Origin of the sequence: Eubacterium xylanophilum ATCC 35991, assembly GCF_000518685.1 — a bacterium.
Classification (GTDB): domain Bacteria; phylum Bacillota; class Clostridia; order Lachnospirales; family Lachnospiraceae; genus Eubacterium_F; species Eubacterium_F xylanophilum.
In genome coordinates this window covers 1-57,304 of record NZ_KI912473.1, presented here as the reverse complement: position 1 = coordinate 57,304, position 57,304 = coordinate 1, and the positions used below count along the sequence as shown (strand labels likewise).

General features: G+C 41.6%; 51 protein-coding genes, 2 tRNA genes and 1 pseudogene. 13 read left to right on the top strand and 41 right to left on the bottom strand.

Translation table 11 applies throughout. The features are described from left to right. Nucleotides 1–125: 125 nt before the first annotated feature. The 13 genes from L877_RS0110420 to L877_RS0110360 form a co-directional block, all read right to left on the bottom strand. Nucleotides 126–214 (bottom strand) — tRNA-Ser (locus L877_RS0110420). A gap of 62 nt (nucleotides 215–276) precedes the next feature. After that, a tRNA-Ser gene (locus tag L877_RS0110415) sits at nucleotides 277–362 on the bottom strand. A 97-nt stretch (nucleotides 363–459) separates the two neighbouring features. Next, on the bottom strand, nucleotides 460–1,485 hold the full coding sequence (gene tsaD / locus L877_RS0110410; protein ID WP_026836021.1) for a tRNA (adenosine(37)-N6)-threonylcarbamoyltransferase complex transferase subunit TsaD: 1,026 nt from the start codon (nucleotides 1,483–1,485) through the stop codon (nucleotides 460–462). Beyond that, nucleotides 1,478–2,329 (bottom strand): DUF6715 family protein, encoded by an 852-nt coding sequence (locus tag L877_RS13690; RefSeq protein ID WP_026836020.1) that lies wholly within the window; start codon nucleotides 2,327–2,329, stop codon nucleotides 1,478–1,480. Before L877_RS13690 ends, tsaD begins: the two co-directional genes overlap by 8 nt. Nucleotides 2,330–2,358: 29 nt before the next feature. Next, nucleotides 2,359–3,267, bottom strand: coding sequence for a ribonuclease Z (locus tag L877_RS0110400; protein WP_026836019.1), 909 nt, complete (start codon nucleotides 3,265–3,267; stop codon nucleotides 2,359–2,361). 12 nt (nucleotides 3,268–3,279) lie between these two features. Beyond that, the gene (gene tsaB, locus L877_RS0110395) at nucleotides 3,280–4,002 is read right to left on the bottom strand and encodes a tRNA (adenosine(37)-N6)-threonylcarbamoyltransferase complex dimerization subunit type 1 TsaB (RefSeq protein WP_026836018.1); all 723 of its coding nucleotides are present in this window, start codon (nucleotides 4,000–4,002) and stop codon (nucleotides 3,280–3,282) included. Beyond that, entirely contained in the window at nucleotides 4,002–4,424 is a 423-nt protein-coding gene (gene tsaE / locus L877_RS0110390) for a tRNA (adenosine(37)-N6)-threonylcarbamoyltransferase complex ATPase subunit type 1 TsaE (protein ID WP_026836017.1), read from the bottom strand. The genes tsaB and tsaE overlap by 1 nt, the downstream gene beginning before the upstream one ends. A gap of 1 nt (nucleotide 4,425) precedes the next feature. After that, nucleotides 4,426–4,926, bottom strand: coding sequence for a YcxB family protein (locus L877_RS0110385; RefSeq protein ID WP_026836016.1), 501 nt, complete (start codon nucleotides 4,924–4,926; stop codon nucleotides 4,426–4,428). 125 nt (nucleotides 4,927–5,051) lie between these two features. Then, nucleotides 5,052–6,152: a molybdopterin-synthase adenylyltransferase MoeB gene (gene moeB, locus L877_RS0110380; RefSeq protein WP_026836015.1), complete on the bottom strand. Its 1,101-nt coding sequence runs from the start codon at nucleotides 6,150–6,152 to the stop codon at nucleotides 5,052–5,054. Nucleotides 6,153–6,168: 16 nt separating this feature from the next. Beyond that, the gene (locus L877_RS0110375) at nucleotides 6,169–7,605 is read right to left on the bottom strand and encodes an RsmF rRNA methyltransferase first C-terminal domain-containing protein (RefSeq protein WP_026836014.1); all 1,437 of its coding nucleotides are present in this window, start codon (nucleotides 7,603–7,605) and stop codon (nucleotides 6,169–6,171) included. Continuing rightward, nucleotides 7,602–8,933 carry a replication-associated recombination protein A gene (locus tag L877_RS0110370; protein ID WP_026836013.1) on the bottom strand — a complete coding sequence of 444 codons (1,332 nt, stop codon included), beginning with the start codon at nucleotides 8,931–8,933 and terminating at the stop codon, nucleotides 7,602–7,604. The genes L877_RS0110375 and L877_RS0110370 overlap by 4 nt, the downstream gene beginning before the upstream one ends. 32 nt (nucleotides 8,934–8,965) lie before the next feature. Next, the gene (locus L877_RS0110365) at nucleotides 8,966–9,592 is read right to left on the bottom strand and encodes a YigZ family protein (protein ID WP_026836012.1); all 627 of its coding nucleotides are present in this window, start codon (nucleotides 9,590–9,592) and stop codon (nucleotides 8,966–8,968) included. Nucleotides 9,593–9,835: 243 nt separating this feature from the next. Beyond that, the gene (locus tag L877_RS0110360; protein ID WP_026836011.1) at nucleotides 9,836–11,014 is read right to left on the bottom strand and encodes a hypothetical protein; all 1,179 of its coding nucleotides are present in this window, start codon (nucleotides 11,012–11,014) and stop codon (nucleotides 9,836–9,838) included. Between the two features lie 149 nt (nucleotides 11,015–11,163). Between L877_RS0110360 and L877_RS0110355 the strand changes: the two genes are divergently transcribed. Next, the gene (locus L877_RS0110355) at nucleotides 11,164–12,708 is read left to right on the top strand and encodes a hypothetical protein (protein WP_242837150.1); all 1,545 of its coding nucleotides are present in this window, start codon (nucleotides 11,164–11,166) and stop codon (nucleotides 12,706–12,708) included. A gap of 262 nt (nucleotides 12,709–12,970) precedes the next feature. Here L877_RS0110355 and L877_RS0110350 read toward each other — a convergent pair whose 3' ends face one another. From L877_RS0110350 to L877_RS0110290, 13 genes are all read right to left on the bottom strand, one after another. Further along, nucleotides 12,971–14,149 carry a hypothetical protein gene (locus L877_RS0110350; RefSeq protein ID WP_026836009.1) on the bottom strand — a complete coding sequence of 393 codons (1,179 nt, stop codon included), beginning with the start codon at nucleotides 14,147–14,149 and terminating at the stop codon, nucleotides 12,971–12,973. Beyond that, on the bottom strand, nucleotides 14,136–14,537 hold the full coding sequence (locus L877_RS0110345) for a hypothetical protein (protein ID WP_026836008.1): 402 nt from the start codon (nucleotides 14,535–14,537) through the stop codon (nucleotides 14,136–14,138). Before L877_RS0110345 ends, L877_RS0110350 begins: the two co-directional genes overlap by 14 nt. A gap of 267 nt (nucleotides 14,538–14,804) precedes the next feature. Beyond that, the gene (locus L877_RS0110340) at nucleotides 14,805–15,986 is read right to left on the bottom strand and encodes a hypothetical protein (protein WP_026836007.1); all 1,182 of its coding nucleotides are present in this window, start codon (nucleotides 15,984–15,986) and stop codon (nucleotides 14,805–14,807) included. 11 nt (nucleotides 15,987–15,997) lie between these two features. Next, complete coding sequence (locus tag L877_RS0110335; RefSeq protein WP_026836006.1) at nucleotides 15,998–19,360, bottom strand: DNRLRE domain-containing protein; 3,363 nt, start codon at nucleotides 19,358–19,360, stop codon at nucleotides 15,998–16,000. A gap of 240 nt (nucleotides 19,361–19,600) precedes the next feature. Next, nucleotides 19,601–21,184 carry a xylulokinase gene (locus L877_RS0110330; RefSeq protein WP_026836005.1) on the bottom strand — a complete coding sequence of 528 codons (1,584 nt, stop codon included), beginning with the start codon at nucleotides 21,182–21,184 and terminating at the stop codon, nucleotides 19,601–19,603. A gap of 158 nt (nucleotides 21,185–21,342) precedes the next feature. Further along, nucleotides 21,343–21,843 (bottom strand): hypothetical protein, encoded by a 501-nt coding sequence (locus L877_RS0110325; protein WP_026836004.1) that lies wholly within the window; start codon nucleotides 21,841–21,843, stop codon nucleotides 21,343–21,345. Nucleotides 21,844–22,029: 186 nt separating this feature from the next. Beyond that, the gene (locus tag L877_RS0110320) at nucleotides 22,030–23,895 is read right to left on the bottom strand and encodes an ATP-dependent helicase (RefSeq protein ID WP_026836003.1); all 1,866 of its coding nucleotides are present in this window, start codon (nucleotides 23,893–23,895) and stop codon (nucleotides 22,030–22,032) included. Nucleotides 23,896–23,972: 77 nt separating this feature from the next. Continuing rightward, on the bottom strand, nucleotides 23,973–25,424 hold the full coding sequence (gene gltX, locus L877_RS0110315; protein ID WP_026836002.1) for a glutamate--tRNA ligase: 1,452 nt from the start codon (nucleotides 25,422–25,424) through the stop codon (nucleotides 23,973–23,975). An 18-nt stretch (nucleotides 25,425–25,442) separates the two neighbouring features. Continuing rightward, nucleotides 25,443–27,716: an endo-1,4-beta-xylanase gene (locus tag L877_RS13685; RefSeq protein WP_051437823.1), complete on the bottom strand. Its 2,274-nt coding sequence runs from the start codon at nucleotides 27,714–27,716 to the stop codon at nucleotides 25,443–25,445. 208 nt (nucleotides 27,717–27,924) lie between these two features. Next, the gene (locus L877_RS0110305) at nucleotides 27,925–28,542 is read right to left on the bottom strand and encodes a cytidylate kinase-like family protein (protein ID WP_026836001.1); all 618 of its coding nucleotides are present in this window, start codon (nucleotides 28,540–28,542) and stop codon (nucleotides 27,925–27,927) included. Between the two features lie 64 nt (nucleotides 28,543–28,606). Continuing rightward, on the bottom strand, nucleotides 28,607–29,746 hold the full coding sequence (locus L877_RS0110300) for a DUF362 domain-containing protein (RefSeq protein ID WP_026836000.1): 1,140 nt from the start codon (nucleotides 29,744–29,746) through the stop codon (nucleotides 28,607–28,609). Nucleotides 29,747–29,776: 30 nt separating this feature from the next. Next, complete coding sequence (locus L877_RS0110295; protein WP_026835999.1) at nucleotides 29,777–29,980, bottom strand: DUF1858 domain-containing protein; 204 nt, start codon at nucleotides 29,978–29,980, stop codon at nucleotides 29,777–29,779. Nucleotides 29,981–30,098: 118 nt separating this feature from the next. After that, on the bottom strand, nucleotides 30,099–31,274 hold the full coding sequence (locus tag L877_RS0110290) for a DUF6273 domain-containing protein (RefSeq protein ID WP_207637261.1): 1,176 nt from the start codon (nucleotides 31,272–31,274) through the stop codon (nucleotides 30,099–30,101). Between the two features lie 255 nt (nucleotides 31,275–31,529). Between L877_RS0110290 and L877_RS0110285 the strand changes: the two genes are divergently transcribed. Then, nucleotides 31,530–31,907, top strand: coding sequence for a RidA family protein (locus tag L877_RS0110285; RefSeq protein WP_026835997.1), 378 nt, complete (start codon nucleotides 31,530–31,532; stop codon nucleotides 31,905–31,907). A gap of 7 nt (nucleotides 31,908–31,914) precedes the next feature. On the opposite strand, the gene L877_RS14330 is transcribed toward L877_RS0110285, so the two are convergent. Beyond that, the gene (locus tag L877_RS14330) at nucleotides 31,915–32,223 is read right to left on the bottom strand and encodes a hypothetical protein (RefSeq protein WP_207637260.1); all 309 of its coding nucleotides are present in this window, start codon (nucleotides 32,221–32,223) and stop codon (nucleotides 31,915–31,917) included. Between the two features lie 377 nt (nucleotides 32,224–32,600). Between L877_RS14330 and L877_RS13680 the strand changes: the two genes are divergently transcribed. The 10 genes from L877_RS13680 (at nucleotide 32,601) to L877_RS13675 (ending at nucleotide 40,991) form a co-directional block, all read left to right on the top strand. After that, nucleotides 32,601–34,154 carry a C40 family peptidase gene (locus L877_RS13680; protein WP_051437822.1) on the top strand — a complete coding sequence of 518 codons (1,554 nt, stop codon included), beginning with the start codon at nucleotides 32,601–32,603 and terminating at the stop codon, nucleotides 34,152–34,154. A 22-nt stretch (nucleotides 34,155–34,176) separates the two neighbouring features. Beyond that, nucleotides 34,177–34,449 (top strand): hypothetical protein, encoded by a 273-nt coding sequence (locus L877_RS0110270; RefSeq protein ID WP_026835995.1) that lies wholly within the window; start codon nucleotides 34,177–34,179, stop codon nucleotides 34,447–34,449. A 58-nt stretch (nucleotides 34,450–34,507) separates the two neighbouring features. Continuing rightward, on the top strand, nucleotides 34,508–34,684 hold the full coding sequence (locus tag L877_RS13965; protein ID WP_084554866.1) for a DUF951 domain-containing protein: 177 nt from the start codon (nucleotides 34,508–34,510) through the stop codon (nucleotides 34,682–34,684). 105 nt (nucleotides 34,685–34,789) lie between these two features. Beyond that, a complete protein-coding gene (rpsF, locus tag L877_RS0110260; RefSeq protein WP_026835994.1) occupies nucleotides 34,790–35,077 on the top strand; it encodes a 30S ribosomal protein S6 in 288 nt (95 codons plus the stop codon). Nucleotides 35,078–35,096: 19 nt separating this feature from the next. After that, nucleotides 35,097–35,540 (top strand): single-stranded DNA-binding protein, encoded by a 444-nt coding sequence (locus L877_RS0110255; RefSeq protein WP_026835993.1) that lies wholly within the window; start codon nucleotides 35,097–35,099, stop codon nucleotides 35,538–35,540. Nucleotides 35,541–35,571: 31 nt separating this feature from the next. Next, nucleotides 35,572–35,835: a 30S ribosomal protein S18 gene (rpsR, locus tag L877_RS0110250; RefSeq protein WP_026835992.1), complete on the top strand. Its 264-nt coding sequence runs from the start codon at nucleotides 35,572–35,574 to the stop codon at nucleotides 35,833–35,835. Nucleotides 35,836–35,969: 134 nt separating this feature from the next. Further along, nucleotides 35,970–37,967, top strand: a complete 1,998-nt coding sequence (locus L877_RS0110245) for a DHH family phosphoesterase (RefSeq protein WP_026835991.1) — start codon at nucleotides 35,970–35,972, stop codon at nucleotides 37,965–37,967. 1 nt (nucleotide 37,968) lies between these two features. Then, on the top strand, nucleotides 37,969–38,415 hold the full coding sequence (rplI, locus tag L877_RS0110240; RefSeq protein WP_026835990.1) for a 50S ribosomal protein L9: 447 nt from the start codon (nucleotides 37,969–37,971) through the stop codon (nucleotides 38,413–38,415). Between the two features lie 19 nt (nucleotides 38,416–38,434). Then, nucleotides 38,435–39,781, top strand: coding sequence for a replicative DNA helicase (dnaB, locus tag L877_RS0110235; RefSeq protein WP_026835989.1), 1,347 nt, complete (start codon nucleotides 38,435–38,437; stop codon nucleotides 39,779–39,781). Nucleotides 39,782–40,043: 262 nt separating this feature from the next. Continuing rightward, nucleotides 40,044–40,991, top strand: coding sequence for an Ig-like domain-containing protein (locus L877_RS13675; protein ID WP_026835988.1), 948 nt, complete (start codon nucleotides 40,044–40,046; stop codon nucleotides 40,989–40,991). 202 nt (nucleotides 40,992–41,193) lie between these two features. Here L877_RS13675 and dnaJ read toward each other — a convergent pair whose 3' ends face one another. The 13 genes from dnaJ to L877_RS0110165 form a co-directional block, all read right to left on the bottom strand. Further along, on the bottom strand, nucleotides 41,194–42,342 hold the full coding sequence (gene dnaJ / locus L877_RS0110225; RefSeq protein WP_026835987.1) for a molecular chaperone DnaJ: 1,149 nt from the start codon (nucleotides 42,340–42,342) through the stop codon (nucleotides 41,194–41,196). Between the two features lie 28 nt (nucleotides 42,343–42,370). Continuing rightward, nucleotides 42,371–44,260, bottom strand: coding sequence for a molecular chaperone DnaK (gene dnaK, locus L877_RS0110220; protein ID WP_026835986.1), 1,890 nt, complete (start codon nucleotides 44,258–44,260; stop codon nucleotides 42,371–42,373). Nucleotides 44,261–44,326: 66 nt separating this feature from the next. After that, nucleotides 44,327–44,926, bottom strand: coding sequence for a nucleotide exchange factor GrpE (gene grpE / locus L877_RS0110215; RefSeq protein ID WP_242837149.1), 600 nt, complete (start codon nucleotides 44,924–44,926; stop codon nucleotides 44,327–44,329). Between the two features lie 41 nt (nucleotides 44,927–44,967). Beyond that, the gene (gene hrcA, locus L877_RS0110210; protein ID WP_034785669.1) at nucleotides 44,968–46,011 is read right to left on the bottom strand and encodes a heat-inducible transcriptional repressor HrcA; all 1,044 of its coding nucleotides are present in this window, start codon (nucleotides 46,009–46,011) and stop codon (nucleotides 44,968–44,970) included. 237 nt (nucleotides 46,012–46,248) lie between these two features. Further along, nucleotides 46,249–46,743, bottom strand: a complete 495-nt coding sequence (locus L877_RS0110205) for a CvpA family protein (RefSeq protein ID WP_026835983.1) — start codon at nucleotides 46,741–46,743, stop codon at nucleotides 46,249–46,251. A 24-nt stretch (nucleotides 46,744–46,767) separates the two neighbouring features. Continuing rightward, the gene (locus L877_RS0110200; RefSeq protein ID WP_026835982.1) at nucleotides 46,768–47,925 is read right to left on the bottom strand and encodes a DUF5711 family protein; all 1,158 of its coding nucleotides are present in this window, start codon (nucleotides 47,923–47,925) and stop codon (nucleotides 46,768–46,770) included. Between the two features lie 63 nt (nucleotides 47,926–47,988). Next, the gene (gene recR, locus L877_RS0110195; RefSeq protein WP_026835981.1) at nucleotides 47,989–48,585 is read right to left on the bottom strand and encodes a recombination mediator RecR; all 597 of its coding nucleotides are present in this window, start codon (nucleotides 48,583–48,585) and stop codon (nucleotides 47,989–47,991) included. Between the two features lie 2 nt (nucleotides 48,586–48,587). Next, nucleotides 48,588–48,941, bottom strand: a complete 354-nt coding sequence (locus L877_RS0110190) for a YbaB/EbfC family nucleoid-associated protein (protein WP_026835980.1) — start codon at nucleotides 48,939–48,941, stop codon at nucleotides 48,588–48,590. Between the two features lie 23 nt (nucleotides 48,942–48,964). Beyond that, nucleotides 48,965–50,545, bottom strand: coding sequence for a DNA polymerase III subunit gamma/tau (dnaX, locus tag L877_RS0110185; protein WP_026835979.1), 1,581 nt, complete (start codon nucleotides 50,543–50,545; stop codon nucleotides 48,965–48,967). A gap of 28 nt (nucleotides 50,546–50,573) precedes the next feature. Further along, the gene (locus L877_RS0110180) at nucleotides 50,574–51,647 is read right to left on the bottom strand and encodes a 6-phosphofructokinase (RefSeq protein WP_026835978.1); all 1,074 of its coding nucleotides are present in this window, start codon (nucleotides 51,645–51,647) and stop codon (nucleotides 50,574–50,576) included. 2 nt (nucleotides 51,648–51,649) lie between these two features. Next, on the bottom strand, nucleotides 51,650–52,933 hold the full coding sequence (locus tag L877_RS13670) for a diguanylate cyclase domain-containing protein (RefSeq protein WP_051437821.1): 1,284 nt from the start codon (nucleotides 52,931–52,933) through the stop codon (nucleotides 51,650–51,652). 91 nt (nucleotides 52,934–53,024) lie between these two features. Then, nucleotides 53,025–54,422, bottom strand: coding sequence for an NADPH-dependent glutamate synthase (gene gltA / locus L877_RS0110170; protein ID WP_242837148.1), 1,398 nt, complete (start codon nucleotides 54,420–54,422; stop codon nucleotides 53,025–53,027). Then, on the bottom strand, nucleotides 54,422–55,264 hold the full coding sequence (locus tag L877_RS0110165) for a sulfide/dihydroorotate dehydrogenase-like FAD/NAD-binding protein (RefSeq protein WP_026835976.1): 843 nt from the start codon (nucleotides 55,262–55,264) through the stop codon (nucleotides 54,422–54,424). Before L877_RS0110165 ends, gltA begins: the two co-directional genes overlap by 1 nt. A gap of 269 nt (nucleotides 55,265–55,533) precedes the next feature. Here L877_RS0110165 and L877_RS0110160 point away from each other — a divergent pair, with 269 nt between their 5' ends. After that, on the top strand, nucleotides 55,534–56,913 hold the full coding sequence (locus tag L877_RS0110160; RefSeq protein WP_242837147.1) for an MATE family efflux transporter: 1,380 nt from the start codon (nucleotides 55,534–55,536) through the stop codon (nucleotides 56,911–56,913). 131 nt (nucleotides 56,914–57,044) lie between these two features. Here L877_RS0110160 and L877_RS14325 read toward each other — a convergent pair. Continuing rightward, nucleotides 57,045–57,304, bottom strand: a pseudogene (locus L877_RS14325) (group II intron reverse transcriptase/maturase); the annotation flags it as partial.

The window sequence follows — 57,304 nt, the reverse complement described above, 5'->3', positions numbered from 1 at the left end:
CAAAAGCACCTCGCTTCTTCCGCCACTGGCGGCGCTTCGGTGCTTTTGCCCGCGCCGTACGCGGCGCTCGGGTTCTTCCCTTTCTCCGAAAAAAAACAGACCGCTTTCGCGATCTGTTTTTTTTACGGAGAAGGAGGGATTTGAACCCTCGCGCCGCTATTAACGACCTACTCCCTTTCCAGGGGAGCCCCTTCAGCCACTTGGGTACTTCTCCAAAGACTATATTAATCATTATTACAAAAAACATGGCTTGCAAGAAAATCTTACAAGCCAAAACGGAGAGGGTGGGATTCGAACCCACGCGCCCTTTCGGACAAACGGTTTTCAAGACCGCCTCGTTATGACCACTTCGATACCTCTCCATGCGTCAGTCACTAGTATAGTATACCAAAGTCACTGTCCTTATGTCAAGCACTTTTTTAAATTTTTTGGAGTTTTTTTTTCAAAATACCATGTATATCACTTTTCTCCCAACTTGAGTCCGGGAATAGCATTGAGATCAAGACCATCTCTCCTTCCAGAGATATACTCATAATATCCAGCTGCACCAATCATTGCGGCATTATCCGTACAGAATATCGGTTCGGGATAGTAGAGAGAAAAGCCTTCCTTCTCACAAGCGCGGACCATTTTTCTTCGAAGACCGTTGTTACATGCCACACCACCTGCCATGGCAATCTTAGAGATGCCATGATCGTGAGCCGCTAGGATTGTGTGATCTACCAGAACGTCCGTCACTGCATCCTGAAATGACGCTGCAATATCAGCCTGATTGTACTCTTCGTTCTTCATCTTGCACCCATTGATATAGTTGAGAACGGCCGACTTAACACCGCTGAAACTGAAGTCATATGGCGCATTCTCCACACTCGCACGAGGAAAATATATGGCCTCTGGATTGCCAGATGGTGCAAGCTTATCAATCTTAGGACCGCCCGGATAACCAAGGCCGATGGACCTAGCCACCTTGTCAAATGCCTCGCCTGCCGCGTCATCCCTAGTCCTTCCGAGGATTTCATATTGGCCATAGTCCTTTACAATTACCAGATGACTGTGACCGCCGGAAACCACCAAGCACAAAAAAGGTGGTTCCAAATCCGGATGACAGATATAGTTTGCCGAAATGTGGCCCTCGATATGATGCACTCCAATAAGCGGCTTCTTCGCCGCAAAACTGATTGCCTTAGCCGCACCGACTCCCACAAGAAGCGCACCTACGAGCCCTGGACCATAGGTTACGCACACACCATCTATATCAGCAAGCGCAACGCCTGATTCGGTGAGCGCTTCTTCTATAACTTGATTAATGTTCTCGATATGCTTTCGCGAAGCGATTTCAGGCACCACTCCGCCATATAGTTTGTGCAAGTCAATCTGTGAAGAAATCACATTGGATAAAACTTGCCTTCCATTTCTGACAACTGCTGCCGCAGTCTCGTCGCATGACGATTCTATTGCAAGTAAAGTTATATTATCGCTAGTCATTGGTATCCTCTTCTTCCTCTGTTTTCTGCTCTTTCTCCTCAACCTTACGTCGAAATACATGTATTTTCCATTTTCCACCCTCATTTATCAGGATAAATTCATGATAACTTTTGCCGTAATTTCGGCCCCAATTCATGAAATAATACATCTGGAGATAGGCGCACTCCTGTCCGTTAATTTCCTTATAAATTACCGAACTATTTTTATCGACATTGTAATTAACAAGTCGCTTTTTATCTTCTTTAAACCGCTTTCTCTCAGCGGAAATATTCTGCAAATGTGTATCTCTCGGATTGGCGCTTAGAAGCTCCGAACTATAAAGTTTTCTAAGTTGATCCAGAACCTGTCCCAGCTCCTCATCCGTGATATTATCATTATAAATACACTGGCTGATTCGCGAGTAAAGCTTCACAACTTCCGAAGGCGTGGCCGGATAGGCCAGCTCCAAATCTTTATTAATCAGCTTTTGAACCTCCGTTGCAGCCATGGTATCGCTCTCTATATTGACCGTCTGCTTCTTGTGTCTCGAAAACGCGATGATTACTCCAATCACGATCAAACAAATGACAAAGGCAAATATTCTGACATCGGCAAAACGCTTAAAAAAGCCAGAACTCCCCTTTTTCTTGGGCTTGTCAGGCCTCTTTTCAAGACCATCTCCCCCGGGCCTAAATCCACCCGGTCCGAAAGCTCTAGGATTGCTGGAATTATCTGCACCAGAAGCAACGCGTCGTCCCATGCGACCCGTTCTCTCCACTCGAACCCCTCGGTCCAATCTGCTACGGACCTGTTCGTCTCTATTCAATCTCCTATCTGGCACTTCATTCGTCTTATCTTCCTGCATCCTATCACCTCCTTGTCCCCTATGCCTCTCTAGTCTTCAAATTTCAGCTCGCGAAACATCCTATCTTTGCCAAATCGAGTCCCAGGAAAAATATTCCGAACCTCTTCCTTGTACTGCTCAGGCCTAAACAAAGATGGGCTATAATGAGTAAGCCACAATTCAGACACATGCGCCTTGGCGGCAAGCTCTGCTGCCTCATACATTGTCATATGCTTTTTCTCCTTGGCGCTGGCAATCTTCTCTTTTTCGCCGTACATTCCCTCACATATAAAGAGGTCAGAACCCTCTGAGTAACTGACGATATCCTCCGTAGGACGAGTATCGGTACAATACGATAGCTTGATTCCTTTTCTTGTTGGACCAAGAACCATGTCCGGTGTGTATTCCCTGTCATCTATCGTAACATTTTCCATCTTCTGAAGTCTACTCCAAGCCTTCATCGGCACTTGATTGGCCGCAGCCTTGGTCGGATCAAACTTGCCACTTCTGTGAATCTCCACAGTATATGCATAACAGAGTACATTGTGATTCACCTTATACGCCTTAATGTCATAGCCCTTAAAATCCATCTGGAAACTGTCCCCTTCAAACTCTATCAAATGCAGCTCAAACGGGAGCCTCTGGGCTATAATCAGTATTGAATTAACCACTTTGCGCAATCCCTTGGGCCCTATAATGGTCACCGGCTCAGTGCGATCTGCATTTCCCATAGATAGCAAAAGTCCAGGAAGTCCACTAATATGGTCGCCATGAAAATGCGTAATACATATCAAATCAATTGGATTAAAACTCCACCCCTGGCTTCGAACGCTGACCTGCGTCCCCTCACCGCAATCTATAAGCATACTGCTTCCGTTGTAGCGGAGCATAAGCGCCGTCAACGCCCTTTTGGGCAACGGCATCATTCCTCCACATCCAAGCAGACAAACATCTAACATCTTTTCCTCCTGTCAGTTCTTCTCTTTCCCTTTTTGTGCTTCTTCTCTTTCTCTCTCCGCCTGAGATTTTCTCAGATAAACAGGCGCAAACTCCGCAGCACTCACATACTCTCCCTGATTATACAACGCTTCTCCTAACTCTACCAGGGAAACAGCATTTTGATAACGCCTACTTGGACGAACAAATTCTGCACCTTGGAACATTTTACCTATCTGTTCCTCATAAACAGGCACTCCATCGCCCAGAAAAATTGGACATTTCTCCCCATCGGCAATATCCGCAGCTTTTCGGGCTGCCTCCGTGGCGGGAACAACATCCGGTTCCACTATAACCTCCGGGATTCCCCGATTAATTCTATATATTCCATAATACACCTGACTTCTTCTAGCATCCATAATAGGGCAAACTATCCTACCCTCTTCTGCTATATTGGCCGCCAAACTCATAAGCGACGAAACTGCCACAACGGGCACACCCAAAGTCCAAGCAATTCCCTTTGCAGTTGCCGCTCCAATCCTAAGCCCCGTAAATGATCCGGGTCCGGCACTCACTGCCACACAGTCAATCTCGCCTATATCAACCTGTGCCATCTCCAACATCTCGTCGATCATAGGCAACAGCGTTTGAGAGTGTGTCTTCTTGTTGTGAATAGTATATTCACCCACTATCACCCCGTCTACCATAAGCGCAACACTTGCCACAAGTCCTGAACTATCTATTCCTAATATCTTCATTATTCGTCAACCTCGATTTTTCTGTAGTCAAAGCCCTTTTCAAAATCCTTTGAAATTCGTACCTTTATGGCATTTTCCGGAAGCAACTCCTCAATCATGGAAGGCCACTCCACGATACATACTCCCTCACCAAAAAAATATTCCTCATATCCTATATCGTACATCTCCTCAGGATCCCCGATTCTGTACACGTCAAAATGGAAAAGCGGTAACTTTCCCTCTCTATACTCTTGTACAATTGTAAATGTCGGACTGGTAATTGGCTCTTCTATACCTAGCCCCTCAGCAAACCCCTTCGTAAACACAGTCTTGCCAACTCCCAAATCCCCCTCCAGAAGGATAATCGCTCCAGGCTTTATAGCTTCAGCCATCTCTTTACCAACACCAAAAGTGTCAGCTTCACTTAAACTCTCATAAATCATGTTAGTTGTCCTTCGTCTTCTCTCTTACAAATTCAACAATCTCATCAAACTTCCCATCACATTCTGTAGCAGGCAATATAAACGCAGAAACAGCATTCATATAAATATACAATGCCGCTTTATCCGCAACAACTTTGCGAACATTTTTCCACTCCACATCGACAGTCCCAACCACGTTAGTGACCGTCATCTTGTCTTCACCAAATTCATAGTGAAATGGCTTTTTGAACGCCTCCGTCTTAAGCTGCGCCTGCCCCTTGATAATCAATGTAATTGGTTGAACTACTAGAAACAATCCAATCAATCCAAACAAAAGAATCTTCTGGGCTATAATCAAGTTATTCCAAAAAAGAATCAACCCAACCAAAGCCGCCACACTAATTAATATACCTGTCAATCCCGACATTCCACGATAATTGTTTCTCAACAAAAACTTGCTGAGAGTCTTGCCATCAACCATCACATCAATTTCAAATCTATTTTCTGATTTGTTTGCGTCCATATTTCTCTCCATATCTCCAAATAGGGATAAAACCCCATGTTATTATCTTTCATTCCTATTTTATAGGACAATGAACAAAAAATCAAGTTTTTTGGGGAAGTCTGTGTGATTTTCAATATACGATATTACAATGCGCAACCCTCCATGGTATACTCCCCCGCATTTTCCTTTATTCCTTTTATATCCGCATGTTCTCCGCAAACGCGACAATTAGGGTTCTTGTTTGGGAGTTTTACAATTCGGGTATTCATTGTTAAGCCATCGAAGACAAGCATTTTGTTGGTAAGGAGTTCTCCCGCGCCGGTGAAGTACTTGATTGCTTCGAGGGCTTGGATGCTGCCGATAGTTCCGGCCATGGCACCGATGACACCGGCTTCAGAGCAGTTTGGGACGCTACCTTTGTCTGGGATTTCTTCAAATATACATCTGTAGCAGGAGCTCTCTCCCGGTACGTACGTCATTACTTGACCATCAAACCTAAGAATTCCTGCGTGTGTGAATGGCTTTTTTAATAGAACACAGGTGTCATTTATCAAGAATTTTGTCTCAAAATTATCTACGCCATCCACTACAAAATCATACTCAGAAATAATTCTCTCAGCATTTGACGGGGTCAAATATTCTGAATACGTCACAATCTTAATCTTACTATTTAATCTTTCTAGCACTTTTTTGGCTGCCGCGGCCTTATTCTCGCCAAGCATAGTTTCATTAAAAGCAATCTGCCTTTGGAGGTTAGTCATACTAACCTCATCGGCATCGACTATTCCAATTTGTCCGATACCGGCTCCGGCAAGATACAATGCTGCGGGGGAGCCTAGGCCACCTGCCCCCACAATTAGCACTTTGGCATTCTTGAGTTTTAGCTGGCCTTCACTTCCGATCTGTGGGAGGATGATTTGGCGATCGTACCTGATCAATTCGTCTTCATCATAGTTCTCCGCATTTTGCCTGAGCCACTCTCTAAAACCACCCTCGAGATTATATGCTTCGTAGCCCGCATCTCTCAGCGCATGCACAATTGGCTTGCTGTTCTTGCCATAGGTGCAATAGACTACGTATTTCTTTGTTTTGTCAAGAGGAATCACTTCGTCGGCCATAGCTACATCTTCCAAAGACACTGCGCCGTCTACGTGACCATGATTATAAGAAATCTCGCCTCTAATATCCACAAATACTATATCTTCCTTATTCCATCCACGCAAATCATTTATTGAAATATTCATAATTATACCTCATTTATCACTTCATTCTCCATCCCTGGTGGTACTTATTTTTCAGGGTCGAGCCCGTATTCTTCCCCCAACCAAGAGGATATCCGTCAACACAAACAAGTACCCATGCGCCCTTTTCACCGGCTGCATCACGTTCTCCCTCTTCGATATTTATAGTCTCACCCTTCAAGTACTTTTCCACTCGTGGGTCGGTCGATGCCAGGTCTAGCAGATGCGCGTATTCTGAACTCTTAAGCGCCACTGCCAGGGACTGGCTTGGCTCAAATCTCTTCTTTTTGATTTCTCCCAAAAACAACCCACTTCTGAGGAAGCGAAGTTTTATGGACTTTGTAAATTCATCTGGCATCAAGTAAACCATACCATTCTTGTTTTGAAGGTGATATCCTTCAAATTCACTTTTAATATTTTTCAAAAATGTTCCGACAAGCTCGCGATCCTCGCCTTTAAGCGGCCCTAATATATCATTTTTTTTTTTTGATTTTTTACTGCTCACGTTTTCGATTGTCATCGCCTCTGAGCCAGCCATTTCCGCCGTAGTACGCTTATGAAATAGGGCCAGAAAGTGTCCCTCGCCGTCCACATTATGAGGAAATATTCTCACGCATTTTTCTATTGACTTATCCGAGCTATTGATTAGTTCCGGATTACCCTTTCTAAAGCCCTCATATCCCTCGATATCGATAAGTTCAAGAGAATCATCCAAGCTCAATGCATATTCCACTGTGCCCTCATTTTCAATTGGGGAAAATGTGCAAGTCGAGTAGAGAAGCATACCTCCTTCGCGGAGCATCGGTATCGTGCTGTCGAGAATTTCTCTTTGAAGCTTGCTGTAAAATTCCGGACCATTTTTCTCCCATGCCTTTATCATCGATGGGCTTTTGCGAAACATGCCCTCGCCGGAGCAAGGAGCGTCCACGAGTATTTTGTCAAAAAAGCTCATGAAATCAGGGCGAAGCGCCTCTGGGTATTCGGTTGTTATAAGGCTGTTCTTGATGCCAAAAAGCTCGATATTTTTGAGGAGTGCCTTGGCGCGCTTAGCACTGATATCATTGGCGATGAGAAGTCCCGTGCCATCCAGTTCAGCGCCTAATTCTGTGGCTTTTCCGCCGGGAGCGGCACACAAATCAAGCACCCTGTCTCCTTTGGATATCGGAAGTCGGGACGCCGGAGTCATCGCGCTTGGATCCTGTAAATAATATAGCCCCGCAAAGTAATATGGATGCTTTGCCGGCTGGCTTTCCTCGTCATAGTAGAATCCATTGGATATATATGGAATCTTGCGGATTGGAAAGGGCGCGATGCGCTTAAATTCTTCGACGGAAATCTTGGAAGTATTGACGCGAAGCCCATACTGCCTAGTATCCTCCGTGGTGGACAGATAAGCCTCATACTCATCTCCAAGTATTCTCTTCATCTCCACAAGAAATGTTTCTGGTAAATTCATGATTCTTCCCTCATTTTTCTCAGTTTTTTCATCCTCTCTGCGAGGCGGGTTTCATAGCCTTGATCGCTTAGTTCGAAGAAACTCACGCCCTGCATCTCTTCCGGCAAATAGTTTTGAGTAGAAAAATGTTCCGGAAAGTCGTGGGCATACTCATAACCAATCCCTCTACCAAGCTTGGCAGCACCACCGTAGTGAGCATCTTGGAGATGCGATGGAACTCCGTGTTCCGGACTATTTTTCACATATTCAAGTGCGCTGTCAATTGCCATAATAGACGAATTGCTTTTTGGGGCACAGGCCACATAAAGAGCTGCTTGCGCCAACACTATCCTGGCTTCCGGCATTCCCAGGCGCTCAATCGCCTGAGCCGCCGAAGTTGCTACTACTAGGGCGTTTGGGTCGGCATTGGACACATCTTCTGAAGCGCAAATCATGATACGGCGTGCGATAAACTTGATGTCCTCGCCGGCATTTAACATTCTGGCAAGATAATAGACGACTGCGTCAGGATCTGAGCCGCGCATACTCTTGATAAATGCAGATATGACGTCGTAGTGGTTATCGCCGGATTTGTCATATCGGACACTTCGGCGCTGGATACACTCCTCGGCCACGCTAAGGTTGATGTGAATCTTGCCATCATCCCCTTTTGGTGTCGTGAGAACTGCTAGCTCCACGGCATTTAGAGCTTTCCTGGCATCGCCACCGCTCACATCAGCCAAGAAGTTCAAAGCCTCGTCATCAATACATGCATTATAAGTTCCAAGACCTCGCTCAACATCGGTAATTGCACGGGTTATGAGCATTTTAATATCATCTATAGCAAGTGGTTTTAATTCAAAAATAATCGACCGGGATATCAGCGCTCCGTTGACCTCAAAGTAAGGATTCTCGGTGGTTGCGCCAATCAAGATAATAGTCCCGTCCTCCACAAAAGGCAATAGATAATCCTGCTGTCCCTTGTTGAATCTATGAATCTCATCGATAAATAGGATTGTCTTGCGATTGTTCATGGCAAAGTTTTGCTCTGCCTCTTCCACTACTTCCTGCATATCTTTCTTTCCTGCAGAAGTGGCATTTATCTGACGAAAATATCCCTTTGTCGTCGCTGCAATCACCTTTGCCAGCGTAGTTTTACCGGTTCCCGGCGGTCCATAAAAGATTACAGAAGTCAACTTATCCGCCCTTATTGCCCTTGCAAGCATCTTATCCGGACTAACAATATGCTGCTGTCCCACTACTTCATCCAGACTCCTCGGACGCAATCTTGCCGCCAGCGGAGATTCTTTTTCCTTATTTTTTTCTCCCATATATTCAAAAATATTCAAACGTTTCACCTCGCAACTTTAGCGCATATTCCCTATACTTCCACCCAGCACTCTTCACTCTTCTCCAGCTCACATTTGCCACCTGTTTTCTCTATGATATCAGCTTCAAAGCGAGCGGCACTATCCTTGTGAATATTGTATCGAAAGTTTACTCTCTCACCGTACTGGGCATCAACTTCAACAGCACCTGCCATCTCAGCGATATACTGAATCTTCCCCACTAGGCTATAGTCAATTCCAACTTCAAACGAAAATCCTCTGACCTTTGTTTTCATCTCGCATGCAGCAATACCTGCCTTAGTGGATTCAGAATAAGCACGAACCAGTCCCCCTGTGCCAAGAAGCGTCCCGCCAAAGTACCTGGTTACAACAACTAGTACATTGTACAAGTTCTCTCCCAAAATCACATCAAGCATCGGTCTGCCCGCCGTACCAGACGGTTCTCCATCATCACTACAGCGCTCAACCTCTCTGTCATCTCCAACCGTATAGGCAAAACAGTTATGCCTAGCATCGTAGTACTTTTTCTTCATTTTAGATATAATCTCCAGTGCTTCTTCTTCACTTTCCACCGGAAAAACATTGGCAATAAAGCGAGACTTCTTCTCTACAATTTCACCGGTCCCACCTTTTACCACAAGTTTCATATCATTATCCATTAAAATATTCCCCTCTATAGGATATCACACTTCGACTAAGTGTCTTCTATTATGCACTATCCCAAATATTCACTAGGCGTATTATAACATATAATGTTGCACATATCAATGTTTACAGAAAGTTGGTGGTAGCCCAGGTTTTTGTTCGAAATCTAAGGTACCCCCAAAAAGTTAAACTTTTTGAGGGTACCGCATTTGCCTTTATAACATTGCTTGTGATATAGACACTAATTTGTGCAAAACTTATTCTTCAACAACGACAGAATAACTTAGCTGATTTTTCAAAAACCAATCTGCAACCTCTCGGTTTGGTGCAATAAATCTATCAATATGATTATAGGGGCCATAATAACATATCCATTCAGCCGACTTTGCACTTCTTACACTAAACTTTTTACCAAGTCTAATTTGTAGACTTCTAAAAATAGAACCAACTCTTTCAAACATTCCATCAAACACTTCAACGTTGGATGTATCAAAATTATCTCCTAAATCCAACATCAAATCTCCGTGAGTCATTGGATTGTACTGATAAAATGCTCTAGTCAAATTTTTTATCTTTTCTGTATATAAATTCTCAAAACCTCGAATGTCCGAGATTCCACAACATAAATACGATGAATCTTCATTTGCTATAACACCTCCATCCTGGGCTATAGTCATTTCATATTTGTTATTACTATCCCTATCTGTATACCATGCAATAACAGTTTTGTTCTGCTTTTCTGATAAGTCAAATTGATTAATAGCATCCTTAGGTACATCAATAACAGATGAATATGTCAATGTTTCAATGTCAAATCGCAACACATTCGTACCATAAAAATAATATGCATCGTATCCTTCTACTCTTTCTATGGCTCCACCATTTTCGTCCATTCTAGGTAATTCTGTGCATTTTGCTGGTTCAGCCATCAACTTATCCTCTGTTGGAATATGCGTTGGACGCTCAGATTCCACAGGCATTGTCGTTGATTGTGGTGTAGGCGCCAAAGTTGCCACTGGGGCAGGAGTTGCTTTGTTCACAGGTGTTGTAGCTATTGCAGCTGGTTTGATTGATTTGCTTTTCGCTGCCTTCACAGTAATCTTACATACCAACTTCTTGCCTGCAACCTTGCACAAAACCTTAGCTTTTCCTGTCTTCTTACCTGTCACTTTTATTGAGGCTTTTGACTTAGATATCTTGATCTTAATATGCTTCTTGCCTGATTTAACTGACCATTTGGCTTTCTTAAGTTGTTTTTTATTTGCTCCTTTGAGCATTATTTTTTTTGTTTTTCCAATATTTACTTTAATATTTTTATGATTTAGCACTACTGCCCTGGCATTTGATATATCGCTGTTATATAACATCCCACATATCAACGATAATATAAATAATCTAACCATAAACCTATTATTAACATATTTATTAAATAGCATTAATTCATCCTCCTTTAAATCCAATAATCTCTCGGAATCTCTAAGCCATTATTTATAAGGCTTTCGGATTCCATTTTTTATAAAATCCCCCACTTTTTTTGCAAAAAACACTTGACAAATACCGCAAAAAATGCGGCGCTTCGCGCCTATTGATTAGTAAGAAACCGTCGCTTGCGGCGGCAAATATTTTTCAATGTGGAGGCGATTTTATGTTACCTGTTAATTGCGGCAGTCATGAAGACTACCAGAACTTTGTTGTTTCTAATCTTCGTAAATATTATCCTGATCCTGATGCCCTTGCTAAATCTACCTGGGACATCATTGAACGCTTTTGGCATCTTGACCTTTCTGAAACGGATATTATTTTAGCTGATAAATATTCCAAGTTTGGACCTGCTCCAAGAACTCCATCCTGTATGCAACGCTCCTATCTTTTATCTATTGATTTTAAAGTTACTTCTTTGACCGAATGGTCTGCCCAACTTAAAATCAATCCCTTGTATGCTATCCTAAGTGGTTTTGAAGTAGGCGATACTCCGGGTGTTGGTACTTTTTATGATTTTTTTAACCGTTTATGGGATTCTGATGACAGCAACCTTTCTTCTCATATCCACCCTGTAAAAAACAAGGTGAAGAAACCTAGAACAAAAGGGGCTAAAGCCGAATCCATTGAAAAAATCACCGTTGCCGAACTTCTCCCTCAGCTTGAGGACACTGTTTTTGTTTCTGAACAACAGCCTTATTATTCCATGCTTCAAATATATAAAAAACAGTTCCTTGATGTGTCTGTTTCCAAAGGATTAATCAATAAGAATTCCTTATCTATCGCAGGTGACGGCACTCCTTTTGTTACTTCTCACAGAATGAGAACACACCGTATTTGTAACTGTGCTGAAAAAGGAATTTCTAACTGCAACTGCGACAGGTTTTTTTCCCAGCCTGATTGTGACATTGGATGGGATTCTTCCAGAAACTGCTGGTATCACGGATACGATTTATATATGCTAGTTGCATCCGATTCTGAGAGTGACCTTCCTGTTTTCCCTTTATTAAATCCTGCTTCTAAACATGATTCCCATGGATTTCTGGAAACATTTTTTAGAATGAAGTCGTTTCTTCCGGATTTCAATGTTACAAAGTTACTCCTAGATTCCGCCCATGACGCAATGCCTATCTATGAATACTGTAAGCATAAAAACATCATACCTTTTATTGACTTGAATGAAAAACGCGGCATCAATGTCAGATACAAAAACGACTTTACTATCGGTAAAGACGGTATTCCTGTCTGTAAAGAAGGCCTTCGTATGAATCATGACGGCTGTGAGCCATCTAAGCACCGGTTAAAGTTTAGATGTCCACTTGCAAGCAGAAAAAACGGCTGTTCCTGTGAGCATCCCTGCTCTGATTCAAAATATGGCAGGACAGTACACCTTGCCATGAAGGACAATCCAAGATTGATCAACATACCGCCTCGTGACAGTGAGGATTGGAAAACAGAATTTAATGCAAGGACCTCTGCAGAACGTTCCAATAAACGTGAGAAATTAGACTTTAAATTAGAAGACGGCAGACACCGCTCAACTAAAATGTGGTACTGCCGCCTATATCACATCATGATGCTACAACATCTTGATGCGTGGGATATGCCCTATGAATCTGCCCTGAGAAAGTTGATTCTACAAACGGCATAATCCTAATTGGATTATACACCCTTTCCCGGCATAGCGACAATCGTTATGTCTATTTCTCATGTCTTTTTTTATCTTTTTCGAATAATATTCACTTTTCAATGTTCATTGTCAACCAAGTTAATCATAATCACTCAAGATTCCGAGAGATTATTCCATCTACATTTTTTTGAGCTATCACTCAATTGTTACTTTAACTATCTCTCCGGCTTTTAATGTTTTGTCTCTTCCATCAGGCATGATAACTGTTGCAATTGAACTATTGTCACGCTTTCTCTAAGACAACCGTTGTTTCAGCCCATGGCTTTTTACTCAATACCCATGTTTCAACATCTTGGTTTGAAACTATGATACTTTTTATCTTATTATTTAGGGCTTGAAAAAAAACATGTTCTGCAGACTTACAGTTTCCAACATCAAACTGTTTTCCAAGACGTATAGTAACTCTAGTAAAGATGCTTCCCGTTCGTCCAAACATTTCATCAAAAATTTCTACTTTCGATGTGTTAAAATAATCTCCAAGATCCAAGTATTCACTACCTTCATTATTGCCAGGCATATATTCATAGAATGCCCTTGTCAAATCTTTAACATTATCAGTATACAGGTTTTCCAAACCTTTTATCTCTATCATCTCGCTACAAAAGTATGATGAGTCTTCATTAGCTATGACACCACCATCCTGAGCTATTGTCATCTCATAATAATCGTCTTTATCAACATCCGTATACCATGCAATAACACTTTTGTTCTGTTTGGCAGATACATCAATCTGACCAATTGCATCACTTGGCACATCTATTTTTGACGAAAAAGTCAATAATTCTATATCAGATCGAAGAATATTAGTACCATAAAAATAATATCCTACATAGTCTCCAATTCTCTCAATAGGAAAGCCTTGCTCATCCATTATTGGTAATTCTGTACACTTAGCTGGTTCAGCCATCAACTTATCCTCTGTTGGAACATGCGTTGGACGCTCAGATTCCACCGGCATTATCGTTGCTTGTGGTGTTGGAGCCAAAGTTGCCACTGGCACAGGAGTTGCTTTGTTCACAGGTGTTGTAGCTGTTACAGCTGGTTTGTTTGGTTTATTCTTTACTGCCTTCACAGTTATCTTGCATACCAATTTCTTGCCTGCAACCTTGCACAAAACCTTAGCTTTTCCTGTCTTCTTACCTGTCACTTTTATAGATGCTTTGGATTTAGATACCTTGATTTTTATGCACTTCTTGCCTGATTTAACTGACCATTTGGCTTTCTTAAGTTGTTTTTTATTTGCTCCTTTAATCTCAATAGTCTTGGTTTGACCCAATACAATCTTTACAGCTTTACATCTTAATGATACACTCTTGGCATATATGCTCGCTTCTTCTGTAATACTACAAACAAGCAGTGATAAAACTACAAAAAATATAATATTAAGCTTATTTTTTTTCATCAGAACTCTCCTCTTGATCACTTTGATCATTCTTCTTATATGCAAGACCTGCTTTATATTCATCATATTCAGTTATCACAGGTGATTCTTTTGATAATTCTCTCGGAAATGATACATCTTTATCTGTATTAGCACCCTCATAAACATATCCATCCGTTCCATATAATACAGCCTTGTGCTTTCCATTTCCAAGGTTATAAATAGTTGAATTTTCAGTTAATACATTTTTTGTATTACTTTCCTTTTCCGCAGCTATTACTTCTGAATAATTCCTTCCATCGCTCACAGACGCTCCTCTAAATGACAATGCAGATGCAATAATAGACATCGACAAAGCACCCGAAATAACGCGCACTTCAATAGTATTAAGTTTCTTCTTCCCTTTCAATTTTATCCTCCTAAAAAAATATTTTGACTTGATAATAGTGTATTTCGTGGTTCAAGTCTTATTGTTCGGTATATAATTAAGCTTAAATGCAGTACCAAAAGTCATTATAGCATAGCAGGAATACTGTGTCAAGGTTGATACAATAACCAGATGGTAGCCCAGGTTTTTGTTCGAAATCTAAGGCACCCCCAAAAAGTTAAACTTTTTGAGGGTACCGCATTTACCTTTATAACATTGCTTGTGATATGGCACTAATTTGTGCAAAACTTATTCTTCAACAACGACAGAATAACTTAGCTGGTTTTTCAAAAACCAATCTGCAACCTCTCGGTTTGGTGCAATAAACTTCTCAATATAATTATATCCGCCATGATAACATATGCCATCTGATGACTTAGCACTTTGGACACTAAATCGCTTACCAAGACGTATTTCAAGTCTTCTAAAAATTGTGCTCACTCTTTCAAACATGCCGTCAAATATTTCCACTCCGGATGTGTCAAAATAATCTCCCAAATCGAGCACTTCATTTTCAGGACTCCTAGTCGGAATATACTGATAAAATGCTCTGGTAAGATTTTTCATCTTTTCCGTATACAAATTCTCAAATCCTCTCACATCCGACAAGCCACAACACAAATATGATGAATCCTCGTTCGCTATTACTCCTCCTGTCTGAGCTATAGTCATTTCATATTTGTTATTACCATCCCTATCTGTATACCATGCAATAACACTTTTATTCTGTTTTTCAGATACATCAAATTGATTAATAGCATCCTCCGGCACATCAATAACAGATGAGTATGTCAATGTTTCAATGTCAAATCGTAACACGTTTGTACCGTAAAAATAATATGCATCGTATCCTTCTGCTCTTTCTATAGCTCCACCATTTTCGTCCATTCTAGGTAATTCTGTGCATTTCGCTGGCTCTGCCATCAACTTATCCTCTGTTGGGATGTGTGTTGGACGCTCAGATTCCACTGGCATTATCGTTGCTTGGGGTGTAGGCGCCAAAGTTGCCGCTGGCACAGGAGTTGCTTTGTTCACAGGTGTTGTGACTGTTACAGCTGGTTTGTTTTGTTTGTTCTTTACTGCCTTCACAGTAATCTTACATACCAACTTCTTGCCTGCAACCTTGCACAAAACCTTAGCTTTTCCTGTCTTCTTACCTGTCACTTTTATTGATGCTTTTGACTTAGATACCTTGATTTTTATGCACTTCTTGCCTGATTTAACTGACCATTTGGCTTTCTTAAGTTGTTTTTTATTTGCTCCTTTGAGACGGATTTTTAAGCTTCTTCCAACATTCACAATTTTTTTAGTTGATGTTAGAGATACAGTCCGAGCTTGCAATACTGTATCTCTCTGTATAATTCCACAAAACAAAGTCAGCATAATTATAACCGCTATTCTTCTTTTATTAATACTATTAATTGCCATCATTCTGATTCCTCCTACTTAATTTCTATTCTGGTACTTTCTTTAGCTTTTAAAGTTATTCTTTCTCCATTCGGTTTAATAACATGTATAGAATCTTTATTGCTACTATTAGTCAATTTATATGTTCCAGATGTAGTCGCATAGTGATTGACAGACGAATCTGAACTATAATATCTCAAATATTCTTCTTCACTATAAACCCTGTTACCATCATCATTTATTACCTCAACTTCTGCATCTGCAATTAACATATTCTTATATTCCTCATTTAAATCCAAATATGAATTATATGACATGTTAACCGAATTATCGTAAATCAAATCATACAGCTTACGTCTTTTTTTATAGAAACTAACCACGTCTAATAAATTAGCATCATCATAAGAATCATATCTAAATTTCCATAATCCAGATTCTTTTTTTACCGTCGCATAAGATTCTTGACCAGGTTTATTAGGATCATAAAGTTTTATTTCATATAAAGTATCATTCTTTTTATTTATTGATATAGGTACAACAACATGTCCAGTTACGTACATTATATATCTGTTTACATCTTCTTTCATAAGTATGTCTGCTAACCCCTTGGGATTTTTAAAAGTTTTCATAAAGTCATCGTGCCATCTATCATCCCATCTGTTCTTATCACTTGCCACAGATGGATACTCTTCCGACAACAATGCCTGTGAAATCATCAAATATTCTATCAAATCTCTCAATCGACTATCCACTCTAGTGGAAGAATCTGTTATACCATAGCAATAATCTGTATTTCTATCCACCCCTGATGTAAGTCTTTTTATATCATATATTCCATTTCTAAAGAAAACTGCTGCAATACTCATTCCAAAGCAAGATCCTTCCCATGTCTCGCTTTTATATATTTGCGTTCCCAATTTGTCCCCGAACAAAGCAACATACTTTTCTTTCTCTATCTTATAGCCTTCAGGGTAATTAAAACTGCTCCCAATATTTACAAAGGAATATCCATCTTGTGTAGGACTAAACTCTTTAGTCACACACTTCCTCGTGTTTCTATCATATGATGCAGGCTTAACATCAACTGCAGCCATACATATTGTATTTCCAGAGTAATCTTTTGACTCCTCAGTATTCTTCTTCCACTCTGAGTCTTTATCAGCATCTCGCTCTAATGCATAATGCAAGATAGAGTACTTTGCTCTCGCATTTACATCAGCGAAATGAACTTCATAGCTTTTCAACTTTCGGTCATCAATTGCAACTAGCTTAGATGAACCCTTCAAAGGATTACTTGAGTATTCTGACTGAACATTGTTATCATATATGTTTGTCGTTATTATTTCCGCGGCTTTTTTATAGTTATCCTTTGATGTCTCAACCTTCATATCAACAATTGGATTGTGTGAATCTACACTTTTAAATGTTTCACCTCCCTTTAACACATCTGTCATATATGACATTTCGCTTTTATACAAGTATCTAGTCTTTATTTTGGGAACTATCACAGCTTGGATCCCTGTTATACTGCTGTCATCCTCATAATCTCCAGACTCCTCACCATCGCTTGCCCATCCAAGCCAACCTCTTTTTGTCGAGTATGTTCGATAGTATACTGAATAACCATTACTTTTATTATTGCTTCCTACACTATCATATATTTCAGCTTGAATAGCTTTTATTTTTCGGCTTGAATGACCTCGATATTCATTATCATTAGCCCATTCTGACCAACCTATTCCTTCATTATAAACTCTATATTTAATTCCGGCAAAGGAATATCCATTTGTCTTTGATTTCATTCTTACACCAGTTAGAGCGACTTTTGAATGAATGTCTCCACAAGTCTTTCCATCCTGCTCCTCATCTGCCCATGAATAATCAGAACAAGTACCTGAATATAGCAATTCTGGTGTGGCAGAGTAATTTATATCATAATACTCTACTTCAAGCTTCGGTATATTGGATTTATTATATGCAAGAGTGCTGAACATCCACATCTTTTTTGAAGTTTCTGGATCACTTGCTGCAAATTTGAATCCATATATACTCTCGTCATTTCTCGTTCTCTCGTATATCTGTTCATTATCAAGATTTACTTCTATTTTCTCACTTGCTTTAGAAGTCTCTATGTGAGCTAAAGGAACATCCTCACTCTTAGGCTGATTGCTATACCTTACACTTGTTGGCGAAAAACTTGATGTCAGGTTATAGATATCAACTCCCATATTTTTCGATGAATCTACCGTTTTAATTGTCAACTTGACTTTATCAATATATTTTCCTGTAACAGGACCATTCAAACCACCAAAACGCAAGAATGCGGTGCACTGGTCTTCAGCTTTTTCGCGACCTCCAACGCACATAATATTAAGATTAGATCCCTTATATGTTTTTTCTGGATATGCTTTTGACACATAAGCTGAATCACACTTATATGCATTTGACTCATCCCATGAAATGGTTGGATCAATCTTTACTGGATATGTAGTCTTCTTTGACTTCAAGAAACTATCATCTACAACTACTGCAAGTGTATAATTATACTTACCTCCACTACTTTCATCAAGCTTAAATGTATAATTACATTTCTCACTATAGTTTCCTTTGGCATCCATCATATATGCTGCAGGGATTTCTCCAACAACTTTTTCTTCGGCAAAGTCGTATATATATAAACTTTCTCCATCTGATGCTTTATAGTTCTTTTTGAGGCTGACATTATCTTTCTTCATATCATCCAAAGTTATTATACCACAATTCTCAAAGCTTGCCGAAAATTTATATGAATTCTGATCTGGTTTTTCTACAAGTACAATATCTTCTTTTACGCCTTTATTAGTTGGTGTATAAGTCAGGTTTACATCTTCATCTACTTTCAAATATGAAATACCAGTTTTCTTATTCTTACCTGATATTTTACTCGTCTCAACCTGAATCTCTTGATCACTTTGATCATTCTTCTTGTATGCAAGACCTGCTTTATATTCATCATATTCAGTTATTACAGGTGATTCTTTTGATAATTCTCTCGGAAATGATACATCTTTATCTGTATTAGCAACCTCATAAACATATCCATCCTGTGCATCTTCCACCGGCATTTTTTTAATACTTGTATCATAGTCTATCCAATTTCCGGATTCGTCCTTGTATCTTACATCCGTTCCATATAATACAGCCTTGTGCTTTCCATTTCCAAGATTATAAATAGTTGAATTTTCAGTTAATACATTTTTTGTATTACTTTCCTTTACTGCAACTTTTACTTCTGAATAATTCCTTCCATTGCTCACAGACGCTCCTCCAAATGACAATGCAGATGCAATAATAGACATCGACAAAGCACCCGAAATAGCGCGCACTTTAATAGTATTAAGTTTCTTCTTCCCTTTCACTTTTTATCCTCCTAAAAAAAATATTTTGACTTGATAATAGTGTATTTCATAATACAAGTCTTATTACTGTAACGGTATTTATTATAACATGGAATTTTTTCTTTGTCAATAGCAATAATATTCATGGTTTCTGTCTGAACTTATTATAATAATTGTCTTACAAGCAGTATGCGATTCCAATATTAGACCCCGACTTACACCAAGTAAACCGGGGTCCAATATATGATTAATTATTTACTATTACATCGTCTTAACTGCTTCAGCCTCAATCGCAAGACCTTTCTTATAAAGCTCTATAAACTTATCAAATCCTATTACATCGCTTTCAACCGGTGACATTTCTTTACCTTCTGCCCCTTTGAAAACTTTATTTTCAAGGAATTCATCTAAGCTCATTCCACTTTCCATCATAAATGCTGCCAAAAGCGCCATGCCCCAAGCTCCGCCTTCACCGGCAGTTGCCATTACAGACACCGGTGAATTGATAGCTGCAGCAAGGATTCTCTGTCCAACACCTTCGGTTTTGAAGAGACCACCATGGCCGTAAATCTTATCTATCTGAACATTTTCATTTTTTAATAAAATATCAAGTCCAACCTTCAACGCACCGAGGGCAGTAAACAAGTTTACTCGCATAAAATTAGCTAGATTAAACTTTGAATCAGGTCTTCTGACAACCATAGGACGTCCTTCTGAAAAACCGGTAATATGTTCGCCGGAGAAGTAATTATATGCAAGGATTCCGCCGCCGTCGGCGTCTCCCTCAAGCGCTCTATTATATAGAGTTCCGTAAATCTTATCCATGTCAGCATCCATTCCCATAGCGTCGGCAAACTCCTTGAAAAGTCCTACCCATGCATTGAGATCCGATGTACAATTGTTGCAATGAACCATGGCAACCGGCATACCAGCAGGTGTTGTCACCATATCTATTTCCTCATAGCACTTTGACAGAATATCTTCCATTACTATCATGGCAAATACGCTAGTTCCGGCAGACACATTACCAGTCCTAACCTTTACACTATTTGTAGCAACCATACCCGTTCCGGCATCACCCTCCGGTGGGCATAGAGGAATCCCGGCTTCGAGATCACCATCTGGATCAATCAGCTTTGCTCCCTCTTCCGTAAGAAATCCAGCGCTCTCTCCCGCCAACAAAACTCCAGGGAAAATATCCCGCAACTTTTGATTAAATCCCTTTGAAGCTGCTAATTCATCAAACTTAGCAATCATATCCTCATCAAAGTCAAACGTCTTGCTGTCTATCGGGAACATTCCTGCTGCCTCGCCAATTCCAAGGACCTTCTGACCTGTTAATTTCCAGTGAACATAACCCGCCAAAGTAGTTTGATAACTTATCTTGTCCAAATGTTCCTCACCATTTAATATTGCCTGGTACAAATGAGCTATACTCCAGCGCTGCGGAATATTGAAACCAAAAAGTTTAGTGAGTTCTGCAGAAGCCTCAGCCGTCATAGTATTTCTCCATGTTCGGAATGGAACCAAGAGATTATCCTCTGCGTCAAATGCCAGGTAACCGTGCATCATAGCACTAAAGCCCATAGCACCAACTTTGGTCAACTTCACGCCATATCGATCCATAACATCTTTCTTGAGTTCAGCGTAACAGGACCTCAATCCGCCCCAAATATCATCCAATGTATATGTCCATACGCCGTCTACAAGCCTATTCTCCCATTCGTGCCCCCCCTGAGCTATCGGCTCGTTGTCCGCACCAATCAAAATCGCCTTTATCCTCGTAGATCCAAATTCAATCCCCAGAAACGCTCTTCCATCTTCGATTATTTTCTTTGTTTCCATGTGTCAACCTTTCTTCAGGTGAAATATTCTGCCAAGTATCTTGCTCACCTGCATGCAAAATACCTTTACATAACAATAGGCGCCTAACGGCACCTATTGATATTAATTTAGTTGATTTTTCATACTTTCCCTAGCGTGTCCAGTCGGAATAAAACCCCTTACTGTGCAACTAACTTCTTGTTCTTCTTCATAGAAGAAAGCATAGTCTTAGCTGCTTTCATATAATTGCCTTTCATAGAGCTTGGGAAACACATCTGGAACTGGATCAGACCATTTTTAATAACGACCACTCCTGTCTCCACAATACTGCCTCCTGACTTGTAGTAGTACAAGCCCTCGCTCTTAGTTGCTTTAAGCACTTTGGCTTTCTTACTTTTCTTAGCGGTATTAACTATTGCCTTTGCAGACTTCTTGTTAACCTTATAAGATGCATATACTGTCGCCCGAACTCTACCATCTGCAGTCTTCAAGATAACGCCATCATCATTACTATATGATGACTGACTGGTGAGAGATGTAGGAACTTTAACTTTGTAATTGTACCTATTGTTCTTGTAGGTTCTGAACTTAAGTTTTGCTGCATCTGAGTTAACAGATGTAGCGGCAAATGCTACGGCAAACGCAATAATAATACACACAACTCTTCTCAATACATTCATAGTGCCAGCCTCCTTTTCCAAAACACCGGCCCTGCAAGTACTACACGACCAATGTTACAAAATTTGATTGTCCACCAATCACACATTACTTTCTCACGGTATATATTATACACTAGAATGCGAAATATGTCAAGTCAGGAGACTTTAAGTTCATATAAACTTAACACATTATTAACATTTATGACTTTATTCGTTAATACTCTGTATATTCGATGGTTGCTTGATTTCTTCGAGAAAAATGCTCGGAGAGGCATCCCTTCCATTCCGCTTTGTCACATAGGATATGTGAAGGTTCTTCCTTGCACGCGTCATTGCAACATACATCAATCTTCGTTCTTCCTCCTCACTCTCTTCCGTCGTAGACTTAGATGAGGGAACCACCCCTTCGTTGATATCAGGCAAAAATACCACGTCAAACTCCAGCCCCTTCGAGGCATGCATAGTCATAAGCGCCACGCCACTCTGCTCTTCTTCCTTTTTTTCGTTAGCTCTTCGCTCCATCTCCTCACCATACTCCTCGATGTGCACAAGCCAATCCTCCAAGGTTGGAATATCAGAAGCATCCTCGCGTATCTCTTCTACCAAATCCATAAAATCCTTGGAATCAATTCCTCGCTCTTGGCAAAACTCCTTCAGATAGTCCTTATATCCTATTATATTATATATGTAGTCGATCGCCGCATAAGGAGCCAATTGCTTCATATTAAAAATGTCATTTTGCATCTCATTGATTCTATCGCACATATAGGGCTTATCTCTATAGTAATTATATAACTCGCCAAATACCACTTCTGATTTCTTGATTGCATCGCGACTTATATACCTCTTAGGCTTATTGACTACTTTCAAAAACAAGTCTCGACTGCGATCTCCCAGGGCAATCTTGACATAAGCAATCAAATCTTTTGCCACCCAATGTTCGAAAATATTCTGCACTCTGTCTTTCATGACAAAGTCAATATTATACTCCATGAGTTTTCTGGCAATTATATTCATCTGCCTAGACGTCCTAAAAAGCACTGCGAACTCATCTATAGGCGTCCCCTTCTCCATATAATCTCTTATCTTCTCTATTATTTCATCCGCTTGCACAAATACATTGGGATAATTGGCCACAACAACAGCTTTTCCCTTTCCCTTCTTAGCCACAATATTCTTTTCAAATCGAGTTTTATTGTGAGTAATTAGATTTACTGCTGTGCCAAGAATCTGCTCCGTACACCTGTAATTATCTCCAATAGAAACCCTAGTAAGCCCCGGATATTCCTCTGGAAAAGACAACATTATATCAGGTCTGGCTCCCCTAAAACCATATATTGATTGATCGTCATCTCCGACAATAAATAGATTGTTTTTTGGTGCCGCAAGCATCCTTAGATTCTCATATTGTAGCTTGTTAATATCTTGAAATTCGTCCACCAATATGTAGTCAAACATCTCACGCCATTTATCTAAAATATCAGCGCGCGCTACAAAAAGTGCATGAGTATAGCTAATCATGTCATCAAAATCAATATATCTATTTTTTCTAAGTTTTTCTTGATATGTCTTGAAAATCTTCCGAAATACAGACTCCGGACACGAGGTCGAATAATACATATTTATGTCAATCCCCTCGCCTTTGATCTTTCCTATCTCTCTTTCTATATTCTCTATGAACTCACCTTTGTCCTCTACATCGTCATATCTGGCACTTATAATCGCCTCTTCCAAAAATCTATACTTGAGCTTGGCGCTGATAATATTCTTAGCTGTGAGGCCATATGCGCCCCTCAGAATATGAAAAAAAAGAGAATGAAATGTTCCGAAGCGCACGGGCAACATTTTTCCCTCTGTAATAGACTCAAACCGCTCACGCATCTCAACAGATGCAGCCTTTGAGAAAGTGACCACAAGAATTTTTTCAGGTGGAACACCCTTTTTAAATATTAGATTTTTTACTCTGTTAGTTATCACTGTAGTCTTGCCGGTCCCTGGCCCCGCAAGTATCATCGCCGGACCATTTTCATGCTCGATAGCAGCTTTCTGTTCTTTGCTCAGTCTAACCCCCATGTTATATGCCTTTCTAATGTCTTACAAGCAATTATAAGCTCCAACCACGGTATTCCCACAGTTGGAGCGTATGTATCTTAACTTAATTTTTCTATTCCTATGCGTATCCTGCGGAGAGATTCTTCTTTGCCGAGAATCTCCATTATCTCGTAGGCACCACCCGGTGTCATCTGCTTGCCTGATACAGCTGTTCTAAGTGGCCATAGAGCCTGTCCATTCTTGCAGCCCTTGCCTGCGACATAATCCATGGCAACTTTCTCGATAGACGGAATCGAGTAATCCTCAAGTGCCTCAAACAGCGGAAGCATCTCCTTCAATACCTCAAGAGAATTCTCTGAATTGGTCTTCATCTTCTTGTGAGTATACATAGCTATATCATACTCAGGAAGCTCCTGGAAGAAGTCAATCTTCTCTGTAATATCAGGGAATACTTCAATCCTTGTCTTAACCAAATCGGCAATCTTCTTGATATCCAAATCCTTGGTAATAGTTTCCTTTATTACAGGGAGAGCATACTCATAATAGGTCTCGTCGTCCATCTTCTTGATATACTCACTGTTCATCCACTTGAGCTTAACAATATCAAATACAGCCGGAGATTTGCTAATTCTAGTGTAGTCAAATTCCTTGATAAGCTCGTCCATTGTGAATATTTCCTGATCAGAGTTAGGACTCCAACCGCAGAGCGCCATATAATTGACGATGGCCTCCGGCAAAAATCCCTGCTCTAACAAATCCTCAAATGATGAAGAACCTGAGCGCTTAGCAAGCTTCTTGTGGTTCTCATCTGTGATAATAGGACAATGAATGTAGATTGGAATATCCCAGCCAAATGCCTCATAGAGGCGGTTGTACTTAGCCGCACTTGACAGATACTCATTTCCTCTTACCACGTGGGTAATCTCCATGAGGTGATCGTCAATAACATTGGCAAAGTTATATGTTGGATATCCGTCTGCCTTAATGAGGACCATATCATCCAGATCCTCATTAGGCACGGTAATGTCTCCATATAAGATGTCATTGAACACTGTATGCCCCTCTGTCGGATTATTTTGACGTATAACATAAGGAACTCCAGCATCAAGCTTGGCCTGAACTTCTTCCTTGGTCAGCTGAAGGCAGTGCTTGTCATACTTGGCCACTTCGCCTCTCTTCTCCGCCTCCTTGTGAAGATCTTCTAGTCTTTCCTTGTCGCAGAAACAGTAGTATGCTTCGCCCTTCTCTACCAATTGCTTGGCATACTCAAGGTACATCCCCGTAGCAACTCTCTCACTCTGTACATATGGTCCATAACCTTTGTCCTTATCCGGCCCCTCATCATGAATGAGACCAGCCTTGGCGAGAGTATTGTAAACAATCTCCGTTGCTCCTTCTACGTATCTATTCTGGTCAGTATCCTCGATTCTGAGAAGAAAATCTCCTCCCTCGTGCTTCGCAATAAGATACTCGTATAGTGCCGTCCTTAAATTACCGACATGCATGCGTCCTGTGGGACTTGGTGCAAATCTTGTTCTAACTTTTGACATCGTTTCACTCCATTCTGATTAGTTGTTCTCCCAATCTCCTGAAGGATTCTTAACCGCATCAATCAATGCTTGATATGATACCTTAGGTGTCTTGAGAGCTGAGAAGAACAATGGCTTATCACTCGCTCTCCATGAAATTGAATCATACAGACCCCAAACTGTCAAACCTGTAATACCATTTGTCTTCTTCTGAACTGATATAATCATCTCCATGAGGTTCTTAACATATGCAGCCTGATCCTCATCAGTCTTGTTTTGATTCTGAGCTGTTGTAGTTACATCAAGCTCAGTAATCTGAACCTCAAGTCCAGTAGCGATAAATGAAGTAAGAGCAGTTTTGAACTTTCCTACTGATGGATACTGAACATCAAGGTGAGCCTGCATACCGATACCGCCGCAGATCTTAGCCTCTTCACCTTCATTGATGTAGTTGACGAATGCTATAAGATCATCAACCTCATCATATGTATTGTAGTCATTGTAGAAAAGTGTTACCTTGTCAGTTACATTATATGCCTTGAGCTCTTCGTAAGCAAATTCGAAAGCTTTCTTAGCATAGCTACATGTAACACCCTGTTCACCGTAAACATTTACCCATGAAATACTTGCTGGGTCATTCGTGTGGTGAAGATACTCATTTACAACATCCCATGCATAGACAATTGAACCAGCCTTACCTGATAAAGCGATTTCCTTGTCCATAACATGCTTCATAACAGTTTTGATATAGAATTCCATTCTGGCATCCATCACAGCTTCTGATACAACGTTACTTCCATTGTATCCTGTGCAGAAGAACCAGGTTGGTGTCTGCTGATGCCACATGAAGTTGTGGCCACGCATTCTCAGACCATTACTATAACATATTTCTAAAACTTTATCAACTGTATCAAGATTTAATCTTGGAACAGTTGTCTCTGTATAATTGTCAGGAATATAGTAACCAAGATTTTTTGCCTCTGCTACAGAGATTGTTGAATGATTCCAATCTCCACCGAGGATAGAACTTGGCTTCATCTCATCTTCAAGTGTGATACTGTTGTATCCATACTTAATTACATCAAGTGTACTCTTTGTCTGAAGCTGCTTTCCGGCTTTCCATCCGTTGTAATTTACACATGTACCTACATTGCCAAACAAATCTGAGTAAACCTCTTTGAGACTATCAAATGAGTACTGAGTTGTGGCAGATGCAGCCTTAGTCTTAACAATCTTTACATCATCAATCACAAAGTCTGCTGTTGCACTTCCCGGAACCTCGAAGTAGATACTAAGCTGTGAGAAGTCAGGAACTTCAAATGTTCCCTCAAGATATGTCCACTCACCTGAAGCAGCATTCTCAACATCGGCGATTACAGGCCATGAAGCGCCATCAACGTCAGCTGAAAGCTTAACCTCTGCCGGTGCTCCTGCTGAATGCTTGATCCAACCTGAAACAAGATAAACCTCTCCTGCTTCAAATGTGCTTGATACATCAAGTGAAGCTCCATTCCAAGTATCTGTTCTTCCTGTTACTGCCAATCCGTTACCAAAATGACCTCCGTTTGTAGTTGCAACCTGAGCTGTACCACGTCCGGAAAATCCATTAGTTGAATTGTCAAATCCAGCTACACCATTTACAAATCCGTTAGCTGAATAAGGAACATTTACCTCTCCTGCATTAGCTGTAGGAACTGCTGTAGGCGCTACCGGTGCGCTTGTCTTCGCTGGCGCATCTGTCTTTGCCGGTGCATCCGTCTTTGCCGGTGCATCCGTCTTAACCGGTGCAGTTGTCTTAACTGGTGCAGATGCCTGCGCTGGTGCGTCTGTCTTGGCAGGTGCCGCAGAATTATCTGCTGCTGTCTGAGTTGGTGCTGCAGAATCAGCTGCAGCACTTGCTGTAGCAGGTGCTGCACTACCATCGGCTGTTGCCTCTGGAGTTGCACTTGCATCCGCAACACTCTTTGTATTAGCCTTAACTATTACTTTGCACTTTAACTTTTTAGTTTTCTTGCCTTTCTTATATGTACAAGTTACAACTGCTTTTCCTTTTTTCTTAGCAGTCAATGTAGCACTGTACTTGCTTTTCTTCTTAACTGATACTATCTTTTTCTTGCTTGATTTCCACTTAATCTTAGAAATCTTTGCTTTCTTTGCATTCTTAATCTTAACAACTTTCTTCTTGCCTACCTTAAGTGTTACTTTTTTCTTACTGAGTTTTGGCTTCTTTGCTGCCTCAACCCCTGGGACAGTCACAATAGTAGAAACAGCCATAGCTGCTACAAGTGCTGCAGATAAGATTCTTTTCTTCATCTCTTCTCTCCTTACTTTGTTCAGTGCTCATGCCCGAACAACCATCATTTTTTTTCTATCTTTGCTACATTCCCCACCTCATTAAAAAGCCTCTGTGTATTATATTAACACACAGAAGCTCGAAAGTCTAATACATTTATTATTATATACTTTATAAGTATATTATTATATATAGCCTATGCTTTATAATATAGTTTTCTATATATGATTAAACAATGCCCTCAATATAGGTCTTAAGCACCGTAACTGCGCGGTCTATCCCAACCAGATCACTTCTTATCACCAAGTCATAATTAGTAAGATCTTCCCATCTCTCACCTACATGATAGCGATAATAGTTGGATCTACTCTTATCCTTCTTGGCAACAATCTCTCCGGCCTTGCCATCTGGAATGTCGTACTCCTTAATAGACCTCTTAATTCTAAAATCAAGATTGGCACTTACAAAGACATTTACAATATCATCATAATCCCTGAGAATATAATCCGCGCATCGACCAACAATCACGCAACCACCCTCTTCGGCCACTTTTCGAATAACATTGGATTGTGCGAGAAATATTCTGTCATCGAGTGAAAGTCCATTAAAACTCATATCCTGATTTCCAAAAACATTCATGCCCATGGCAATCGAATAGAGAAGACTGTTAGACGCCTTGTCTTCCATCGACTCAAAAGCCATCTCCGAAAAACCACTTTCCTTGGCAGCTCTAGAGATAATCTGATTGTCGTAAAACGGCACGCCCAACTCCTTGGCCAATTTCTCTCCGATTTCACGTCCACCACTACCATATTGTCTGTTAAGTGTAATAACTTTCTTGTTCATCTTCTGTCACCATCCTTCTCCGCGCCCGACAAAACATCGAACACAACTCACGTTAATATAATAATTATATCATATTTTTGAGCCAATTGTAAATATCATCTTCTCTCGGCGGACATCCCGGCATATACTCTTCAAACCCCCTACAGCACTGACCTACACCAATCTTTCCGGTCTTTCCTCTATTGCCCTGTCCAATGGCAATCTTGCATCCAAGCTTTTGATTCAATTTCTCCAAAAGCCCTTCCTGCTCCAATCTATAGAGGGCCGGCGCCAAATTCCCATAGCAGGCACTGCAAGAATCAAAGTCATCGACAGCATAGGAGACCTCCAACAGCTTCTTTCCCGATACAATCTCGCTTTCATAAGGATCTTGCTCACTCCCCCTAAACGTCTTTATCACCTCTCCGTCACTGTTTATAACGGAAATAACCAGTTCATCTAGGTCAGTGCTTCCACTTCCCATATCTCTGGCATAACCGATATATGGAACGTCCTCAAGTGAGTATCCTAAGAGCTTGCAAACATAACTATCCAGAAGCACGGGATCAGCCGCAGCCATGACACAATCCGTCTTCACCGGATTGCCCCCCTCTTCAAAATCCAAGTCTCCACATATATGATCTACCACAATAAAATCCTGACTTATCCCATAGGAAAGATGCCCTATAGGCTTGTGTAATCCCATAGCATGAAAATGCCTCTTCTCAGAATTTGGAATCAATCCCTTCATATTCTTAAGGGCACATGTAATTCTCGTCTGACAATGCCCCTTGATTACCGGAACATTTATCATAAAATCCACTCTGTCCACGGCATCACAAATGTTCAACTCCAATCCCTTGCAATCCTTGGAATGAAATCCATCTTTCTGCGTGTCAACAAACTCAATTCCATATTTCTCACAAAGCGCTCTATATCCACAATACTCATAGGCATCCGCGGTCTTATCTCCAACCCAAGATCCCTCGAGAATTATGATATTCTCAAACCCATACTTCCTAAGATATAGAACAATTCCCTCCACAACCTCCGGGTGGGTAGTAGCTCCATAATCCGCCGGCGTAGGGCAAACAAGATTCGGCTTTATCCCCACACACATACCTTTGTCGGAAATACGCTCCTTGAGCTCCGCCTTCTCGAGCACATTGATAGTCATCTCCGTATAATCCACGCCATATGTCTTAATTATCTCTGTATTTTTCATGAAAATATTCCCCCAACATAGCTCTATATGCTACATTACCTCCATAAAACCTTTCAAATCCTCGATCAAATCATCCGCATCCAACCCATGAACACCTGCCGCCTGTTCAAGCGACTCACCTTGCGCAGATGGGCATCCCAAACAATGCATACCAATCCCCGTAAGCACATCCGCCATCTCCGGCTTCTCTCTCAAAAGTTCACCTATTGTCGTCTCTTTTGTCAATCTAAACATACCATAATCTCCTTTGCATCGTATTGTATTTCGCCTAAACATAGTACCTTTAATTCTATCATAATTGATAACATCTGGCAAGAAATATCATTGTCGCTCATTCCTTAATTTAAGTGCTTTATTTGCGCTTAAAAACCCTAACCTTCGACCACCGTCCATTAGCCGATATTCTATCCACTTTCAACTTTCCCCTTACCTTCACATAATACTTCTTTTTCTTTTTAAGCTTCTTTATAATATATTTTGTTTTGGTTAGCTTAATCTTCTTGGTCTTTTTTTTGGCAAACTTCTTTGAGGTCGAATACCATAGATCATATGAAGTCGAGTCGTCCGTTTTCCAACGTATGATTGCTTTTGCTCGTGACTTTTTAGTGATTTTTACACTTGGTTTCTTTATTTTATATTCAAGGGAGCGCCCATCTATCTCCATTTCCAAAGCTTCTTTAGCTTGATTTATATACTCCGAATCAATTGTCTCAACTCCAACATCGTCTTGCTTGTCTGCATACTCTATTTTATAGTGTTCAATTTTATTTGTTTCAGGATTTTTTCTTTCGAATCTTGATGGCTTCCATCCACCTTTTGAAATATCTATATATATAGCCGGTCTTATTCCAAATAATTCATTTCTTATGGTCAATGTATTCCCTTTATATCCTTCATATTTGCTACGATATCCCACAAAAACACCTGGTGGAGAAACAGGATTCCAAGGGTTACAGTATGCCGTTTTTCTGCATTCTGATTGAATCCAGCCATTTGTTATCCAGTAAACATATGGGCTAATCCCAGGATATTTTCTTAATGCATAGTTGGTTGCCTTTATCGTAATAGAGTCAAAGCCCCCAGATAAATATACTGTACTTAAATCCTGCTTTCTGTATTTGTCTTGCAACACTCTATTTATTATGTTTCTCTCATCTTCATCAAATGCATCATATAGAAACCTATTATTAAGCCACTGTCTGCATGAAGATGTCGCCCAAGTAGACTTCCCACACCATGTGTCATCGTAAACCATATATTCGAGTATTTTTGATGACTCCAAGTAAGCCAAATTTTCATGTATTCCATAAACGCTCCACTCTATTGGCTCTTTTTTAATGCCGTCACTTTGCCAGTAATTGCCAAAGTATATGTGAGTTATTTCTTTATCTCCTTGCTGTATAGATGCATTTATATCAGCACTGTCCATGCAAAAAATGCATAATAACATAAATAATATTACTCTTAATTCTCTGTGCATAGTTTTACCTGCTTTCCTGTAAATCAATGACATGTAGTCATAATCCATGATTCTTATGTTTTTTACATACTATAGTTGATATAACTTGGTTTAAACATATAATCTGTATAATAATGTAATCCACCAATTACATTATAACATATTTCTTCTGCAAAAAACGGACATCTTTTTGAAAAAGGGCATTTTCCTATTGCGATTTTTCTATTTTGTTATATAATATAAGAAGAGAAATCGTAGAAAGGAGAAAGAATGCAACCACAATTCGGACAAAGAAACCAAGTGAACGCATTCTAGATATTAATTATGAAGAAAATTATTGCAACAGATAAGGCCCCAGCAGCTATCGGCCCTTATTCACAGGCCATCGAAGTAAATGGACTTTTATTCACTTCCGGAGTTATTCCAATTATTCCAGCAACAGGCGAACTTGTTGAAGGTGGAATCGAAGCTCAAGCAAGACAGGCACTTGACAACCTCGCCGCTCTCATCACTGAAGCAGGCGCCGATGTCAAGAACACAATCAAAACTACAGTATTTATTAAGAACATGGATGACTTTGCTAAAGTCAATGAGATCTACGCAACAGTATTTACTGAAAACTATCCAGCGCGCTCATGCGTTGAAGTAGCTAGACTTCCAAAAGATGTGCTCATTGAAGTGGAAGCAATCGTAGAAATGTAATATATTATTAAGAAGAAAGTCTTTTAACGGATTCCTGCGGGGATCCGTTTTTTTGGGGGAGGTTGGGGGTTGAGAGTTGGTTTTGGGTTTTTGAGGGCTTGTACGGCAAGATTTGTAGTTTTCCTGATTTTTGCCGTACTTGATGAATCTTCAAGTTCTTTCGTTCATCGTATTTCCTGTATAATACGGCAAGATTTCTATTTTCCTTGATTTTTGCCGTACTTCTCTTCAATCTTGCCTTGGTGCTTTTATCAATTTCCTCTCTTGGTACGGCAAATTCTTCATTTCTCTTGATTTTTTCCGTATTTCTCTCCAATTTGCTGTGACGAGGTTTCCAATTCTAACGCTCGGTACGGCAAAATTTCCAATTCCCTTGATTTTTGCCGTATTCTTCGTAAATATCCCAGTCCACGCCTTGCGTAGGGTCTGGATCATTCGCCCACCAGTCCACTCCACGCCCCACGCCAGTCCACGCCCCCCAAGCACAAGACAATATCCATTTATTCTACAGCAGTAATAAAAGGGTTGACAAATGTAGTTGAAATTGTTATACTAAAAATTGTAATGTAATAATTTCGTAATAATTTTGTAATTTTTTCCACCGGAAAGTGTATGGTTATTTCCGGAAAACTCGCAAGGATGAAGGGATTGCGAGTTGGAACAATTTATTAAAGAGAAAAGAGGCATTTTTAAATGATTAAGAAAATTTGTTGTGCATCATTGCTTGCCGGAGCCCTTATGATGGGCGCTATCGGTCAGCAGACTCAGACATCAAAGTCTACAACGATGTGTGTAGAAACTGAGTTGGCTGGTATTTCATGCACACTTGAAGATTTTGTGGGTGCTAGTTCAGCAGGTTCTGCTTCAAACCCTGAAGCTATTGTTGACTTTGCTGATTCAGCTTCAAGAGCACACTCTGCTGCATCCGGCAGCGCTGTTAGTGGAGAAGCTGCAAGTGGCGCAGCAGTTGGAGAAGCTGCTCCTACAGATCAGACACAGAACACAGGAGAGACAAAGTCAGCTTCAGAGTATGACAATGTGGGAATTTCCATTGCCGCTGACTATGTCAATATCAGAAAGCAGCCTAACACTGACGGCGAGATTGTTGGTAAGCTCTATCGAGGAAGTGCTGCTACTATCGTAAAGACTGTTGGAGATTGGGTTCAGATTAGATCCGGACAGGTTGAAGGATATATTATGTCAGATTATCTTGCTATCGGATACAGTGCGGAGCAGCTGGTCGACAAGTTCGGAACCAAGATTGCTACAGTTAATACAGAAACACTCAAGGTTAGAGAAGAAAAGAGCACAGACTGTGCTGTTGTAACACTCGTTTCCGGCGAAGAGAACTTCGAAGTTCTCCGCGACGAAGGCGATTGGGTTAAGATTATGGTTGATGATGATACCAAAGGTTATGTGGCAAAAGAGTATGTTGATATAACTGTTTCATTTAAGAAAGCGGTATCAATCGAGGAAGAGCGCGAAGAGGCTCGCAAGAAAGCTGCCGCAGAAGCCGCAGCAGCTGAGGCTGAGCAACAGGAAAGACGCGAAGCTGCTCAGGAAAGAGAGAGCTCAAGCTCAAGTAGCTCAAGTAGCTCAAACAGTTCCAGCAACTCTAGCAGTTCTAGCAGTTCTAGCAGTTCTAGCAGCTCCAGAAGTTCTAGTAGCTCTAGCAACTCTAGTTCACACAAGAGTTCTAGCAGCTCAAGTTCACACAAGAGTTCTAGCAGCTCTAGCAGTTCTAGTTCGCACAAGAGTTCTAGTAGCAAGAGCAGTTCTAGTTCACATAAGAGCTCTAGCAGTAAGAGCAGTTCTAGTTCACACAGAAGTTCTAGCCGTAGCTCCAACAAGAGCAGTGGCAATGGTGGCGGCGGTGTGATTGGAAGCGGCGACGGATCTTCTATCGCATCATATGCTCTTCAGTTTGTTGGAAATCCATATGTATATGGTGGAACAAGTCTTACTCATGGTACAGACTGTTCAGGATTTGCAATGTCAGTATATAGAAAGTTTGGAATTAGCCTTCCAAGAACTTCTCGCGACCAGTCTACTGTAGGTAAGCGAGTAAGCGTATCAGAGGCGAGAGCCGGTGACTTGGTATTCTATTCCAATGGAGGTTCTGTAAACCACGTTGCTATCTGTATCGGCGGTGGACGCGTAGTACACGCAAGTAACCCAAGTACAGGAATCAAGACAAGCAATATTGGATACAGAAAGCCTCATTGCGTACGTAGAATCGTAGGCTAGTCAATTATGAAAGGATTGTTGTATGGCAGATAAAGTTATTAGCGAAGAGCAGTTAGACGTTGACGACTCATACATCAAGAATGGGGCTAAGGATAAGAGTGATTGGAATGAGGTCGATCACTTAAACGATCGAGATCGAATTTCAAAGCTTGCATCCAGCCAAGAAGAAGCAGATCGAAGCAGGAAGCAGAGCATGCAATACAAGATTGACAGAGCTGATGGTATTTTTCAGTTATTGCTGCTTGTATTCGGCTTAGGCTTTTGGATTGTTATGATTATACGACTATTTCTTTAAGATATTAACTCCTCGCCATTTTGGCGGGGAGTTTTATGTACTATGTGAGGTGGAAACGATGGAATTCACAGTGGGACAAATAGTAAAGATGAAGAAGGCTCATCCATGCGGGGAAAACAGATGGGAAATACTCCGCACGGGAATGGACTTTCGCCTAAAATGCACAAACTGCGGACACATGATTCTCATTCCTCGAAAAAAATTCGAGAAAAATTTTTCTTGCTTTTTAGATTAATCCATGCTATAATTAGGTTCTGTGATGTAAAATCATAAATTCCTTGTTCTCTATACGGAATATTTTTTATAGAGAGCCAGAGACCAAAAGGAGGTGCGCACAACTATGAATAAGTACGAATTAGCTTTAGTTGTTAGTGCAAAAGTTGACGATGAAGTAAGAACAGCTACTGTTGAAAAAGCAAAAGAGTATATCGCTTTGCACGGTGGAACTGTAACTAACGTTGATGACTGGGGCAAGAAGAAGCTTGCTTATGAAATCCAGAAGATGAACGAAGGTTTCTATTACTTCATTCAGTTCGATTCAGAGCCTAATACACCAGGCGAGATTGAGCAGAGACTTCGCATTATGGACAACGTGCTTCGCTACTTATGCGTAAAACAAGAAGCATAAGACAAGGAGGAGTCCTTATATGAATAAAGTAATATTAATGGGTAACTTAACAAGAGATCCTGAGATTCGCTATTCTCAGGGTGAGAATTCGATAGCAATCGCTAGATTTAGTATAGCTGTCAATAGAAGATTTTCTCGTCAGGGCGAGACCGACGTAGATTTCTTCAATTGTACTGCATTCAGGGGAACTGCTGAGTTTGTTGAGAAGTATTTTAAGCAGGGTTCACGTATGTTGCTCACAGGAACACTTCAGAATGATAATTACACCAACAAGAATGGTGAGAAAGTATATAGTGTACAGATTATTGTTGACGAGGTTGAGTTTGCTGAGAGAAAGAGCACTGCGGATGCTAATCGCAATAACAACAATGCATTCACTGAGTCTGCTCCAGATCCTGCACAGGCAGGTGCTGATGACTTTATGAATATCCCTGGACTTGAGGATGGTTTACCATTTAACTAAATGGCGATTCATTTATTAAGGAGGCAATATAATGGCTTATAACAAGGGAAATAACTCTGATTCTCCAAGAAGAAGAGGTCCTCGTAGAAGAAAGAAAGTATGTGCATTCTGTTCTGACAAAGAGCATGATTTTATCGATTACAAAGATACTAATAAGCTTAAGCGCTTCATGTCTGAGAGAGGAAAGATTCTTCCTCGTCGTATCACAGGTACATGTGCTAAGCATCAGCGTGCTCTTACAGTAGCAATCAAGCGTGCTCGCCACGTTGCACTTATGCCATATACTGTAGATTAATTATAATTCATTAGAATATTATGCAAGGTAACCGCGTTTGAGGTATCAGATGCGTTTGCCTTGTTTTTTTGTCAAAAATGTGGTATAATCGTTCTGTAGTTTTGCAAAAATTACATTATTTTAGGAGAACTAATATGGATAAAACAAAGTTAAATGGCACCCTAATAAGTTATGTTAGATGGCCATTACTATTCATACCACTTTTGATTGTCATGAACATTCACATATATAGCATTGACAAAAAGGTCGGAATGCTCATGTCATGTTACGTTGTCTTGTACATTGTTTTGGCCACTCTTCTACAACATTTCAAGAAGAAAACACTTGTCAGAGATGTTGTGGAATTTGCCATGAGATACAATGACGACGTGCATAAGTATATCAGTGAATCTTCCATTCCATTTGCCATTACAGATGCAGAGGGAGTGTGTTTGTGGTACAACGAAACATTTTACTCCCTATTTATCAATATTGATACGAAGAAGGAGTTTCTGATTAGCGACTGCATTGACAAGCTGACCACAAAGTATTATCCGGAAAATATTAATGAAGACAATGATTTCCACTTCAACTGCGAAGAAAGATACTACAAGGCGACTATTTCCATGATTAATGGTGGGCACTTTTGTATTGCCATCTCTGACGAGACTGATATTGTGAGCATCATCAGAGACAATGCCAACCAACGACTTGACGTGGGATTTCTCTATATTGACAACTACGACGAATCCATCGATCAGCTTGACGAAGTTCGACGTTCTCTTGTCGTGGCTATAGTTGAGCAGAAAATCAACAAATATATGCAGGGAATTGACGCCATCAGCAAGAAGATAGAAAATGACAAGTTCGTATTCTTCTTCCAACACCAATATTTACAATCATTAAAAGACAACAAATTTTCTCTTATTGACGAGATTCACGGCATTGAAGTTGAGGGCGGTCCGGCTCCAACTATCAGTATCGGTATCGGACTTCACGAGGAAAATTATCAAAAGAAACAGGAATTCGCCCGCAGCGCCATCGATCTTGCTTTGGCCCGCGGCGGTGATCAAGCTGTTATCAAATCCAAGGACAACACTCTCTTCTTCGGTGGAAAGAGCCAGCAGAAGGAGAAAACTACAAGAGTCAAAGCCAGAGTCAAGGCGCATGCTCTCAGGGAGTCCATTCTTCAGGCAGAGGATGTTATCATCATGGGACATTCACTTCCGGATGCGGATGCTCTTGGAAGTGCCATCGGTATCTACCGAATCGCCACAGACCTAGGCAAAGAAGCTCATATCGTAGTTAATCGCGTCACCGACTCCCTCAATCCGCTTATAAACCTCTTCCAGGGAAATCCGGATTATAGGGAAGATATGTTTGTCAACGGCGAAACTGCCAAGGAATTCATATCTCGAAAGACCTTACTTATAGTCGTTGATGTTAACAGGCCTTCCTACACTGATGAGCCGGAGTTGTGCGACCTCGCTTCAACAATTGTAGTCCTTGACCACCACAGATTAACCGGAGATGGATTTACCAATCCTACTCTCTCCTATATCGAGACCACGGCATCATCAGCCAGCGAGATGGTTGCTGAGATTATTCAGTACGTAGGCGATGATATTAAGTGCAAATCCTTGGATGCAGACGCGCTTTACGCGGGAATCCTGCTTGACACCAACTACTTCATGAACGAAGCCGGTGTCAGAACATTTGAAGCGGTAGCATTTCTTCGCCGAATAGGCGCGGATATCACGCGAATCAGGAAGCTCTTCCGCTCTGATGTCAGCGATTACAAAGTTCGATCAGAGGCATTTAGAACAATGGAAATATTCCTAGACCATTATGCTATCGCACTTTGCAATGCCAACGAATGTGAATCTCCTACCATCGTAGGAGCTAAGATTGCCAACGAACTCCTTGATATCAAAGGCCTCAAAGCGTCCTTTGTACTCACGGAATACGAGGGCAAGATATATATAAGCGCCAGATCTATAGACGAGTTAAATGTTCAGCTCGTCATGGAGAGACTCGGCGGAGGCGGTCATATGACCAGTGCCGGCGCCCAGCTTGAGAATATTTCTCTTGAAGAGGGTCGCGCAGTCCTCAAGGAGACTTTAACAAAAATGAACGACGAAGGAGACCTGTGATATGAAAGTTATACTATTTGAAGACGTAAAATCAGTTGGAAAAAAGGGTGAAGTAGTAGAAGTAAGTGACGGATATGCGAGAAATTGCATTCTGAAGAAAAAGCTTGGAGTTGAGGCAACACCAAAGGCCCTTAACGACCTTAAGCTCAAGAAAAAAAATGATGACAAAGTAGCTGCAGAGAACTTACAGCAGGCGAAGGAATTAGCCGCTGATCTCGCAGAAAAATCTATCACTGTATATATTAAGTCCGGAAACGACGGCCGTGCATTTGGATCTGTGTCCACTAAGGAGTTAGCGCAGGCTGCAAAGGAGCAATTGGGATTAGAGCTGGACAAGAAGAAGATGACTTTGAACAATCCAATTAAAAGCATCGGAACATTTAACGTTAATATCAAGCTTCATGCGAAAGTTACAGCAGAGCTAAAAGTCATCGTCAAAGAAAAATAGTTTAGGATAGGTAGTTTGTATGAATGAACAAGTAATCAAGAGAATTCTACCCCACGACGGGGAGGCGGAGCAATCGGTGATTGGTTCAATACTGCTGAATCACGATGCCATCTATACCGCCTCTGAGAGACTTACTCCCGGGGATTTCTACAATCCACAATTCAAGATAATATATGAAGCTATGCTCGCGCTATATACGGCAAATAGTCCGATTGACGTAGTTACTCTGAAGTCAAATCTGGAATCAAAGGGCGCGCCGGAGGAATTGACCAGCGTGGAATTTCTCTCCAACATAGTGCAGTCTGTTCCCACATCAGCCAATATCAAGTATTACTGCGATATCGTGCGAAATAAGGCTGTTCTTCGCCGCCTTATAGAGGTTTCGGAAAAGATTACCAACACATGTTATGAGGATCAAAAGGAACTCAATGAGATCCTGGAAAGCGCTGAGCGAGAAATCTTCCAGGTCTCCCAGAATAATAACAACACGGAATTTATGCCGATACGAAAAGTCGCACTTGATGCTCTTAAAAATATATATGATGCATCCCAGACTTCCGGAAGTGTAACGGGTGTTTCCACGGGATTTTATGATCTCGACAGAAAAACAGCCGGACTACAGCCTTCCAATCTAGTGCTCATTGCGGCGAGACCAGCCATGGGTAAAACGGCATTTGCTCTGAATATTGCGGAATACGTGGGCATGAAAAACAAGATTACCACAGCCATATTCAGCTTGGAAATGTCCAAGGTGGAGCTTGCCAAGCGACTTATGTCCATGAATTCGAAGGTCGATTCACAGCACATAAGAAGCGGTAATCTTACCGACGAGGAGTGGAATGACTTGTCCGAAAGTACCCTTGTTCTCGGAGAGTCAAAGATCGTTATCGATGACACCCCTGCTATCTCCATACAGGAGTTGCGCTCAAAATGCAGAAAACTAAAGCTAGAGCAGGACCTAGGCCTTGTAATCATAGACTACCTGCAGCTTATGAACGGCTCTTCTGGCAGAAAAAACGAATCTCGTCAAAATGAAATCTCTGAGATTTCAAGAAATCTCAAGGCGATTGCCAGGGAAATCGATTGCCCTGTCATAGCACTCTCCCAGCTCAGTCGTGCAGTTGAGGGACGTGATGACAAGAGGCCTATGCTCTCGGATTTGCGTGAATCCGGAGCCATCGAGCAGGATGCCGATGTAGTAATGTTCCTGTATAGAGATGAGTATTATAACAAAGATTCCGACAGAAAAGGCATAACAGAAGTAATTATTGGTAAGCAGCGAAGCGGTCCTACGGGAACTGTAGAGCTCAAGTGGCTTGCCGAATATACCAAATTTGCTAACCTTGACGTGGGATATAGAGAGTAACGCTTCGGAACATTTTTCTGGAAAAATGCTTATTTTTGACATAATTACGTCTATAAAATGACACAATATGAGTTTATACTACAGATAATAAAAATAATACTGTCACAGTTATTGTGAAATATGGCAAAAGTTTTCGTATTTTTTTACAAAGGACTTGCATAATCCTTAGTAATTTGCTATAATATCAAGTGATTAAGCGTCAATGGAATTGTTGATATTTCACAATAACAATTGACAATAACTTAAAGGAGGAAGAATAAATATGTTCTCAAAAGTATCAAAGAAGATTGTTGCAGCAACATTGGCATGTGCTATGGTTGCTTCAGCTGCTACAATCGCTGCACCAGCTGACACATCAGCTGCTGCAAAAGTGAAGTTAAACAAGAAGAAGCTCAGCCTTTCAGTAGGCGGAAAAGCTGCTAAGCTTAAGGCTTCAGCAAAAGCAAAGTGGTCATCAAGCAACAAGCAGGTTGCAAGTGTAAAGGGTAAAGGCAAGAAGGCTACTGTTACAGCTATCGGTGCTGGTAAATGTACTATCACTGCTTCAGCTTCAGGAAAGAAAGCTACTTGCAAAGTTACAGTTAAAGCAGCTAAGTCTGGTACTGTAATCTACAACCTTGCAAAAGAGACTGGTTCAGATTCAACAACTGGTGAAAGTTTCGCAGCTCCAGTAAAATGCCCATACAGCGAGTTCAAGTATAACTCATTCCGTATTTGGCTTTGCCGTGCTACATTCTATGATCCAGGTAACGGCGGAAAAGACTACAGAGGTAAGAAGATCAACATCTCTGTAACTCTTAAGAACTCTGGTAAGAATGACCTTGCAGAGCTCGGATTCTGCTTTAACTACACAAAGGGTACTTACAAAGGTAAGAAAGACGGATCATATCCATTCGCTTATCATGTAATCAACTCTAAACTTCGTAAGAAGATCGCTAAGAAAGCTAATAAGAAGTGGAGCTTAAAGTCAGTTAAGAAGGACAAGCATCACCTTCATGCAACTGTTAAAGAAGGAAAGATTAAGAAGGGTAAGACATATACTTACAACTTCTCATTCACAATTCCTAAGGACGCTATGAACGGTGACAAGGATCCTGATACAAATATCAACTATCCTATCATGTTCTTCATCCCTAACTTGAAAGATAACTGCCCATACCAGGCTGGAGATCAGATTACAGTACTTAAGGCTAAGTTCACAATCGCTTAATCATTTTCTTAAAACTGTAATATCAAGCTTAGGATATTATATAGCAAATTTAAAGGCTTACCGAGAAATCGGTAAGCCTTTTTTTTATTTTTTTTGAAACGCATATTGCTGATCTTACTCCCTACGGTCGTAAGACAATAAACGCATATTGCTGGTCTTACTCACGTCGTTCGTAAGACAATCTTCATTAATTATCTAGGTCTTACGAGAAGAAGCCTTTCTTCTTTTTAGAGCCCTTTTTTTCATCATCCCTATCATTTGTATCAAATGTCGCTCCGAGCTCCTCTATGAGGCGTTTTTGCTCTTTAGAGAGCTTCTTTGGAACATCTACTACAAGATCAACATAGAGATTACCCTTCATCTTCTGATTTCTGAGCGAAGGAACGCCCTTTCCGCTGAGGCGTACTCTAGTACCCGATTCGGTTCCCGCTTTTACATTATAGGCAACCTGGCCGTCTATAGTCTTGATGACAACTTCACCGCCGAGAACAGCCTTGTGGTATGGAATCTTAACAGTCTTGTACAGGTCGTAGCCGTGGCGCTCAAATTCCTGGTGGGCTTCCACCATGATTTCAACCAGAAGGTCTCCTCTTGGGCCACCATTTCTTCCTGGTTCTCCCTTTCCACCAAGGCGGATAACTTGACCGCTATCGATACCGGCCGGGATCGAAATCTCGATTGCCTTCTTCACTGATTCATATCCTGTTCCATGACATGTAGTACAAGGTTCCTTGATAATCTCACCTGTACCATGGCAGTGTGGACAAGAAGTAACATTTTGCACTACGCCAAAGAGAGACTGTTGTCTTGTGGTAATTCGACCTGAGCCTCCACAATTACTACATTTATCCTTTGTCGTTCCAGGCTTGGCACCTGAGCCATTACAAGTTGAGCAAGTCTCTTTGAGCTTGATTTCAATCTTCTTTTCAAGTCCGGAGCAAGCTTCCTCAAGGGTAATCCTTATTCTGATACGAACATCTGCGCCCTTTGAAGGTGCGTTGGGATCGCGTCTTCTTCCGCCAAAACCGCCAAAGCCGCCTCCGCCGAATATATCGCCAAAGACGTCAAATATATCACTAAAGTCCATATTGTTGAAGTCAAAGCCGCCGGCTCCGCCTCCATTTTCAAACGCCGCGTGTCCGAATTGATCATACTGTCGGCGCTTATCAGCATCACTGAGGACGGCATATGCCTCTGAAGCCTCTTTGAACTTCTTCTCAGCTTCAGCATCACCCGGATTTGCATCCGGGTGATACTTCTTTGCTAATTTACGATATGCGCTCTTTAATTCGCTTTCGCTGGCGTTCTTATCAACTCCTAAAACCTCATAATAATCACGCTTATCAGCCATATCTATTCCTCCAAAAGTCTTATACTAATTATAATTCTTTGAACTCACCATCGATTACATCATCGTTAGCGTTATTCTGAGCTCCCATGTCCGGGCCAGCACCCATGTTACTCATATCTGGGCCTGCTGCTCCAGCTGCTCCTGCAGCTCCCTGAGCCTGCTCATAAACCTTTGCAAATACCTGCTGTGCACTTGTCATAAGCGCTTCCTTAGCAGCCTTCAACTCGTCGATATCAGCATCTGTCATTGATTCCGGCTGAGTCTTCTCAAGGAGTGCCTTAACCTTATCAATCTCTGCCTGAACCTTGTCTTTCTCTGCCTGATCTACAGCATCGCCAACATCTGTAAGGGCTTTCTCTGTCTGAAATACCATGCTGTCAGCTTCATTTCTTGCATCAATTCCCTCTTTACGCTTCTTATCCTGTGCCTCAAACTCAGCAGCTTCCTTTACAGCCTTATCGATTTCTTCATCTGACATGTTAGATCCAGCTGTGATAGTGATATGCTGCTCTTTGCCTGTTCCCAAGTCCTTTGCGGAAACATTTACGATACCATTGGCATCAATATCAAATGTAACCTCAATCTGTGGTACTCCACGCATTGCTGGTGGAATTCCATCAAGTCTAAACTGTCCAAGTGACTTGTTGTCCTTAGCGAACTGACGCTCACCCTGTACAACGTTAATATCAACAGCTGTCTGGTTGTCTGCAGCAGTTGAGAAAATCTGACTCTTCTTTGTAGGAATTGTTGTATTTCTCTCAATAAGCTTTGTAGCAACGCCACCCATTGTCTCGATAGCCAGTGAAAGTGGTGTTACGTCGAGAAGAAGGATATCTCCTGCTCCGGTGTCACCTGCAAGTTTTCCACCCTGAACTGAAGCTCCAAGTGCAACACACTCATCTGGGTTAAGAGATTTGTTTGGCTCATGTCCTGTCAACTGCTTAACCTTATCCTGAACTGCTGGAATTCTTGTTGATCCACCAACAAGGAGAACTTTTCCAAGCTCTGAAGCTGTGATACCTGCATCGCTCAAAGCGTTGTTTACAGGTGTTGCTGTTCTCTCAACAAGGTCTGCTGTCAACTCATCGAACTTAGCTCTTGTAAGTGTCATATCAAAATGCTTTGGTCCCTCTGATGTAGCAGTGATAAATGGAAGGTTGATATTTGTTGTAGTAGCTGCTGAAAGCTCTTTCTTAGCCTTCTCAGCTGCTTCCTTCAAACGCTGCATAGCCATCTTATCTGTTGACAAGTCAACGCCCTCAGCATTCTTAAATTCATTAACCATATAGTCACAGATCTTGTTATCGAAGTCATCTCCACCAAGCTTGTTGTCTCCTGATGTTGACAATACCTCGATTACTCCATCACCGATCTCAATGATAGATACGTCAAATGTTCCGCCTCCAAGGTCATAAACCATGATCTTCTGCTCGCCTTCGTTATCAAGACCATAAGCCAAAGCTGCTGCAGTAGGCTCATTGATAATTCTCTTAACATCGAGTCCGGCTATTTTTCCTGCATCCTTTGTAGCCTGACGCTGTGCATCGTTAAAGTAAGCAGGTACTGTGATAACAGCCTCTGTAACTTTCTCTCCACCGAGGTAATTCTCAGCGTCACTCTTCAACTTCTGAAGAATCATAGCACTGATTTCCTGTGGTGAATATTTTTTATCATCAATAGTTGCGCGGTAATCTGTTCCCATATGTCTCTTGATAGATGAGATTGTATTATCCGCATTTGTTACGGCCTGACGCTTTGCCGGCTCACCAACAAGTCTCTCGCCGTTCTTTGTAAATGCAACGATTGATGGAGTTGTTCTTGCTCCCTCTGCGTTCGCTATTACAACTGGCTTTCCACCTTCCATAACAGCAACACAACTATTTGTAGTTCCTAAGTCAATACCGATAATCTTACCCATGATAATCTCTCCTTTATTTTCCTCTAATTATTTGTTACAGTAAAATATTCCTCGTCGCAACTTTCCCTAGTTGACGACCTTTACCATCGAATGTCTTACCACTGATTCTTTGTACATGTATCCTTTTTGCAATTCCTCAGATACGATATTCTGACCAAGCGAATCGTCCTCATCGTGCATCACAGCATTGTGATACTCAGGATCAAATTCCTTGCCCACTGCCTCGATTGGAGTTACGCCAATCTCTTCTAAGCTAGTCATAAGCTGCTTGTAGATTGCCTCCATCCCTTGACCAAATGCGCTTTCTCTGTCATCTTCTGACATTGCTCCGATTCCTCGCTCGAAGTTGTCAACGACCGGAAGGACCTTCTCTATCACGCTTTTGGCTCCAATCTCAAACATTGCAGTTTTTTCTTTCTCAGATCGATTTCTGAAGTTCTCAAACTCTGCCATGTTTCTGAGAAGCCTGTCATTTAACTCTTCAATCTTCTCTTCCGTCTTACTCTTGGCACCGTCCTTGACTTCTTCATCGCTCTCCTGAACATTTTCTGAAGCTTCGTCAGCAGCTCCTTCAGCAGCTTCTTCGACTTCCTTACTTTCTTCTGCTACTGGGTCAGAAGCTTTTTCTTCATCGAAAACATTCTGCTCTGCATTTTTCTTTGCCACTATAAATGGACCACCTTTCTCTATTATTATCTATGCCCTAACTACTTGGACTTGAATATCTCGTCCAACTGCTGCATGCAATTTTCCAATGTGCCCACAACCTTCTTATAATTCATTCGCTTTGGACCCACAATACCGATCTTGCCGTATACGCCTTCGCGAATCTTGTACGTCGCTGTGACCACTGAACAGTTTTTCATCGCTTCAACCGGGGACTCATCTCCAATGTATACTTGAATTCCATGCTCCTCCGGATCTGAGTCGTCATTGACCCAAGCTTCCAGCTTTTGCTTCTCCTCGAAAGTAGTAAGCAACTCAGCCATCTTCTCCTTGTCAGTGAGCTCCGGATACTTAAGAATATTGGTGGCTCCCGAGGTATATATCTCAGAAGTGTCATCCTCTCTCAAGGCCTCTCCAATGCAATCAAGCACGCTTGCTGCGATATCACTGTACTCTCCGGCCTTATTCTTAATATCCTGCATAATTCCCAGGTTGATATCATTTATCTCCAATCCACCGAGAGCTGCATTAATAAGGAAGTTAAGTTGTGCAACAACATTTTCATCCAAATCTTCCATCAGCTCGATGAATTTGTTGGTAACATGATTGTTGTCTAGAACTACAATCACCAGAAGCTGCAAATCTGCCATCTTATTTAACTGAATAAACTTGATTTTCTTACTTGCATATCTTGGCTTGGAAACCATGGTGGTATAGTTCGTATTGTCTGCGAGAAGCTTTGCTACCTGCTTGAGAAGAAGATCAATCTTATCTTCTCTCTCAATCATAACACTGGTTTCAGTCTCATCTGCTTCCTCAGTATTCAACAACTTGTCTACATAATACCTATAAGCCATATCCGATGGAATTCGACCTGCAGAGGTGTGAGGCTGAATGATATAGCCCATTTCCTCCAGATCCGCCATCTCGTTGCGAATAGTTGCAGAACTGATACCTAGGTCCTTATACTTTGAAACTGTTCTGGAACCGACAGGCTCTCCTGTCTCAACATACGTCCTAATAATAATCTCGAGGATCTTCTTCTTTCTCTCGTCCAGCTCCACTCTATCACTTCCTCTCCGCACGCTGGCTTCATCTCTTAATTGGTTGCTTAGTTACTTGTGCTTTTTGTTAGCACTCGATTATCCCGAGTGCTAATTATTTTCTAACACTAATTTACCACCCTTAAATGGGTTTGTCAAGAGTTTTTTCTTAATTGTATGCAAATATTTCTAATCATCAGCAAATATATCCCCAAAACACAAAAATCCCCGACATGGTCTAGATAAGTTAGACAACGTCGGGGAATATTTTCTATTATATTATAGGACCTTGAATCCCAAAGTCTTTAGATATGCCGGGAATGGATTGAATTTCTCAATGTACATGATGAACTCACTTTCGCGAGCAGAATTTGCAATCTTACCCACATACATGTATTCCTGGAAAGCTCCGATAAGCGCCAAGAGCGTCCATACTAGGATTACACCTATGATAGCTCCCATAACCGCGCCTCCAAAACGACTGAGCACGGTTATGCCCGGTGCATCGTCCACAACTTTCACGATATGCGAAAATACTTGGAATACAACTATACAAATTACAAAAGAAATTGCAAATGCAAATCCCATTCTTGCCGTTGTAATGCTCGTTGGGAGAAGTCTCTCTATAACACGACAAACTCCGATTGATGCAGCCACTATAAGAATCCATTTGATAAGGTTAAAAATCGACATGATAATTCCACGATTCGCCCCTAATAGTATGGATACCAGTACTACGGCAACGATAAAAATCTCTAAAAACAGTTTTTCCATGATTGTTTCTCAAACCTCTCTTTATTAATTCTTGACCTTGATTTTTTTTATTGTCGATGAGTCGACAAAATAATAGTGATTTCCCTCCACCGCTGGGAAGAAGTACTCAAATACCTGATCAAAGCGATAATGAAACTTCTTACTGCCATTGGTTCTAAATATATCACAAGTTTGCTCATCTGTAAAGATAATGTCTTCACCCGATATCATGACATTGGAGTAGACAACTGAAATCGGCATTTCAAAAGACTGATTTCCGCTGGTGTCATAGAGGTGAAGCTTTTGATTGCCATCCTCTATGGAGCCTGTGACTAGCAGAATATTTTCATCTGAAACCGCCACGCTCTTAGGCGCGTCCTGGAGAGTTACTTTGTTCTTCTCCGTTGGTTTATTCATATCGGAAAAAACAGAAAAACCATTTTCCGTGAATACAGCCACTTTCTCGTTGTCAAGGAACTTTATCTGTCCTATTCCGGTGTCAGAAAAAGACGCTCCGCCAACCATGTGGCTGCTGTCCTTGATATCGTCCCCAAAATTATAAAAGCAAACTTTATTTTCCATATGACCATTTTTCACAGCAAGATACGCAACAACTACGCACTTACCATCCGGCGATATGTCAAAGTCCAAAGTATAACCGCTCTCGTCGATATTACTCGGTATCTCGATTTCAAGCGGATTATCTTCAAATACATTGTAAATACAGAGATTATCCGAATCCTCATCGTGGAGCAGAGCAAGAACCTCTCCTGTCCCGGCAACTTTACACCTAGAAACCGGATAATCTGTCTGGAATGTCACGCCGGACTCCTTACCTGTCACACTTCCCACGAAGAATTTCTTGGCCCCCGCATCGGTCACCACCACGTAATCTTCACAGGTGTCGACTACAGGTTTATCCATCTCGTAGCCACCATTCCAGGTGCTCTTTCCACTTTCATTGATAAGTGAAACGCCATCCTTACTGTATTTTAATATGCTATTTTTAAAAGGCAAATATGTAACATTATTGCTGTCTGCCCTTTCCGCTTGAGATACCACGACATAGTTCTTAAGTGTTCTCGTACTAAAGTATCTAATCACGAGGATTACCCCCACAACCAGAGCCACTGTAAGGCATGCAAACACAATTAACTTGACATTTACCTTCTTTTTTTGACCTTCATCTATTCCATATAACACAGCTTACCTCCCGATGGAAAAATATTCCGCACCCCGATACTCTCCGGACTGCTGCCAATCCATCTAGCACTCTGTTCTTCCCTTTAGAGCTCTATACAATGTAACTTCATCAATATACTCCAAGTCGCCTCCTACCGGAACTCCGCTTGCAATTCGCGAAGTCTTGATTCCAGCGGGTTTGACCAGTTTGCTTATGTACATCGCAGTTGCTTCGCCTTCTAGCGTCGAATTGGTGGCGAGAATCAACTCATCAACCTCTCCCTGAAGGCGAACCATCAACTCCTTGAGTCTTATATCATTCGGAGTGACTCCAAGACTTGGATTAATCGTCCCCTGAAGCACGTGATAAACACCGTTGTACTGCTGGGTTTTCTCATATGCCACCAGGTCTCTCGTGTCCTCCACAACCATAATAGTCTTGTGATCACGCTTTGGATTGCTACATATTGGACACTCATCCTTGTCCGTGAGAGTGAAGCAAGTCTTGCAATATCGCACCTTTCGCTTGGCATTTATAATTGCCTCCGACAGCTTTAGCACCCTCTCTTCCGGCATATTCAAGATGTGAAATGCCAGGCGCTGAGCCGACTTACTTCCAATGCTCGGAAGAGAAGCCAACTCCTCAATTAAACTATCTATGGATTCAGAATATGTATTCATAATTAGAATGGAAATCCTCCGCCAAGGTTAAGTCCGCCTGTAAGGGCCTCCATGGACTTACCATTTTCCTCGTCAACTTTTCTAAGCGCCTCATTAGTAGCTGCCACGATGAGATCTTCGAGCATCTCGATATCATCAGGGTCCACAACTTCTTCTTCCAGCTTGACTGACAAAATCTCTTTCTTGCCGGTAACTCTTACTGTAACGGCGCTTCCGCCTGCAGTTGCCTCGAACTCCTTTTCTTCCATCTCGCGCTGCTGCTCCTCCATCTGGCGCTGCATTCTCTGCGCTTGTTTCATCAAATTATTCATGTTTCCAGGAACTCCACCCTGGAATCCACCTCCACGTCTTGCCATCTTAATCACCTTTCTTATTCTTATTAATCTGTAAATTCTATATCAACATCGCCCTTAAATATATCCCGCAAATCAGGCAGTGCACTGAACTCAGTACCGCTGTGAAGGGTAAGCTTTATGTTGACTTTTTTATTGATAATATCAGCAATAACTGCATCCAAATCCTCTCGAGAATCAGCCTGCTCAAAAGCTTCCATCGCCGTCTTGTCTTGAAATGCGAGAACGAGATTGTAATTGTCATCAGTTGTGACTACCGCCTTATTCGCAAATGTTCTGAGAAATGGATTTAGGCGACTTTTGATCTGATCCCATGCCATGACACATTGCTTAACATCATCCGGAAGAGCTTTCTCAAGCTTTTTTACCAGTTCTTCTCTGTTCACAGCATTTTGCTTCGCTGTCGCACCATTTTTGCCCATATTACTTAACATTTCTTCAGATATGGCCACACCGTTTTTAATATCACGCTCGATGTTGTGAACTCTGTTTACGATAGAATCCATATCAGTCTCCATCTCAGGCTTGCACATTCTAATCATGGCGATTTCCATGCAAACTCGTTTAGATGAAGCATACTTTATCTTATTTTCCAGGTCCGCCAATACGCGGATATATCGATATACAACCTGCGGCTCAAGTAATCCTGCAATTTCCTTAAGTTCCGCCATTGAATCGGATGTCATGTCAATTAGTACTTCCGGTTGGTCTGTGCTTATGGCCACCAGAACATTTCTAAAATACCACAGAAGTTCAGAGCAAAATCTCTCCAAATCCTTGCCCTCTGTAATCGCATCATTGACAACTTCTAACACTGTGGGAACATTTCCCTGGGCCAACGCCCTAGCCAGCTTACTGTAGGCCTCCTCTTCCACTGAACCGAGTATCTTAAGCACATTGTCATAAGTGAGTTTCTGCCCGTAGTAAAATGATATACACTGTTCCAACAAACTGAGGCCATCTCGCAATGCACCATCAGCCAGCTTCGCTATATATGCCACAGCCTCATCATCTGCCTCCACGTTTTCACGTTCGAGAAGCTCTCTGAGCCTGTCAGCAATAGTCTCCACGGGGATTCGCTTAAAATCATATCTTTGGCAGCGGGACAAAATCGTGATTGGCACCTTGTGCACCTCTGTCGTCGCCAATATGAATATCAGGTAGGCCGGCGGTTCCTCCAAAGTCTTCAAAAGAGCGTTAAACGCAGACTTTGATAGCATATGAACCTCGTCTATTATATAAACCTTATACTTACCCTCCGGTGGTGAGTACTGAACTTCTTCTATTACCTGTCGAATGTCATCGACACCGTTATTACTCGCCGCATCCATCTCGATGACATTCATGGAATTGCCGCTTGCGATCCTCTTGCACATCTCACACTCTCCACAAGGGCCCTTGTCTGAAGGGTTCTCGCAGTTCACGGCCCTGGCAAATATCTTGGCAATTGTAGTTTTACCGGTTCCTCTGGTCCCACAGAACAGGTACGCGTGGCCGATGTGATCATTTTTTATCTGATTGTTGAGAGTTCGCACAATGGCATCTTGCCCCTTGACATCGTCAAAAGTGTCCGGGCGAAATTTTCTATAAAGCGCTTGATACGCCATATTACTTCCTTTCTAAACCGGAGATTTGTCAATCTCCGAAACTGATTCCCAAGTCCTTTGCCTGCTTGATAATGGATGAATCAGGATCAACCATCTTAAGCTTTCCGGCAACTTCTTCCAGTGGAACAGGAACAATATCGTCCCCCTTGATTCCCACCATGTTTCCGTAATTCTTCTCCATTATTAACTTGGCTGCTGCCGCCCCAAGTCTCGTGGAGATTACGCGATCATACGGACATGGGCTTCCGCCGCGCTGAGCATGTCCGGGCACAGTTATACGAATCTCCTGACCTGTTCTCTCCTCGATTTCAGCTCCAATTCGATAGGAAATGCTCGGATACGGATTATTTTTCAGTTTCTGTTTGTATTCTTTTTTAGTTAATTGGGCATCTTCCTTGGAAATAGCCCCCTCCGCAACTGCCAGGATAGAGAAACGCTTTCCCTGTTCCTTTCTCTTTTCAACCGCAGCTACGACTGAATCTATGTCATATGGGATTTCCGGAAGAAGGATGATGTCAGCTCCACCGGCAATACCGGCATGGAGTGTAAGCCATCCAACTTTGTGTCCCATGACTTCTACGATAAATACGCGTCCATGTGAAAACGCTGTTGTGTGAATTCGGTCAATGCAATCTGTTGCCACATCTACTGCACTTTGGAACCCAAATGTCATATCAGTTCCCCAAATGTCATTGTCAATTGTCTTTGGAAGTCCAACTACATTGAGTCCCTCTTCTCTGAGAAGGTTGGCTGTCTTTTGCGTGCCATTTCCCCCTAAAATAACCAGACATTCTAGATTCAACTTTTTGTATGTTTCCTTCATGGCAAGCACTTTGTCAAGACCATTTTCATCGGGCTTTCTCATGTGTTTAAAAGGTTGTCTGGAAGATCCAAGGATTGTTCCTCCCTGAGTCAATATCCCAGCAAAATCCTCCCTCTTCATGACTTTGTAATTCTCATACATAAGCCCCTTATATCCGTCAAGAATACCTATAATCTCATAATCATCTGATGATGCATATAGAGACTTTGCAACACCTCGCATTGTGGCATTGAGCGCCTGACAATCTCCACCACTTGTCAAAAATCCTATTCTTTTCATACTTATTCCTCCTCCAAGTCATACCATACTACGCGATTTCTTCCACCTTCCTTACCCTCATATAAGGCTTCATCAGCCTGCTTGGTAAGCTCATCTGTAGAATACTTCTCGCTTCCCTTTGTTGCTCCGAAAGTCATCGTAACATTTAGCTCTTGGCCATTATATACGACTTTTCTTCTTCCGATACTACTTTGTATATTGGCCAAAACTTCCTTGGCAATAAGATCGCCACTTACCTTGTACACAATGAGGAATTCTTCACCACCCCATCTGATTACCTCGCCTCGTCCTCCAAGCAGCTCAACTAGCCCCTTGGCAACGTGCTGCAACACTAGATCTCCACAATCGTGACCGTAAGTGTCATTAAATTTCTTGAAAAAGTCTATGTCCCCAATCGCCACATAGAAGCCCTCTCCGGTAATCCTAAGGTTACTGGCAGTTTCTCGCAAGAGCTTTTCTCCGTGTCTTCTATTGTAAATTTCTGTCAGCGCATCTCTCTCAATAAACTTTTTGAGAGAATTACTCATCTGAACCGCGGAATTCCCCAAAACACCGATTTCATCCCCGCGACCTGTAACATTTGAGCTGAGCTTATCTTCAAAATTTCCTTTTTGTACACTGTTAAAATATTCCTGGATTTGATGGGTACACTTAATTATTTTCTGTGCATAAATCCATATGAGTACCACTATACTCAAGAGGCCAAGTCCGATTATCAACCCCAACGGAACCAGCTTCTCATAAATAATCTTTTTTACATATCCTGCATCTTTGGCAGTTGCTATCATTCCAATCACGTTATCCGCATCATCTGTAAGCGGATAATAATATGTAAAGAACTTCTTGCCATTGATAACTGTTTTGTTATATAATTTTCCCTCTTTGGTGGTCTCCATTTCTTTTACAATTGACTTGTTGGCCAGAGACCCAACAATAGGACTCCCCTTCTCATCTACAAGGGTTGTTGCCACTCTCATGTCGGCATAAAATATAGTAATCTCGCACTTACTAATATCTTTGTGCTTCTTAAGCAGACTCTCTGTCTCGGAGATCTTCTTGTCTCCCTTATATAATTCCGAATTTTCCTTGTCATACTTATATTCACCCGGAAATGTGGATTCATATGCATCGTAAGTGAGTAGCGCAACATTTTTCAGACCATCCTGAACCTCGCCCTCAATAGATGTTCTAATCTGCCTAGAGCTGTAAGCTACTATAATCACGCCTAGCAGCATAAGTGGAATAATAGTCGTCAAGACAAGCGACTTTGTCAAAGATTTCCCCATAACATCACCTTTTCATGCCTGCGTACATAGCCTATGTATCAATTGTCACGGAAAGCCACCCTTATGAATGGCTTTCCGAAATACAATCTAATTAGTTTTTGCTCTTAATATATTCGTCAATTGACTTTGCTGCTGCCTTTCCAGCTCCCATTGCAAGGATAACTGTCGCAGCACCTGTAACGGCATCTCCTCCGGCATATACGCCTTCACGAGTTGTCTGTCCGTTCTCGTCCTTAGTAATAAGACATCCGCGGTTGTTAGTCTCAAGACCCGGAGTAGTTGAGCGAATAAGTGGGTTTGGACTAGTACCGATTGCCATAATAACTGAGTCAACATCAAGTACAAACTCGCTTCCCTCTTTGGCCACAGGACGACGACGTCCGCTTTCATCCGGCTCACCAAGCTCCATCTCTATGCACTTCATACCGCAAACCATACCATCCTCATCGCCGAGAATCTCAAGCGGATTGTTGAGTGTCTTGAAGATGATTCCCTCTTCTTCAGCATGCTCAACTTCTTCTTTACGTGCAGGAAGCTCTTCCATACCACGTCTGTAAACGATATATACTTCCTCAGCACCAAGTCTCTTAGCACTTCTTGCAGCATCCATAGCAACGTTACCACCGCCGACTACTGCAACTTTCTTAGCATGCTGAATTGGAGTCTTGCTGTCCTCTTTGTATGCCTTCATGAGGTTAATACGTGTGAGGAACTCATTAGCTGAGTAAACTCCCTTAAGGCTCTCGCCCGGAATATTCATAAATCTTGGAAGGCCGGCACCTGAACCAACAAATACTGCCTCATTGCCCATCTCGAAGAGTTCATCAATGGTAAGGATTCTACCGATAACCATATTGGTCTGAACGTCAACTCCGATTGCCTTCAAGTTGTCAATTTCCTTCTGAACAATTGACTTTGGAAGACGGAACTCAGGAATACCATATACAAGCACTCCTCCAGCAAGGTGAAGAGCTTCATAAATAGTAACCTCATAGCCCATCTTAGCAAGATCTCCGGCAACTGTAAGTCCACTAGGACCCGCACCGATAACTGCAACCTTGTGTCCATTGGACTCAGGCTTAACAGGCGCCTCTGTGCAGTGCTCTCTGTGGTAATCGGCTACAAATCTCTCAAGACGTCCGATTCCAACTGCCTCTCCCTTAATACCGCGAACACATTTGCCCTCACACTGGTTCTCCTGTGGGCAAACTCGTCCACAAACAGCTGGAAGTGAAGTCTGCTTTGACAAAACCTCGTAAGCGCCCTCGATATCCTCATTGGCAACTCTCTCGATGAAAGCTGGGATATCAATCTGTACAGGACATGCGCTCGTACATGGTTTATTCTTACAATTGAGACATCTTCTCGCCTCATTTACTGCCATCTCATATGTATATCCGAGTGCTACCTCGTCAAAATTCTTATTTCTTACGTCCGGGTCCTGAACGGGCATCGGACACTTTTCCATAGACATATTTCTCTCTGCCATTATGCGTTAGCTCCTTTCAAAAGATTACAACTCGCCTCGCGCGCCTTGGTCTCAAAGTCTTTGTACATGGTTCCTCTGTGCATAGCTTCGTCAAAGTCAACAAGGTGTCCATCAAAATCAGGGCCGTCTACGCAAGCAAACTTTGTCTCTCCGCCAACTGTAAGACGACATCCGCCGCACATACCTGTACCGTCAATCATAATAGGGTTCATACTTACAACTGTCTTGATATCATACTTCTTAGTTGTAAGGCATACGAATTTCATCATGATCAATGGTCCGATAGCGATTACTTCGTCGTAATCATTTCCCTCATTGATGAGCTTCTCGAGTGCATCTGTTACAAGTCCCTTTTCTCCATAACTTCCATCATCTGTCATCATAACGAACTTGTCACTGGCATTTTTGAATTCATCCTCAAGGATGACTAAGTCTTTATTTCTAAATCCAACGATTGCGTGAACTTCAGCTCCCATTTTATGGAGTTTCTTTGTTACAGGATATGCAATCGCTGATCCAACTCCACCACCGATAACTGCTACTTTCTTGAGTCCTTCTGTGTGAGTAGGAACTCCAAGAGGGCCAACGAAATCGTGCAAACTCTCTCCTTCCTTGAGAGTGTCAAGCTCCATTGTTGCACCACCAACAATCTGATAAATAATTGTTACTGTTCCAGCTTCGCGATCAAAGTCTGAAATAGTAAGTGGAACTCTCTCACTGTCTTCCTTCGCCCTAAAAATTATGAACTGCCCTGGCTCTGCTTTCTTGGCAATCAAAGGAGCTTCGATCACCATCTTTGAAACAGTTGGATTCAAAGATTCTTTTTTTACAATCTTGTACATGCTATTCCTCCTATAATCTTTCTCTCAAATATGCTCTCAAGCCTTTTCATGCAAAAAACTATAAACAGGGCTGTCTTCTACATGACATGTCGCTTGGAGAAATGTACAAAAGGGCATAATACCCCCTAAACAACAAAATTGTACCACATTTTCTTATTATAAGCAACTTTTAGAAAAAAAAATATGTTAGTTTTTTTCAAATAGTCCTTGAAAATAGTCTGTGACGGTAGTAGAATAGTCGTACAACTATCTTGATAGGAGGAGAACACTTGTTAAATAAGTTTATTGGGACAAAAAAATTCTACAAACACGTCATGATGATTGTACTGCCAATCATGGTCCAAAATGCCATCTCTAACTTCGTAAACCTCTTGGACAACATCATGGTTGGCCAAGTCGGAACAGCTGAAATGTCCGGAGTCTCTATCGTCAATCAGCTTTTCTTCATATATTATTTGTGCATCTTTGGTGGTTTATCGGGTGCGGGAATATTTACAGCTCAATACTTCGGCCAGGGCGACAACAACGGAATCAAGCACACCTTCAGATACAAATTTTGGGTTGGCGCAATCGTATTTTCCATCGCCATGATTGTCTTCTATGCATTTGGCCCAAACCTCATCTCCCTCTATCTCAACGGAGAAAATGCCGGCGGAGACCTCACCAAGGCACTTGAACACGGCTCCGCATACATGAAAATAAGCGCCATAGGACTTCTGCCCGTCATGATTGTAAATGTCTACGCAGGAACTCTGAGAGATTGCGGAAAGACAACTCTTCCCATGATCGCCAGCATCTGCGCAGTATTCATAAATCTTATTTTAGACTGGCTCCTGATTTTCGGACATTTGGGACTCCCTAAAATGGGCGTCGAAGGAGCCGCTTTGGCAACAGTAATTGCCCGATTCATCGAAATGTTCATCGTGGTGATCTACTGCCACCGCAACACAGAAAAACTTCCTTACATCAAGGGAGTCTACAAGACATTGCTCGTTCCAAAGGAAAATGTCAAGGAATATTTTCTCCGCGGCATGCCACTCATGCTCAACGAAACCCTGTGGTCAGCCGGCATGGCAATGATAATGCAGTGCTATTCCACAAGAGGGCTTGAAGCCGTCGCCGCAATCAATATAGGAAATACTATTTCCAACGTACTAAACGTGGTATTCTTCGCCATGGGAGACGCGGTAGCCATCATAGTAGGGCAACTCCTCGGCGCCGGAAACATGAAAGAAGCAAGAGACACCGACACGAAGATAATAGCCATGAGCTTTGCATCCGGCTTATTCGTATCAATAGTCCTGGTTTTTCTGTCGGGATTCTTCCCAAGCTTCTACAACACCAGCGACTCCGTAAAGAAACTCGCTTCCAATGTTATCCTGCTCCAAGCATGCTTTGCTCCATTCATGGCATTGCTCCACTCCACATACTTCACCCTGAGATCCGGTGGAAAAACTGTCATCACATTTATCTTTGACAGCGGTTTCCTGTGGGTCATCAGCTTCCCCGTGGCCTTCTGCCTTGCCAGGTTCACCGCAGCTCCACTAGTCGTCCTAATCCTGGTAGACAACACCATCAACCTGTTCAAGACGGGCTTCGGACTGTATTTGGTGAAGAAGGGCGGGTGGATGCAAACCATAACTGTATGATGCTTCTGTCAATTTCTCGGGGAGGAATGTCAGCACTAGATAAGTATAATCGAGTAGGAGGGAGATTTGAATAATCCCCCGACCTCTCACACCACCGTGCGTACGGTTCCGTACACGGCGGTTCAATCAACTTAACAAGTAACACACCTTTCGGTGTAGTAATCTAACATTGAGACTAATCCAAATGAGGTTAGTCTCTTTTTACTTATAGCTTTTTGTACCCATCCATTGTGAGCGAGTCTTGCATATCTGTCTCCACAATAGGCGATTTTATACGCTGCCCATCTTGGTACGTCCAGCTTCATCAAATTCTTAGCTCTATTCTGCGGAGTTTTCCAATGCTTCCAAATACACATACGAAGTCTGAATCTGATGTTTCCATCAAGTTCTT

Bases quoted from the DNA above. Each gene is read 5' to 3' on its own strand.
- dnaX (WP_026835979.1), bottom strand. From the start codon at position 50,545: ATGGCGTATCAAGCGCTTTATAGAAAATTTCGCCCGGACACTTTTGAC.
- L877_RS13670 (WP_051437821.1), bottom strand. From the start codon at position 52,933: ATGGGGAAATCTTTGACAAAGTCGCTTGTCTTGACGACTATTATTCCA.
- L877_RS13680 (WP_051437822.1), top strand. From the start codon at position 32,601: ATGATTAAGAAAATTTGTTGTGCATCATTGCTTGCCGGAGCCCTTATG.
- dnaJ (WP_026835987.1), bottom strand. From the start codon at position 42,342: ATGGCTGATAAGCGTGATTATTATGAGGTTTTAGGAGTTGATAAGAAC.
- L877_RS0110180 (WP_026835978.1), bottom strand. From the start codon at position 51,647: ATGAAAAGAATAGGATTTTTGACAAGTGGTGGAGATTGTCAGGCGCTC.
- L877_RS0110255 (WP_026835993.1), top strand. From the start codon at position 35,097: ATGAATAAAGTAATATTAATGGGTAACTTAACAAGAGATCCTGAGATT.
- L877_RS0110245 (WP_026835991.1), top strand. From the start codon at position 35,970: ATGGATAAAACAAAGTTAAATGGCACCCTAATAAGTTATGTTAGATGG.
- tsaB (WP_026836018.1), bottom strand. From the start codon at position 4,002: ATGAAGATATTAGGAATAGATAGTTCAGGACTTGTGGCAAGTGTTGCG.
- L877_RS0110290 (WP_207637261.1), bottom strand. From the start codon at position 31,274: ATGGATTATGACTACATGTCATTGATTTACAGGAAAGCAGGTAAAACT.
- L877_RS13965 (WP_084554866.1), top strand. From the start codon at position 34,508: ATGGAATTCACAGTGGGACAAATAGTAAAGATGAAGAAGGCTCATCCA.
- gltX (WP_026836002.1), bottom strand. From the start codon at position 25,424: ATGTCAAAAGTTAGAACAAGATTTGCACCAAGTCCCACAGGACGCATG.
- L877_RS0110350 (WP_026836009.1), bottom strand. From the start codon at position 14,149: ATGAAAAAAAATAAGCTTAATATTATATTTTTTGTAGTTTTATCACTG.
- tsaD (WP_026836021.1), bottom strand. From the start codon at position 1,485: ATGACTAGCGATAATATAACTTTACTTGCAATAGAATCGTCATGCGAC.
- L877_RS13675 (WP_026835988.1), top strand. From the start codon at position 40,044: ATGTTCTCAAAAGTATCAAAGAAGATTGTTGCAGCAACATTGGCATGT.
- tsaE (WP_026836017.1), bottom strand. From the start codon at position 4,424: ATGATTTATGAGAGTTTAAGTGAAGCTGACACTTTTGGTGTTGGTAAA.
- L877_RS0110385 (WP_026836016.1), bottom strand. From the start codon at position 4,926: ATGGACGCAAACAAATCAGAAAATAGATTTGAAATTGATGTGATGGTT.
- L877_RS0110320 (WP_026836003.1), bottom strand. From the start codon at position 23,895: ATGGGGGTTAGACTGAGCAAAGAACAGAAAGCTGCTATCGAGCATGAA.
- moeB (WP_026836015.1), bottom strand. From the start codon at position 6,152: ATGAATATTTCAATAAATGATTTGCGTGGATGGAATAAGGAAGATATA.
- L877_RS0110330 (WP_026836005.1), bottom strand. From the start codon at position 21,184: ATGGAAACAAAGAAAATAATCGAAGATGGAAGAGCGTTTCTGGGGATT.
- gltA (WP_242837148.1), bottom strand. From the start codon at position 54,422: ATGGCAGAGAGAAATATGTCTATGGAAAAGTGTCCGATGCCCGTTCAG.
- L877_RS0110270 (WP_026835995.1), top strand. From the start codon at position 34,177: ATGGCAGATAAAGTTATTAGCGAAGAGCAGTTAGACGTTGACGACTCA.
- dnaB (WP_026835989.1), top strand. From the start codon at position 38,435: ATGAATGAACAAGTAATCAAGAGAATTCTACCCCACGACGGGGAGGCG.
- L877_RS0110190 (WP_026835980.1), bottom strand. From the start codon at position 48,941: ATGGCAAGACGTGGAGGTGGATTCCAGGGTGGAGTTCCTGGAAACATG.
- L877_RS0110375 (WP_026836014.1), bottom strand. From the start codon at position 7,605: ATGAATTTACCAGAAACATTTCTTGTGGAGATGAAGAGAATACTTGGA.
- L877_RS0110360 (WP_026836011.1), bottom strand. From the start codon at position 11,014: ATGCTATTTAATAAATATGTTAATAATAGGTTTATGGTTAGATTATTT.
- rpsF (WP_026835994.1), top strand. From the start codon at position 34,790: ATGAATAAGTACGAATTAGCTTTAGTTGTTAGTGCAAAAGTTGACGAT.
- L877_RS0110165 (WP_026835976.1), bottom strand. From the start codon at position 55,264: ATGTACAAGATTGTAAAAAAAGAATCTTTGAATCCAACTGTTTCAAAG.
- recR (WP_026835981.1), bottom strand. From the start codon at position 48,585: ATGAATACATATTCTGAATCCATAGATAGTTTAATTGAGGAGTTGGCT.
- L877_RS0110325 (WP_026836004.1), bottom strand. From the start codon at position 21,843: ATGAATGTATTGAGAAGAGTTGTGTGTATTATTATTGCGTTTGCCGTA.
- L877_RS13690 (WP_026836020.1), bottom strand. From the start codon at position 2,329: ATGCAGGAAGATAAGACGAATGAAGTGCCAGATAGGAGATTGAATAGA.
- L877_RS0110295 (WP_026835999.1), bottom strand. From the start codon at position 29,980: ATGTTTAGATTGACAAAAGAGACGACAATAGGTGAACTTTTGAGAGAG.
- rplI (WP_026835990.1), top strand. From the start codon at position 37,969: ATGAAAGTTATACTATTTGAAGACGTAAAATCAGTTGGAAAAAAGGGT.
- rpsR (WP_026835992.1), top strand. From the start codon at position 35,572: ATGGCTTATAACAAGGGAAATAACTCTGATTCTCCAAGAAGAAGAGGT.
- L877_RS0110365 (WP_026836012.1), bottom strand. From the start codon at position 9,592: ATGGATAATGATATGAAACTTGTGGTAAAAGGTGGGACCGGTGAAATT.
- L877_RS13685 (WP_051437823.1), bottom strand. From the start codon at position 27,716: ATGAAGAAAAGAATCTTATCTGCAGCACTTGTAGCAGCTATGGCTGTT.
- L877_RS0110300 (WP_026836000.1), bottom strand. From the start codon at position 29,746: ATGAAAAATACAGAGATAATTAAGACATATGGCGTGGATTATACGGAG.
- L877_RS0110340 (WP_026836007.1), bottom strand. From the start codon at position 15,986: ATGATGGCAATTAATAGTATTAATAAAAGAAGAATAGCGGTTATAATT.
- L877_RS0110400 (WP_026836019.1), bottom strand. From the start codon at position 3,267: ATGTTAGATGTTTGTCTGCTTGGATGTGGAGGAATGATGCCGTTGCCC.
- L877_RS0110205 (WP_026835983.1), bottom strand. From the start codon at position 46,743: ATGGAAAAACTGTTTTTAGAGATTTTTATCGTTGCCGTAGTACTGGTA.
- L877_RS0110285 (WP_026835997.1), top strand. From the start codon at position 31,530: ATGAAGAAAATTATTGCAACAGATAAGGCCCCAGCAGCTATCGGCCCT.
- dnaK (WP_026835986.1), bottom strand. From the start codon at position 44,260: ATGGGTAAGATTATCGGTATTGACTTAGGAACTACAAATAGTTGTGTT.
- L877_RS0110305 (WP_026836001.1), bottom strand. From the start codon at position 28,542: ATGAACAAGAAAGTTATTACACTTAACAGACAATATGGTAGTGGTGGA.